Source organism: Streptomyces sp. NPDC048001, from assembly GCF_043203115.1.
In the GTDB taxonomy this organism is placed as follows: domain Bacteria; phylum Actinomycetota; class Actinomycetes; order Streptomycetales; family Streptomycetaceae; genus Streptomyces; species Streptomyces sanyensis.
This window is the reverse complement of record NZ_JBIDBN010000018.1, coordinates 1-55,181: the sequence shown is the minus strand read 5'-3', so window position 1 is coordinate 55,181 and position 55,181 is coordinate 1. Positions and strand designations below refer to the sequence as shown.

Annotated in this window: 58 protein-coding genes (1 of these 58 running past the window's edge); 30 read left to right on the top strand and 28 right to left on the bottom strand. The window is 73.3% G+C overall.

Annotated elements, in window-relative coordinates; translation table 11 throughout:
- Positions 1-194, bottom strand: partial view of an SDR family oxidoreductase gene (locus tag ACGF15_RS27370; RefSeq protein ID WP_392802772.1) — the start only. Its footprint begins 640 nt before the window's first position; only the first 194 of its 834 coding nucleotides appear in the window; it begins with the start codon at positions 192-194; the stop codon falls past the left edge of the window.
- A 266-nt stretch (positions 195-460) separates the two neighbouring features.
- Here ACGF15_RS27370 and ACGF15_RS27365 point away from each other — a divergent pair, with 266 nt between their 5' ends.
- Positions 461-937 (top strand): hypothetical protein, encoded by a 477-nt coding sequence (locus tag ACGF15_RS27365; RefSeq protein WP_345613751.1) that lies wholly within the window; start codon positions 461-463, stop codon positions 935-937.
- A 172-nt stretch (positions 938-1,109) separates the two neighbouring features.
- Positions 1,110-2,078: an aminoglycoside phosphotransferase family protein gene (locus ACGF15_RS27360; protein ID WP_392802769.1), complete on the top strand. Its 969-nt coding sequence runs from the start codon at positions 1,110-1,112 to the stop codon at positions 2,076-2,078.
- A gap of 27 nt (positions 2,079-2,105) precedes the next feature.
- Here ACGF15_RS27360 and ACGF15_RS27355 read toward each other — a convergent pair whose 3' ends face one another.
- From ACGF15_RS27355 to ACGF15_RS27340, 4 genes are all read right to left on the bottom strand, one after another.
- Complete coding sequence (locus tag ACGF15_RS27355; RefSeq protein ID WP_392802766.1) at positions 2,106-2,639, bottom strand: HAD domain-containing protein; 534 nt, start codon at positions 2,637-2,639, stop codon at positions 2,106-2,108.
- Positions 2,636-3,343 carry a GNAT family N-acetyltransferase gene (locus ACGF15_RS27350; RefSeq protein ID WP_392802763.1) on the bottom strand — a complete coding sequence of 236 codons (708 nt, stop codon included), beginning with the start codon at positions 3,341-3,343 and terminating at the stop codon, positions 2,636-2,638. Before ACGF15_RS27350 ends, ACGF15_RS27355 begins: the two co-directional genes overlap by 4 nt.
- Before the next feature lie 461 nt (positions 3,344-3,804).
- Positions 3,805-4,785 carry an asparaginase gene (locus ACGF15_RS27345; protein WP_345613756.1) on the bottom strand — a complete coding sequence of 327 codons (981 nt, stop codon included), beginning with the start codon at positions 4,783-4,785 and terminating at the stop codon, positions 3,805-3,807.
- Positions 4,786-4,851: 66 nt separating this feature from the next.
- Positions 4,852-5,511, bottom strand: coding sequence for an ABC transporter substrate-binding protein (locus ACGF15_RS27340; protein ID WP_392802760.1), 660 nt, complete (start codon positions 5,509-5,511; stop codon positions 4,852-4,854).
- A 156-nt stretch (positions 5,512-5,667) separates the two neighbouring features.
- Here ACGF15_RS27340 and dtd point away from each other — a divergent pair, with 156 nt between their 5' ends.
- The gene (gene dtd / locus ACGF15_RS27335) at positions 5,668-6,105 is read left to right on the top strand and encodes a D-aminoacyl-tRNA deacylase (protein WP_345613760.1); all 438 of its coding nucleotides are present in this window, start codon (positions 5,668-5,670) and stop codon (positions 6,103-6,105) included.
- 74 nt (positions 6,106-6,179) lie between these two features.
- Here dtd and ACGF15_RS27330 read toward each other — a convergent pair whose 3' ends face one another.
- The 6 genes from ACGF15_RS27330 to ACGF15_RS27305 form a co-directional block, all read right to left on the bottom strand.
- Entirely contained in the window at positions 6,180-7,145 is a 966-nt protein-coding gene (locus tag ACGF15_RS27330) for a folate-binding protein (RefSeq protein ID WP_345613761.1), read from the bottom strand.
- 10 nt (positions 7,146-7,155) lie between these two features.
- On the bottom strand, positions 7,156-7,593 hold the full coding sequence (locus ACGF15_RS27325; protein WP_345613762.1) for a transcriptional repressor: 438 nt from the start codon (positions 7,591-7,593) through the stop codon (positions 7,156-7,158).
- Between the two features lie 149 nt (positions 7,594-7,742).
- Entirely contained in the window at positions 7,743-8,315 is a 573-nt protein-coding gene (locus ACGF15_RS27320; RefSeq protein WP_362610893.1) for an FABP family protein, read from the bottom strand.
- A gap of 278 nt (positions 8,316-8,593) precedes the next feature.
- Positions 8,594-9,439: a hypothetical protein gene (locus tag ACGF15_RS27315; RefSeq protein ID WP_345613764.1), complete on the bottom strand. Its 846-nt coding sequence runs from the start codon at positions 9,437-9,439 to the stop codon at positions 8,594-8,596.
- Positions 9,436-10,329, bottom strand: a complete 894-nt coding sequence (locus ACGF15_RS27310; protein ID WP_392802754.1) for a hypothetical protein — start codon at positions 10,327-10,329, stop codon at positions 9,436-9,438. The genes ACGF15_RS27315 and ACGF15_RS27310 overlap by 4 nt, the downstream gene beginning before the upstream one ends.
- On the bottom strand, positions 10,326-11,327 hold the full coding sequence (locus tag ACGF15_RS27305; protein ID WP_392802751.1) for a hypothetical protein: 1,002 nt from the start codon (positions 11,325-11,327) through the stop codon (positions 10,326-10,328). The genes ACGF15_RS27310 and ACGF15_RS27305 overlap by 4 nt, the downstream gene beginning before the upstream one ends.
- A gap of 104 nt (positions 11,328-11,431) precedes the next feature.
- On the opposite strand from ACGF15_RS27305, the gene ACGF15_RS27300 reads away from it, so the two are divergent.
- Positions 11,432-11,794 (top strand): DsrE family protein, encoded by a 363-nt coding sequence (locus tag ACGF15_RS27300; protein WP_256524249.1) that lies wholly within the window; start codon positions 11,432-11,434, stop codon positions 11,792-11,794.
- 42 nt (positions 11,795-11,836) lie between these two features.
- Here the strand turns inward: ACGF15_RS27300 and ACGF15_RS27295 are convergent, their stop codons facing one another.
- The 7 genes from ACGF15_RS27295 to ACGF15_RS27265 all read right to left on the bottom strand — a co-directional run bounded on the left by ACGF15_RS27295 (position 11,837) and on the right by ACGF15_RS27265 (position 16,873).
- The gene (locus ACGF15_RS27295; protein WP_256524250.1) at positions 11,837-12,103 is read right to left on the bottom strand and encodes a DUF3099 domain-containing protein; all 267 of its coding nucleotides are present in this window, start codon (positions 12,101-12,103) and stop codon (positions 11,837-11,839) included.
- Between the two features lie 137 nt (positions 12,104-12,240).
- Positions 12,241-12,528: a DUF1416 domain-containing protein gene (locus ACGF15_RS27290; protein ID WP_003991226.1), complete on the bottom strand. Its 288-nt coding sequence runs from the start codon at positions 12,526-12,528 to the stop codon at positions 12,241-12,243.
- Between the two features lie 30 nt (positions 12,529-12,558).
- Positions 12,559-13,398 (bottom strand): sulfurtransferase, encoded by an 840-nt coding sequence (locus ACGF15_RS27285; RefSeq protein WP_256524251.1) that lies wholly within the window; start codon positions 13,396-13,398, stop codon positions 12,559-12,561.
- A 148-nt stretch (positions 13,399-13,546) separates the two neighbouring features.
- Positions 13,547-13,630 (bottom strand): putative leader peptide, encoded by an 84-nt coding sequence (locus ACGF15_RS27280; protein ID WP_360651805.1) that lies wholly within the window; start codon positions 13,628-13,630, stop codon positions 13,547-13,549.
- Positions 13,631-14,020: 390 nt separating this feature from the next.
- Positions 14,021-14,770 (bottom strand): DUF2993 domain-containing protein, encoded by a 750-nt coding sequence (locus tag ACGF15_RS27275; protein WP_256524252.1) that lies wholly within the window; start codon positions 14,768-14,770, stop codon positions 14,021-14,023.
- Between the two features lie 170 nt (positions 14,771-14,940).
- The gene (locus tag ACGF15_RS27270; RefSeq protein WP_392802745.1) at positions 14,941-16,608 is read right to left on the bottom strand and encodes a hypothetical protein; all 1,668 of its coding nucleotides are present in this window, start codon (positions 16,606-16,608) and stop codon (positions 14,941-14,943) included.
- Between the two features lie 10 nt (positions 16,609-16,618).
- The gene (locus ACGF15_RS27265) at positions 16,619-16,873 is read right to left on the bottom strand and encodes a MoaD/ThiS family protein (protein WP_345613768.1); all 255 of its coding nucleotides are present in this window, start codon (positions 16,871-16,873) and stop codon (positions 16,619-16,621) included.
- Between the two features lie 451 nt (positions 16,874-17,324).
- Between ACGF15_RS27265 and ACGF15_RS27260 the strand changes: the two genes are divergently transcribed.
- The 5 genes from ACGF15_RS27260 (at position 17,325) to ACGF15_RS27240 (ending at position 22,931) form a co-directional block, all read left to right on the top strand.
- On the top strand, positions 17,325-18,104 hold the full coding sequence (locus ACGF15_RS27260) for a response regulator transcription factor (protein ID WP_345613769.1): 780 nt from the start codon (positions 17,325-17,327) through the stop codon (positions 18,102-18,104).
- 24 nt (positions 18,105-18,128) lie between these two features.
- Positions 18,129-19,151 carry a LacI family DNA-binding transcriptional regulator gene (locus ACGF15_RS27255; protein WP_345613770.1) on the top strand — a complete coding sequence of 341 codons (1,023 nt, stop codon included), beginning with the start codon at positions 18,129-18,131 and terminating at the stop codon, positions 19,149-19,151.
- A 356-nt stretch (positions 19,152-19,507) separates the two neighbouring features.
- The gene (locus ACGF15_RS27250) at positions 19,508-20,698 is read left to right on the top strand and encodes a S1C family serine protease (protein ID WP_392802740.1); all 1,191 of its coding nucleotides are present in this window, start codon (positions 19,508-19,510) and stop codon (positions 20,696-20,698) included.
- A gap of 20 nt (positions 20,699-20,718) precedes the next feature.
- Positions 20,719-21,432 (top strand): response regulator transcription factor, encoded by a 714-nt coding sequence (locus ACGF15_RS27245; protein WP_345613772.1) that lies wholly within the window; start codon positions 20,719-20,721, stop codon positions 21,430-21,432.
- A complete protein-coding gene (locus ACGF15_RS27240) occupies positions 21,429-22,931 on the top strand; it encodes a HAMP domain-containing sensor histidine kinase (RefSeq protein ID WP_345613773.1) in 1,503 nt (500 codons plus the stop codon). The genes ACGF15_RS27245 and ACGF15_RS27240 overlap by 4 nt, the downstream gene beginning before the upstream one ends.
- A 143-nt stretch (positions 22,932-23,074) precedes the next feature.
- On the opposite strand, the gene ACGF15_RS27235 is transcribed toward ACGF15_RS27240, so the two are convergent.
- Positions 23,075-24,904: a bifunctional metallophosphatase/5'-nucleotidase gene (locus ACGF15_RS27235; protein WP_345613774.1), complete on the bottom strand. Its 1,830-nt coding sequence runs from the start codon at positions 24,902-24,904 to the stop codon at positions 23,075-23,077.
- 217 nt (positions 24,905-25,121) lie between these two features.
- On the opposite strand from ACGF15_RS27235, the gene mshD reads away from it, so the two are divergent.
- From mshD to pstB, 8 genes are all read left to right on the top strand, one after another.
- Positions 25,122-26,045 carry a mycothiol synthase gene (mshD, locus tag ACGF15_RS27230; RefSeq protein WP_345613775.1) on the top strand — a complete coding sequence of 308 codons (924 nt, stop codon included), beginning with the start codon at positions 25,122-25,124 and terminating at the stop codon, positions 26,043-26,045.
- A 660-nt stretch (positions 26,046-26,705) separates the two neighbouring features.
- Positions 26,706-28,931 carry an RNA degradosome polyphosphate kinase gene (locus ACGF15_RS27225; RefSeq protein WP_345613776.1) on the top strand — a complete coding sequence of 742 codons (2,226 nt, stop codon included), beginning with the start codon at positions 26,706-26,708 and terminating at the stop codon, positions 28,929-28,931.
- Between the two features lie 43 nt (positions 28,932-28,974).
- Positions 28,975-30,114, top strand: coding sequence for a CHAD domain-containing protein (locus ACGF15_RS27220; protein ID WP_376427923.1), 1,140 nt, complete (start codon positions 28,975-28,977; stop codon positions 30,112-30,114).
- The gene (locus ACGF15_RS27215; protein WP_345613778.1) at positions 30,111-30,572 is read left to right on the top strand and encodes an NUDIX hydrolase; all 462 of its coding nucleotides are present in this window, start codon (positions 30,111-30,113) and stop codon (positions 30,570-30,572) included. Before ACGF15_RS27220 ends, ACGF15_RS27215 begins: the two co-directional genes overlap by 4 nt.
- Before the next feature lie 415 nt (positions 30,573-30,987).
- On the top strand, positions 30,988-32,121 hold the full coding sequence (pstS, locus tag ACGF15_RS27210; RefSeq protein ID WP_345613779.1) for a phosphate ABC transporter substrate-binding protein PstS: 1,134 nt from the start codon (positions 30,988-30,990) through the stop codon (positions 32,119-32,121).
- Between the two features lie 102 nt (positions 32,122-32,223).
- The gene (gene pstC / locus ACGF15_RS27205; RefSeq protein ID WP_362614586.1) at positions 32,224-33,219 is read left to right on the top strand and encodes a phosphate ABC transporter permease subunit PstC; all 996 of its coding nucleotides are present in this window, start codon (positions 32,224-32,226) and stop codon (positions 33,217-33,219) included.
- A complete protein-coding gene (gene pstA, locus ACGF15_RS27200; RefSeq protein ID WP_345613781.1) occupies positions 33,216-34,295 on the top strand; it encodes a phosphate ABC transporter permease PstA in 1,080 nt (359 codons plus the stop codon). Before pstC ends, pstA begins: the two co-directional genes overlap by 4 nt.
- 48 nt (positions 34,296-34,343) lie before the next feature.
- Positions 34,344-35,120 carry a phosphate ABC transporter ATP-binding protein PstB gene (gene pstB, locus ACGF15_RS27195; RefSeq protein ID WP_392802732.1) on the top strand — a complete coding sequence of 259 codons (777 nt, stop codon included), beginning with the start codon at positions 34,344-34,346 and terminating at the stop codon, positions 35,118-35,120.
- A gap of 258 nt (positions 35,121-35,378) precedes the next feature.
- Here pstB and ACGF15_RS27190 read toward each other — a convergent pair whose 3' ends face one another.
- Together ACGF15_RS27190 and ACGF15_RS27185 are read right to left on the bottom strand one after the other, a co-directional pair.
- Positions 35,379-36,377 carry an inorganic phosphate transporter gene (locus tag ACGF15_RS27190; RefSeq protein WP_256524270.1) on the bottom strand — a complete coding sequence of 333 codons (999 nt, stop codon included), beginning with the start codon at positions 36,375-36,377 and terminating at the stop codon, positions 35,379-35,381.
- A gap of 5 nt (positions 36,378-36,382) precedes the next feature.
- On the bottom strand, positions 36,383-37,003 hold the full coding sequence (locus ACGF15_RS27185) for a DUF47 family protein (RefSeq protein WP_345613782.1): 621 nt from the start codon (positions 37,001-37,003) through the stop codon (positions 36,383-36,385).
- 195 nt (positions 37,004-37,198) lie between these two features.
- Between ACGF15_RS27185 and ACGF15_RS27180 the strand changes: the two genes are divergently transcribed.
- Positions 37,199-37,543: a metal-sensitive transcriptional regulator gene (locus ACGF15_RS27180; RefSeq protein WP_256524272.1), complete on the top strand. Its 345-nt coding sequence runs from the start codon at positions 37,199-37,201 to the stop codon at positions 37,541-37,543.
- Between the two features lie 194 nt (positions 37,544-37,737).
- On the opposite strand, the gene ACGF15_RS27175 is transcribed toward ACGF15_RS27180, so the two are convergent.
- Positions 37,738-37,923: a hypothetical protein gene (locus ACGF15_RS27175; RefSeq protein ID WP_345613783.1), complete on the bottom strand. Its 186-nt coding sequence runs from the start codon at positions 37,921-37,923 to the stop codon at positions 37,738-37,740.
- Positions 37,924-38,045: 122 nt separating this feature from the next.
- Positions 38,046-38,954 carry a hypothetical protein gene (locus ACGF15_RS27170; protein WP_345613784.1) on the bottom strand — a complete coding sequence of 303 codons (909 nt, stop codon included), beginning with the start codon at positions 38,952-38,954 and terminating at the stop codon, positions 38,046-38,048.
- Between the two features lie 358 nt (positions 38,955-39,312).
- On the opposite strand from ACGF15_RS27170, the gene ACGF15_RS27165 reads away from it, so the two are divergent.
- Positions 39,313-39,477: a hypothetical protein gene (locus ACGF15_RS27165; protein WP_345613785.1), complete on the top strand. Its 165-nt coding sequence runs from the start codon at positions 39,313-39,315 to the stop codon at positions 39,475-39,477.
- A 54-nt stretch (positions 39,478-39,531) separates the two neighbouring features.
- Here the strand turns inward: ACGF15_RS27165 and ACGF15_RS27160 are convergent, their stop codons facing one another.
- The 3 genes from ACGF15_RS27160 to ACGF15_RS27150 all read right to left on the bottom strand — a co-directional run bounded on the left by ACGF15_RS27160 (position 39,532) and on the right by ACGF15_RS27150 (position 42,651).
- Positions 39,532-40,269 carry a phosphatase PAP2 family protein gene (locus ACGF15_RS27160; protein ID WP_345613786.1) on the bottom strand — a complete coding sequence of 246 codons (738 nt, stop codon included), beginning with the start codon at positions 40,267-40,269 and terminating at the stop codon, positions 39,532-39,534.
- 345 nt (positions 40,270-40,614) lie between these two features.
- Positions 40,615-41,634, bottom strand: coding sequence for a bifunctional lytic transglycosylase/C40 family peptidase (locus tag ACGF15_RS27155; protein ID WP_362613521.1), 1,020 nt, complete (start codon positions 41,632-41,634; stop codon positions 40,615-40,617).
- A 210-nt stretch (positions 41,635-41,844) separates the two neighbouring features.
- Complete coding sequence (locus tag ACGF15_RS27150; protein WP_345613787.1) at positions 41,845-42,651, bottom strand: SAM-dependent methyltransferase; 807 nt, start codon at positions 42,649-42,651, stop codon at positions 41,845-41,847.
- Positions 42,652-43,018: 367 nt separating this feature from the next.
- Here ACGF15_RS27150 and ACGF15_RS27145 point away from each other — a divergent pair, with 367 nt between their 5' ends.
- Complete coding sequence (locus ACGF15_RS27145; protein WP_345613788.1) at positions 43,019-43,177, top strand: hypothetical protein; 159 nt, start codon at positions 43,019-43,021, stop codon at positions 43,175-43,177.
- A gap of 223 nt (positions 43,178-43,400) precedes the next feature.
- Positions 43,401-44,198, top strand: coding sequence for a thioesterase family protein (locus tag ACGF15_RS27140; protein ID WP_362613513.1), 798 nt, complete (start codon positions 43,401-43,403; stop codon positions 44,196-44,198).
- An 18-nt stretch (positions 44,199-44,216) separates the two neighbouring features.
- Here ACGF15_RS27140 and ACGF15_RS27135 read toward each other — a convergent pair whose 3' ends face one another.
- Complete coding sequence (locus ACGF15_RS27135; RefSeq protein ID WP_345613790.1) at positions 44,217-44,834, bottom strand: Uma2 family endonuclease; 618 nt, start codon at positions 44,832-44,834, stop codon at positions 44,217-44,219.
- Between the two features lie 375 nt (positions 44,835-45,209).
- Here ACGF15_RS27135 and ACGF15_RS27130 point away from each other — a divergent pair, with 375 nt between their 5' ends.
- The 9 genes from ACGF15_RS27130 (at position 45,210) to ACGF15_RS27090 (ending at position 54,243) form a co-directional block, all read left to right on the top strand.
- On the top strand, positions 45,210-46,064 hold the full coding sequence (locus ACGF15_RS27130) for a helix-turn-helix transcriptional regulator (protein ID WP_362613509.1): 855 nt from the start codon (positions 45,210-45,212) through the stop codon (positions 46,062-46,064).
- An 11-nt stretch (positions 46,065-46,075) separates the two neighbouring features.
- Positions 46,076-46,426: a DUF397 domain-containing protein gene (locus ACGF15_RS27125; protein ID WP_392802721.1), complete on the top strand. Its 351-nt coding sequence runs from the start codon at positions 46,076-46,078 to the stop codon at positions 46,424-46,426.
- Positions 46,423-46,761, top strand: a complete 339-nt coding sequence (locus ACGF15_RS27120) for a DUF397 domain-containing protein (RefSeq protein WP_392802718.1) — start codon at positions 46,423-46,425, stop codon at positions 46,759-46,761. The genes ACGF15_RS27125 and ACGF15_RS27120 overlap by 4 nt, the downstream gene beginning before the upstream one ends.
- Positions 46,762-47,089: 328 nt before the next feature.
- The gene (locus ACGF15_RS27115; protein WP_256524284.1) at positions 47,090-47,398 is read left to right on the top strand and encodes a hypothetical protein; all 309 of its coding nucleotides are present in this window, start codon (positions 47,090-47,092) and stop codon (positions 47,396-47,398) included.
- A 130-nt stretch (positions 47,399-47,528) separates the two neighbouring features.
- A complete protein-coding gene (locus ACGF15_RS27110) occupies positions 47,529-48,365 on the top strand; it encodes a hypothetical protein (RefSeq protein WP_392802715.1) in 837 nt (278 codons plus the stop codon).
- Positions 48,355-49,659 (top strand): hypothetical protein, encoded by a 1,305-nt coding sequence (locus ACGF15_RS27105; RefSeq protein ID WP_345613794.1) that lies wholly within the window; start codon positions 48,355-48,357, stop codon positions 49,657-49,659. Before ACGF15_RS27110 ends, ACGF15_RS27105 begins: the two co-directional genes overlap by 11 nt.
- Positions 49,656-51,209: an SCO6880 family protein gene (locus tag ACGF15_RS27100; RefSeq protein WP_345613795.1), complete on the top strand. Its 1,554-nt coding sequence runs from the start codon at positions 49,656-49,658 to the stop codon at positions 51,207-51,209. The genes ACGF15_RS27105 and ACGF15_RS27100 overlap by 4 nt, the downstream gene beginning before the upstream one ends.
- A 12-nt stretch (positions 51,210-51,221) precedes the next feature.
- Positions 51,222-52,643 (top strand): ATP-binding protein, encoded by a 1,422-nt coding sequence (locus tag ACGF15_RS27095; protein WP_256524289.1) that lies wholly within the window; start codon positions 51,222-51,224, stop codon positions 52,641-52,643.
- A gap of 1 nt (position 52,644) precedes the next feature.
- A complete protein-coding gene (locus tag ACGF15_RS27090; protein WP_392802710.1) occupies positions 52,645-54,243 on the top strand; it encodes a type VI secretion protein in 1,599 nt (532 codons plus the stop codon).
- A gap of 130 nt (positions 54,244-54,373) precedes the next feature.
- On the opposite strand, the gene ACGF15_RS27085 is transcribed toward ACGF15_RS27090, so the two are convergent.
- Positions 54,374-54,928, bottom strand: coding sequence for an N-acetyltransferase (locus tag ACGF15_RS27085; RefSeq protein WP_362613499.1), 555 nt, complete (start codon positions 54,926-54,928; stop codon positions 54,374-54,376).
- Positions 54,929-55,181: the final 253 nt, after the last annotated feature.

The window sequence follows — 55,181 nt, the reverse complement described above, 5'->3', positions numbered from 1 at the left end:
GAACGGACCCCGTCCAGCGCGGCCTTCAGGGAATCCGCCCGCGCCAGATCACCCTGAACGGCTTCCGTGCCGTCAGGGAACGAGGCCCGCCGCACGTCGCGGGTCAGGCCTCGCGCCGGCACGGGACCCGCCAGGTGCAACTCCCGCAGCAGAGCACGTCCGATGTTCCCGGTCGCGCCGGTCACGAGGATCATCGCCGCCCCTTTCCTGTCGTCGGCCGGTGGTCGCGTCCTCGGCACGCCAGAACCTCGTCCGCGCTTGAGGTCAAGGAGCCGCCCCCTGTCGCGGATGGGTCGGGACGGGTGCGGCACCGGTACCCGACGCGCCCGAGCCCACCACGGTCCGGCGGACGGTGACCGCGTCCGCCTCCGTCCGTCCCCGACGCACCCTGCGCAGCCCCGGAGTTCCCGGTAGGCCAGCGTCGACGCTCGATGTCAGTGCCTGCGCCTACGGTTGTCGCATGGAGCAGCACAGCACCGAGCAGCACGACGGACCCGTCCTCTTCCCCCTCGGCGGGGACTTCCTCCCCGTGGCCGGGATCGAGTCCCTGGTCCTGGACGGACGGCGGTACTACTTCGGGTTCGACTACAAGAGCGACATGGTCCTGTCCGTGCTCTTCGACGACCCCGCGGCCATGGCCGCCTACGCGAGCACCTACCTCAGCCTGACGACGGGTCGGCAGGACGCGTCCTTCTGGGCTCAGGAGGCCGCCCGGTCCGAGGAAGCGTCCGGACTGTGCGAGGACGGCGACAGGGAGTTCACCACCGAGGCGATACGCGGCGGCCAGCTGACCCGCGGCCGGGAACGGCACCTGCGCTACCTGCTGTACGCCCTCGACCACGCCCGCCACTTCATCGCCACGGATCCGCCGCTGCCCGGCACCTGGTCGCTGCTCCTCGAAGCGGCCGCCGATCTCCCGGACGACCCCGAGGACTGACGGCAGCCACCCGCCCGTCCCGGCCCACCGGCCGAGGCTCCCGCGACCTCCCGGTGGGCCGGGACGCGGCGCAGTAGCCGGCGCGCGCACTCCGGCACGGAGGTCGCGGCGGGCCCGGCCTCCCCGCGAAATCCGCTGTACCGCACGGCCCGCGACGTCTGAGACTTGCGGGGTGAAGCTGCACCGGGACGAGATCACCGTCGACGAGTCCCTCGTCGTGTCGCTGCTGGAGCGTCAGCGGCCTGAGTGGGCCCGTCTGCCCCTGGCACCGGCGGGTGCGGGGACGGACAACGTCATGTACCGGCTGGGCGACGAGCTGGTGGTCCGCCTGCCCCGCACCGCCGCCGTGAACGACGCGCTCCGCAAGGAGCGGTACTGGCTGCCCCGGCTGGCTCCCCTTCTGCCGCACGCCGTTCCGGAGCCCGTGCACTCCGGAGCCCCCACCCGCGCGTACCCGCTGGCTTGGTCGGTGTACCGCTGGATCGACGGCGAGGAGCCCGGTCCCGGTACCGTGCGGGACTGGGAGGCGTTCGGGGCCGACCTGGCCGAGTTCGTCCGGGAGCTGCACGGCACCGCGCTGATGGGCGCGACGCCCCTCGACGGGCTGAGCTGGTACCGCGGCGGCCCGCTCGGGGCCTGCGGCTCATGGGTCGGCGAGGCCTTCGACGCGTGCCGGGCCCTCGCCCACGCGGCGACGGACGCGGAGGCGGTCAGGGCGGGCGACGCCGACGAGGGCGCCACGCTGGACATCGATGCGCTGGACCTCGATGCGCTGGAGCGCCTGTGGCGCAGGGCGCTCCGGCTGCCCGGCCCCAGCGGCCCGCCGGGCTGGCTCCACGGCGACCTCCGGCCGTCCAACCTGCTGGTCCGGGAGGGTGCGCTGCACGCCGTCATCGACTTCGGCGCGCTGTCGATCGGCTTCCCCGACGCGGAGCACGCGCCGCTGTGGGACCTGCCGCGCGCGGCGCGGGAGAGCTACCGCACCGCCCTGGGCGTGGACGAGGCGGCATGGGAGCGCGCCCGTGCCTGGGCGATCGCCGTCGGCGTCAGCGGGTACTCCCACTACCGCGACAGCTGGCCCGCCTTCGCCGCCGCATGCCGCGCGCGACTCGCGGCCGTCCTCACGGACACGGCGGGCTGAACGCGCCGGGCGGTGTTCCGGTGGGTCTCACCGGTGGGCGCGGGCCCACTGCGCGAGGGCGGCGAAGTCGGCTTCCGTGAGACCGCGGCGGTGGTCGACCAGGCGCAGCAGCGCGGGGCCCCGGTGGTGGGCCGCGACCCAGGTCCGGTCCGTCCCGGTGAGTTCGTCGTCCACCCAGGCGAAGGCACGGCCCCGGGCGGCGGCGACCAGGGAGCGGGTCTTCCAGTGGAGCCCGGCACGCAGGTCCGCCTCCGCGGTGTCGGGCCGCTCGGCCACGGGCAGGACGGGCAGGGCGGGCAGCCCGAGCCAGGGGGCGATGACCGTGTTGGCGTCGTCGGCCCAGGTCGACGCCCACACCAGCTCGCATCCCAGAGCCTCCAGCCGTCTGCCGTGCGCGGGGTCGATCCGGGAGACGAGGGGATGCTCCTCCGCCGCACGCGGCGCGTACGGCGAGCGGTACTCGGGGTAGCCGCCGGGGCGGAGTTCCGCGGGTGCCCCGAACGGGATGAGGGGACCGTCGACGTCGAGGAAGAGGAGCGGCCGGCTCTCCGGGCGGGTCACGCCGGCGCCCCGGGGTCTCCCACGTCGTCCCCGGTGGGCCGGCGCGCGGCGTCGGGTGCGGTGCCTCGCGGGGGCCGTCCGTACTCCGCGCGGGCCCGGTCGGTCCGGCGACCCGGCGGGACGCCGCGGCCGTCGTCCCCGGCCCGCCGCTCCGCCCAGACCTCCCGGGTGAGGGCGTACTCGACCTCGCCGTACTCGGATCCGGGCAGGGGATCCGGCCAGTCCTCGGTGTAGCGGCGGACGAGGGACAGCCCGGCCTTCTCCATCACCCGGCGGGAGGCGGTGTTGACCGCCATGGTGTCGGCCTTCACCCGCCGGACCCCGTACCCGGTGAACCCGGTGTCGATCAGCGCCCGCGCGCCCTCGGTGGCCAGGCCCCTGCCCCAGGCGGCCGTGTGCAGCCGGTAGCCCAGTTCGACGACGGCCGGGGTGTCCTCGGCGAGGGGACGGAACTCGAACCAGCCCAGGAAGGCGCCGGTCTCCCTGCTCTCCGCCGCCCAGTAGCCCGGGGTCCCCAGGCAGGGATGGACGTGCATCAGCCGGGGAAGGGTGCGGGTCTCGACGGCCTCCCGGGTCGTCGGCCGCCCGCCGTTGATGAAGCGCATCACGGACGGGTCGTCGTGGAGGGCGAGCACCGGCCCGGCATCCCCGGCGGTGAACGGGCGCAGCGCCATCCGCCCGGTCGTGAGGAAGACGTAGTCCATCGCTGCATCCTCCCCCCGGCCACGGGCCCGCACCAGCGGATTTCCATCCCGTGCGGCCCGCTCCGAGCGCGGACCCGGCCGGGCGGGGGGCGCCGCTGTCCGGCCGGGAAGGCTCCGGCGCGGCTTGCCGGGGGGCCGGGCACCGGGAACGGCACGTGGGCCCGTCCACGGTCCTGTCCCCGGGCGCCCGGGGCGGGCTCCCGGCGGGGAAGAGGAGCGCGCCTGTCGCGCCGTGAACCGGAGAACCCGCGAACCGGTCCGGCCAGGCGGTCGGGCTGCCAGGCGGTCGGGCGGTCGGCCTGCCAGGCGGCCAGTCGGCTGCCGGGCGGCGTCAGCGGTGTGATCGCCCACGTCCGGGAGTCCGCGGCGCAGGCCGCCGGGCGCAGTCGGCGCCCGCTGCTCCTCGCGGCACCACGGCCGCGGAGGCCGCGGAGGCCGCGCACGCCGCGGCCGCGGTGCCGTCAGAAGACGGCGCGGATCTCCCCCACCTTCGCCCCGCCGCCCAGGAGCGGCAGATGACCGATCCGCTCGACGACCGGGGCGTCCAGGCCCATCAGCCGCAGTGCCCGGGCCAGCACCGGGCCGAGGGCCCGACCGGCGCCGTCGTCGATCTTGAACGCCAGCGCCCGTCCGTCCGCGAGCGCCACCGCCTGCACCGCCTCCGCACCCATCTTCGACAGGGACCCCGGCAGCTCCCGCATCAGCCAGGTGTCCGGACGACGGGTGCCCGCCACATACTCCGGATGGGCCCGCATCGCGTCCGCGACCCGGCGCTCGGGGCTGTCCGGGGCCGCCAGGACCAGGTGGCGGTAGGCGCGGGCCAGGCCGGTCAGTCCGATCGCCATCAGCGGCGCCCCGCAGCCGTCGGTACCCACCGCCGCGACCTGCTCGCCCGCCGCCTCCTCCACGACGGAGTGCACCAGGCGCTGGAGCGGGTGGGCGGGGTCGAGGTAGCCGGCCCGGTCCCAGCCGTTCAGGGCGCAGGCCGCGAGCATCGCGGCGTGCTTGCCCGAGCAGTTCATGGTGACCTTGTCGCGCACCCGGCCGGCCGCCAGGTACGCCTCGGCCTCGGCCGGGTCGAGGGGCAGGTCGGGCGGGGTCCGCAGGTCGTCGGCGGTCAGGCCGGCCTCGTCGAGCATCCGGCGGACGAGTGCCAGGTGGAACTCCTCCCCGGAATGGCTGGCCGCGGCCAGGGCCAGGCGCTCGCCGGAGAGGTCGAGTCCCGCGCGGAGCACCGCGACCGCCTGGAACGGCTTGTTGGACGACCGGGGGAAGACGGGCGCCTCCGGATCCCCGACCGCCAGCTCCACGCTCCCGTCCGCCGCCAGCACCACCAGGGAGCCCCGGTGGTGGCCCTCGACGAAGCCGGAGCGCACCACCTCCGCGAGAACCGGGGGCGCGGGCTGCGGGGCTATGCCGGAAGGGGCGGGGGACGGTGTCATGGCAGTCGGCTCCAGAGCGGCGGGACCCGCCGCCCGAAGCCCTCCGGGGATCGCCCGGAGCACCGCTCAGGTCAGCAGATCGTCTACTTGTGCTTCGCCCTCACGGTACCTGCGGGCAATCTCGGCACTGCAATCGTCGGCCATGCGCTGGAGTTCCTGTCGGCGGCGGGAGACCTGGCGCTCGTAGGAGATCAGGCGTCCCATCGCCGTCCGGAGCTCCTCGTCCGTCCGGGCGTCGAGGTCGGAGAGCGCGATCTCGTCCAGCATCTCGGAGGCGAGGCGCCGGTACTCCTCGCCGTGCGGCGTGGACAGGGTGACGTGGCGGGCTGAGGAGCCGCGCCGCGAGGGCGGGTCGGCCAGGATCTCGGAGAGCCGGTCGACCACCGGGGACTCCGGGTCGGCCCGGCGCCCCACCTCGGCCCGCAGGATGTCGAGACGGCCCTGGACCAGGCGGCGCAGATAGCTGAGGTCGGCCTCGTCCCGCTGGGACTCGCGCCGGAGGGTGCGCAGCTCGGCCAGGCGCAGGGCCCGCAGATCGGGCGGCGGGAGGCCGGGGCGGCTCCCCTGGGCTCCGGCCGGTTCCCCGCCGGGTGCCGGGGGTGTCCCGGGGGCGCCGGGCTCCTGTGCCGCGCCGCCCGTGCCGCCGCCGCCCGTGCCGCCGCCGTCCGGCAGGGCGTCCGGTACGGCGCCGAGCCGGGGCCCGGCGCCGGAAGATGTGGTGGTCATGTGCTTCGTCCGTCCCCTCGCGACCGGTGCACGGGCTCCCACGGCCCGAGGGGCCCGAAGTGCACCGCCTGGATGCATCGTGCCATTCGGATCCGCGCCGACGCAGGCGGTCCGCACCGGTTCGGCCCCGAATGGCGGCCGGGTAGTTTTCTCCGCATGCGTGCAGTGGTGCAGAGGGTGGACGGCGCGAGCGTCGTGGTGCCGGGTGAGTCGGGTCCCGAGACGGTCGGGGAGATCACGGGCGAGGGGCTGTGTGTGCTGGTCGGGGTGACCCATGACGACACCCCGGCGAAGGCGGCCCAACTGGCCAGGAAACTATGGTCGGTTCGTATGCTGAAGGACGAGAGGTCCTGTTCGGACGTGGACGCGCCGCTGCTGGTGGTCTCCCAGTTCACCCTCTACGGGGACGCCCGGAAGGGGCGCCGGCCCACATGGAACGCGGCCGCCCCCGGCCCGGTCGCCGAACCGCTGGTCGACGAGGTGGTGGCGCGGCTTCGGGCCCTGGGCGCGACCGTGGCCACGGGCCGCTTCGGCGCCGGGATGCGGGTCTCGCTCACCAACGACGGCCCCTTCACGGTCCTGATCGAGGTCTGAGCCGGGTCGGCGCGGTCCGCCCCCGGGCGCGGCCCCGGGCCGGGGCCGCGCCCGGGGCGGGCAGCCGCCGGGCGCTACGGCTCGACCACCGTCTCCTGCGCGGCCGCGGTGTCCCCCGCCAGCAGCTCGGCGTCCACGGGCACGTTCCGCTTCACCAGGGCGAGCGCGATGGGCCCGAGTTCGTGGTGGCGGCCGGAGGTCGTGACGAAGCCCAGCTGGCGGCCCTCCTCGCCGTCGGCCGCCAGCCGCACCGGCGCACCGGGACCGGGCAGGTGCACCTCGCTGCCGTCCAGGTGGAGGAAGACCAGCCGCCGCGGCGGCTTCCCCAGGTTGTGGACGCGGGCCACGGTCTCCTGACCCCGGTAGCAGCCCTTCTGGAGGTGGACGGCGGTGCCGATCCAGCCCAGCTCGTGGGGGATGGTGCGGTGGTCCGTCTCGAAGCCCAGCCGGGGCCGCCGGCCTTCGATGCGCAGCGCCTCGTAGGCGAGGATCCCGGCCGGCGGACCGTTGTCCCCGGCGAAGGACTCCAGGTCCGCGCGCGGCAGGAACAGATCGCGCCCGTACGCCGTCTCCCGCACCACGACACCGTCCGGCACCTGCGCGATGGACCCGGCGGGCAGGTGGACCACGGCGGTGTCCGCGGTCCGGTCCGCGATCTCGACCCGGTAGAAGAACTTCATCGACTCCAGGTAGGCGAGCAGCGCCTCCCGGGTGCCCGGCTCCACGTGCGCCCAGACGGTCGTGCCGTCGTCGACGAGGTAGAGCGCGTGCTCGATGTGCCCGTTCGCCGAGAGGATCAGGGCCTCGGTCGCCCGGCCCGCGGGCAGGTCGCTGACGTGCTGGGTGAGCAGCAGGTGCAGCCAGCTCAGCCGGTCGTCCCCGGTGACGGTGACGACCCCGCGGTGGGAGAGGTCGACCAGGCCCCGGCCGTCGGCGAGTGCGCGCTGCTCACGGAACAGGTCGCCGTAGTGGGCGGCGACCCCTTCGTCGCGTCCCTCGGCCGGTACCGCACCGGGGAGGGACAGGAGAGGGCTCTTCATGCGAACAAGCCTACGACCCGGTAGGCGGGGACTCCGCGGAGCACGTCCCGCACCGGCCGAAGATCGCGAAGTGCTTCATGTCCGTGTCGAAGCCGAACTCCCGGCGCAGCTTCTCGGTGAACTCGGCCGCGACGGCCACGTCGGCCTCGATGACCTCGGTGCAGTCCCGGCACACCAGGTGCAGATGGTGGTGGCGGTCCGCCAGGTGGTAGGTGGGGGCTCCGTGGCCGAGGTGGGCGTGGGAGACCAGGCCCAGCTCCTCCAGCAGTTCCAGCGTGCGGTAGACCGTGGAGATGTTGACGCCCGACGCCGTCTTGCGCACCTCGCCCAGGATGTCGTCCGGGGTGGCGTGCTCCAGCGTGTCGACGGCCTCCAGGACGAGCTGGCGCTGCGGGGTCAGCCGGTACCCGCGCCTGCGCAGATCGGACTTCCAGTCGATGCTCACCACGCCCCCAGTCTAGGCGGGTACGGCCCGCGGGCGGGCGGTCGCGGACCCGGCGGGCGGCGCCCCCGGCGGGATTCCGCCGGGGAGGGCCGCACCCGCGGGGAGGCCGCGGGCGAGGGGCAGGCCCGGAGCGGGCCCGCCCCGCGGCGGGCCTACTTGAAGAAGGCGATGCCGTCGTCCGGCAGGTCACCGAGGTCCTTGGCCCAGGAGGCGACGTCCTCGGGGCTGACGACCTTCTTGAGGTGCGCCGACATGTAGGGCCGCAGCGGGACCTCGGGGGTGGCCTTCTCGCCCACCCACATCAGGTCGCCCTTCACATAGCCGTACAGCCGCTTGCCTCCGCTGTAGGGGCCGGAGGCGGCGGTGCGCGCGACGGCGTCCGTGGCGAGGTCGATCTGCGGCTTCTGGTCGGCCAGCTCGCCGTACCAGATCTCCACGATGCCCTGGTCGCGGACCATGACGACCTCGACCTTGCGCTGCTTGTCGATGCGCCAGAAGCCGCTCTCGGACTCCAGCGGGCGGACCTTGTTGCCCTCCGTGTCGAGCACCCAGCTGTGCGAGACGTACTCGATCACGTCCCGGCCGTCGTGGCTGAAGGTGACGGACTGGCCGAAGTTGCACTTCTCGGCGCCGGGGAAGTCGGAGACGCCGGCCCCCTCCCACGTGCCGAGGAGGAAGGCGAGGGGCACGAGGTCCGGGTTGAGGTCGGACGGGATCTCGATCATGAGCAGCTCTGTCGGTCGGAGGCGGTCGGGCGGAGGAGTCAGCGCTGGCCCTGGTAGAGCTTCTTCACGGCGAGACCGGTGAAGGCGAGCACGCCGACGCAGACCAGGACCAGCAGGGCTTCGAAGAAAACGATCACGGAAGGGCTCCTCGACTGAGCGTGACGGCGGACAGGGCCGGGCCCCAGCTTAGTCGCCGGGGGCCCGGCCCGTTCTGCGAGGTGCGCCCGCCGCGGACGCGGGGCGGGGACGGGGCCGCGCGGGGGCGGCGCTCCGCCCCGTCAGCCCAGCAGCTGGTTCTGGAGGACCAGGCTCTGGTGGAAGGGGACGGCGGGGACGCCGCCCTTCCGGGCGTGGACGACCAGGGCGAGGGTGTCACCGGCGAGGACGTGGCCGTGCCGCAGCTGCTCCTCGCCGTGGGGTTTCGGCTCCTGGTACACCAGGGTCGTGGTACCGGTGACCTTCCTGGTCGCGTCGTAGTCGACGTCGAGCTCGGACTCCGGGCCGTCCGCCAGCCGCGCGCCCAGTGCGGCGCCTGTCACGAGCCCGTTGGACCTGAAGGTGTCCGCGTGGCCCACCGAGGGGAAGCGCAGCAGGTAGACGCGGGTACGCGTGCCGTCGGGCATGGTCCACCCACGGGCCGCGACATGCCGCAGGCCGAGGTCGAGGAGCTTCTGGCGCAGTTCCTCGCGCTCGTCCTCCTGGAACTCGGCGAGATAGCGGTCGACCGGGACGAACCCGCCGTCCAGCACCTCGTCCGGCTCCGCTCCCCGGGGTGCGGGGAGCACCAGGTCGCGCAGGTCCGCGTGGTGCACCTCGCCGAGGTTGCCCTCGGTGAAGGGCCGCGGCACACCGGCGGGCAGGGCAGGCAGGGAAAGCTCCGGGTAGTCCCAGCGGCCGTCGGACGCGGTCCCGAGGCCCGGCACGTCCGTGCGCTCCAGCCCCGTGATCCCCAGTGCCGTGCCCGTGCCCGCCCCGCCGCACACGAGGGCGGCCGCGGCCCACAGGGCGACGGACCGCCACCGCGGTGAGCGTGCGCGGGGGGCGGTAGCGGGGGGCGCGGGCACCACCGGGTGGTCCGCGGCGACCGGGTCGGGCCGCTGCTCGGTCGTGGTGGTGCCGGTCATACGTACTCCCCCGGGGACGCGATGTGGTCGAGCTGGTCCTTCATCAGCCGAGCGGCCGCGAGGCGCGGGAACGGCATGCTGCCGTAGGCCGTCAGCGTCACGAAGTGCTCGCCTTCGTAAGCCACACAGCGCATCCGGCTCAGGTACGGCTCCCAATCGTCCAGATCCGTGTCGTAGCCGACGTCCGCGGGCTGAGGAAGCACGCAGGAGGCGTTCTCGTGGTCCCGGACCTCCGGCCCCTCGGGCACCTCGGTCTCCTCGTACCAGGCGAGTTCCTCGCGGTACCAGTCGCGGGCGGCGTTCCGGTCCGTCATACGGCCCACGGAGACCTGCACCACCAGGTCGTGCGAGTCCTTCAGGTACGAACGACTGGCCAGGCCCTGCAGGCCGAGTGCGTCGATCCGGCGCTCGGCCTCCCGGCGCTCCCTGCCGTACAGCCCGTCCAGGGCCGCCTTCAGCTGCGCACCGGCCTCCTGACGCGTCAGAAGGACGTCGTTCCCTGACCCTTCGAGGTCGGGCCCGAGACCGTAGCCGCCGGGTACGGGCAGCAGGGCCTTGCTCAACTCGCTGTCGGTGCGGCCGCGGTGTGCGGAGGCCGCCGGATCCTCGGAGCCGTCGTCGGTGGAGCCGTCGTCGGTGGAGCCGTTGTCCTCGGACGCCGCCCAGATCGTGGTGGGCACGTGCGTTTCGGCCCCGCGGACGGTGACCCCTGTGGACACCAGCCCCGCACCGACGGCGGCCAGCACGCCCACCGCGGGCAGGACGGTGAGCGCCTTGCGGCGCCTGCCGGAGGGCGTCGCGGTGCCGGACGCGGGACCGGCGGCCGCGTCGGCTGCGGGGGCGTCGTCCGGGGCGGACGCGGGGACGGAGGTGCGGTCGTCGTTCGTCACAGGCGTCCCAGTTGCCGCTCGACCAGCGTTCGGAAGTCCTTCTCCGCGATCGGGGCGAGGTCGTAGACGTAGATCTCCATCGCCACGTCACCCCGGTAGGCGAATGCCTGCGCCGTGGTTCCCGGCATGCCGTCCTCGTACGCGGCGGCCTTCTCGATCACGAAGCGGCCGTTGCCCGATCCGGGAACGGGCTCCCCGACGCGTCCCGTGCGGTCCTCGTCCAGTTCGTCGAGCCGCTGCTCGACGAACACCCGCGCTCCCGTGACGCTGTCGAGGCGGAACTGGAGGAGGTTGACGACGACCAGCCGGTCACCCTTCTCCCAGGACCTGGTGACGGCCCGACGGAAGCCTGCTCCGACAAGCTCCTCGAAGGCGTAGTCGGGAAACCGGAAGTGCTCGGCGTAGCGGTCCAGGCGGATCCAGCCGTCAGGGTGGAGGCCGTCCACCCCGCGCGCCCCCTTCGGGGCCGGCAGGAGCAGCTTGCGCAGGTCGCCCGAGGTGCGGGCCGCGTGGTCCTGCTCCTCGGGGAGCGGCTCGATCGTCTCTCCCGCGGGCAGCGGCTCCGCCGGGTGGGTGAGCCCCTGCTGCGCGAGCGGCGGGAGCGGGGTCGGCGCCCGGTCGGCCTGCACGGCGTAGCCGACGGCCGTGCCGCCGACGACGCCGAGGACGAGGGCGGCCGCCAGGACCGCCACCGCGCGCCGCTTCCGGCGCGGGCGCGGGTCGGGGGTTCCGGCGGCGTCCGGCTCCGGGGTGTCCGCCGCGGGCTCCGGGGTCTCCGGCAGCGCCTGCGCCGCGTCCGGGGCGGGGTGGGCGGGGGAAGCCTGCTCACCGTCCGGCTCCCGGTGGCCCTCGGCGGGCGGCGCCGCGTCGGCCCCGTCCGGGGTGGGCGCGCCGGGCGCCGCCCCCGGGGCTGGCTCCGGTGCCGTGCCCGGGACACGCGGGGGTTCGTCCGGCGGTGCGCCGGACGAGCCCGTGGGCGGCGGTGATTGCGGTTCCAAGAGTCCCCTCCACTGCTTGACGAGCCGCGGACCGGCTGTCCGCGCACCGAGCAGACCGCCGAGTACGGCGGAGGGTTGCGGCCCCGAGGATTACAGTTCGGCATATGCCGAAGAAGCTCGTGATCAAGGTGACCGCGGGGGCCGACGCCCCCGAACGCTGCTCCCAGGCCTTCACCGTGGCCGCCGTCGCCGTGGCCAGCGGAGTGGAGGTCTCGCTGTGGCTGACGGGGGAGTCCTCCTGGTTCACGCTGCCCGGGCGCGCCGCGGAGTTCGAGCTGCCGCACGCCGCCCCGCTGCCGGAGCTGCTCGACGCGGTGCTGGCGGGCGGTTCGGTGACGCTGTGCACCCAGTGCGCGGCCCGGCGCGGGATCACGGAGGAGGACGTGCTGGAGGGCGTGCGGATCGCGGGCGCCCAGGTGTTCGTCAGCGAGGCCGTCCAGGACGGGGCGCAGGCGCTGGTCTACTGACGGCTGCAGCCCCGGGGACGGCGACCGGGCCCCACCCGGCCCTCATCCCGGCGGGCGGCGGCGCTTGCCGTCGAGCTCGTCCCACCACTCGTCGGACTGCGGGTCCCCGGACGGGTCGTCCCACCAGCGGTCGTCGGGGCCGCGCCGGTTCGCCATCATGGCGGCGACCGGCGGGATGACCATGGCGACGACGCACATGCCCACGGCCACGGGCACGGACCACAGGCGCACCACGGCCCAGGCGGAGACGAACAGCACGAGGCACCCGCTCATCATCAGCAGGTAGGTGCGGCGCCTCCGGGCGAGCATGCCTCCAGCCTACGTCCGGCGGACCCGGCGCGGTCCGCCGGACGCGGCATGCCGAAGGGCCGAAGGGCCGCACCTCGTTCCCGGCAAGCGTCCAACCCCCGGGAGGTGCGGCCCTTCGGCCGGTCGTTGCCCGCGTCTCAGACCGCGATGGCCACCTCGGCGAGGCCGCCCTGCTGCGCGACGACGGTGCGGTCCGCGGTGGCACCGGGCACGAGCGCGCGCACGGTCCAGGTGCCCTCGGCCGCGTAGAAGCGGAACTGCCCGGTCGCCGAGGTCGGGACCTCGGCCGTGAACTCGCCGGTCGAGTCCAGCAGGCGCACATAGCCGACGACGGGCTCGCCGTCCTTGGTCACCTGGCCCTGGATGGTGGTCTCACCGGGCTTGATCGTCGAGGCGTCGGGGCCGCCGGCCTTCGCTCCACACATGCTGCTCTCCTGAAGGGGTTCGGATCGGGATTACTTGGCGGCGCCGAGCTCGATCGGCACGCCGACGAGGGAGCCGTACTCGGTCCAGGAGCCGTCGTAGTTCTTGACGTTCTCGACGCCGAGCAGCTCGTGCAGCACGAACCAGGTCAGCGCGGAGCGCTCGCCGATGCGGCAGTAGGCGACGGTGTCCTTGGCCAGGTCCACCTGCTCCGCGGCGTAGAGGGCCTTCAGCTCCTCGTCCGACTTGAAGGTGCCGTCGTCGTTGGCGTTCTTCGACCACGGGATGTTGCGGGCGCTCGGCACGTGGCCCGGGCGCTGCGACTGCTCCTGCGGAAGGTGGGCCGGGGCGAGCAGCTTGCCGCTGAACTCGTCGGGCGAGCGCACGTCGACCAGGTTCTGCGTGCCGATGGCCGCCACGACGTCGTCGCGGAAGGCGCGGATGGAGGTGTCCTGCGGCTGGGCCTTGTAGGCGGTGGCCTCGCGGACGGGGACCTCGGCGACCAGGTCGCGGGAGTCGAGCTCCCACTTCTTGCGGCCGCCGTCGAGCAGGCGGACGTCGCCGTGGCCGTAGAGCTTGAAGTACCAGAAGGCGTACGAGGCGAACCAGTTGTTGTTGCCGCCGTAGAGCACGACCGTGGAGTCGTTGGCGATGCCCTTCGCCGAGAGCAGCTTCTCGAAGCCCTCCTGGTCGATGAAGTCGCGGCGGACCGGGTCCTGGAGGTCCTTGGTCCAGTCGATCCGGATCGCGTTCCGGATGTGGTTCTTGTCGTAGGCCGAGGTGTCCTCGTCGACCTCGACGAGGACGACCTTCGGGTCGTCGAGGTGGGCCTCGACCCAGTCGGCGTCTACCAGGACGTCGCTGCGGCTCATGCTTCTTCTCCTCCGGGGCAGTGTGCGGCGGTGGTGCGCGAGGGTGGTGCGCTGCGGATGCGCGGACGGGCGCGTCGGCGCGCCGGTCGGCACGGGGCGGCCCCGACAGAGGTCGAAGGGCCTGAGGGATACGGGGTCGGGAACCCGCTCAGACGAGGCGACAGAGCATGGCGGCGACGCGGCACAGGTCTACTGCCCGCCGCTTCGTGAGATCCGCCTGTCGCTGCTTCATGGCACCGATCGTAGGGACGAGACGGCGGCCGTGTCACCGGCGTGTCATATCTTGAGACGAGATCGTCCAGTATTCGAAATGAAGTAGGGCTCGCCGACCTCCCCGCCCGGCCGCCGACGGCGCCCGCTCCCCACCCTTCTACCCACCGGACACCCGTGTCTCACCATGCGGCCGCACCGGGTTCCAGCGGCCCTGAGGGGGCGCGCTCGGCCACCGCCCCGCCGCCGGACCGTCCCCCGTCCGGACGCACCGCCCCGGCGCCCCGGCCCCCGCCGCCTGCCGCCTGCCGCCTGCCGCCTGCCGCCTGCCGCCTGCCGCCTGCCGCCTGCCGCCTGCCGCCACGGGAGCATCCCCGCGGCCCGGGAGAGCCGCGCGGCCGGGCCACGGCCCTCACCCGGTCAGGGTGACGTCCGTCCCCCTGCCGGAGAAGCTCAGACCGCCCTCGCCCGCCCGGACCGTGTCCAGCTCGATCCCGGTCGGCAGGCCGCCGATCTCCAGGTCGTAGTCGACAACCCTGCGCAGCCGCTCCCCGAGACCGGGCACCGGCAGCTCGGGCAGCGCCTCCGCCCGGAGGCGCACCGTGCTGCCCTCGACCAGCGTCACCGTGCTGTAGGTGCTCACCTCGCGGTCGCCCAGCAGCGCCTCGACCGCGCCGGGCACCGGCACCCCGGCGCCCTCCAGCACCTCCACGAGCCGGCCCCTCAGCTCCACCTGCCCCTTCGCCGCGCGCTCGGCGCCCGCGTAGCCCACCACGGCGCCTTCGGGTGCCGCCTCGCTGAGGTCCTCGTAGGAGATCCGGGCCGACCCCTCCGCGCTCCCCGCGACCGCCGAGGAGAAGCCGCTGCCGATCCGTACGTCCCGCAGCTTCGCGCGCACCTCGGTGACGTCGACCTCGCGGCCGTCGGCGGTGGCCGTGATCCCGGCCATGGAGACCTCCACCTCGTGAAGCTCCCCGCCCGCCAGCTGGGTGAGGAAGGGGAAGCCGTGGATCGACACCTCGGGGGTCGAGGCCAGCTGCCGGCTCGCCCTGATGCGGTCGGCGGCCTCCGACTCCGCGAAGCCGACCGCCAGCCGGTCGGCGGCGGCGAAGAGGCCGCCCAGGACCACGGCGATGACCAGAAGTATCCGCAGTGCTCGCATCTCTCGGTGTCCCCCACCCCTGTCCGTGGCCCCGGCCGCAGGGGCGGGATTCGCTGCCGGACGACGCCGTCCGGTCCGTTCAATGATCGACGTCGCGGGACCTGCGTTGGTTCCGGGGCCTCCGCCTCCGCACCGGGTGCCGCCGACGGCGGCCCGCGGCACCCGCCGGCTCAGACCACCGCACGCCCGAGCAGGTAGACCGCGGGAGCGGCGACCGCCAGCGGCAGGGCCACACCCGCCGTCATGTGGACGAAGCGGGACGGGTAGTCGTAGCTCGCCACCCGCAGCCCGATCAGCGCGCACCCGCCGGCCGCGGCACCCAGCAGCGCGCCCGGGGCGCCGATGCCGAGGGCGGCGCCCGCGGCGAAGCCCGCACCGGCCGCGGCCGCGAGGGCCGCGGGGAGCGACAGCGCGCCCGGCAGCGGCAGCGCGCGGGCCGGGGTGGCGGCCGCGACCGCCACGGCACCGACCACGACCGCGTCCGGGTCGGCGGCGAGATGGCCCGCCGCCAGGATCGCCAGCGCCGCCGAGACGGCCGTGGCCATCAGCCCGTACAGGCGCTCGTCCGCGTCCGCCCGGCTGCGCAGCTGCACCACCAGGGTGAGCAGCACCCAGACACCGAGCGCCCCGAGCGTGGCCGCCGCCGCGTGGGAGCGGCCGGCCGCGAGCAGCGCGGCGTCGGCCGCGAGGCCGCCCGCGAAGGCCAGGGCGATGCCCTGGCGGGCCGGCCACATCCCGTTGAGGCGGAACCAACCGGCGGCCGTGACCGCCTGGAGCAGCACCAGCGGCACCAGCAGACCGTAGGTGCCGAGCGCCGCGCCGCCCGCCATCAGCAGGGCCAGCAGCGCGGTGAGGCCGGCCGGCTGCATCCCGGGCGGGATGACGGGCGAGCGCCCCTCGGCACGCGCACGCTGCGCGTCGGTGATCCGCCGGTTCCCGGCGACCGTGGCCGGTCCGTACTCCTCGGGGGCACCGCCCCCCGGAGCGGCCCCGGGTCCGGTCCCGGGACCGGACTCCTCCGGCGGCAGCGGGACCCCCGCGGTCCCGGACCCCGGGGCGGGCGCGGGGCCGCCGTGCTGCCACGGGACGGCCGGGGCCGCCGGGGCCGGGTGGGCGGCGGGGGCCGGGTGGGGCGCCCCGGGTGCCGCCGCGGCCTGCGGGAAGGCTCCCGCGGGAGCCTCGGCGGGGGCCTGGGGCCGGACCGCGGGCTGGTACTGCGTGTCCCAGGTCTCGCCCTGCCAGGTCTGCGTGGCCGCGGGGTCGGCGAGGGGCGGCCCGCCCGGCGGGCCCTGCCGGGCGGGCGCCTGCGGATGCGGGGCCCCCGCGTAGGCGCCCGGCGCTGCATACCCCTGGGCGTCGTACGGACCCGGCGCCGCATACCCCCGGGCGTCGTACGGACCCGGCGCCGCGTACCCCTGGGGGCCCGGTACCGACCCGCCCTGCGAGCCCGGCGCGGCGTACCCCCGGGCGTCGTACGGACCCGGCGCGGCATACCCCCGGGGCTGCTGCCGGGGGTCGGCGCCGCCCTGCGAGGCGGGGTGGGCGCCGCCCTGCGGGCCGCTCCCGTACGGGCCCTGCGGCCCGCCGTAGGAGCCCGGTGCGCCACCGTACGAGGCGGAGGCCGCCTGGGCACCGTTCCGCGGGCCGCCGTACGCGCCCGGCCGGGCGGCGTCGTGGCCGCCGTACGGGTGGGCACCCGGGCCCGCGGCCTCGTGCCCTCCGGCCGCGTACCCGCCGTGCCCCTCCGCGAGGGGATCGCCCGGACCGGGACGGGACCCGCCGCGGCCGCCCGCGGACGGCGCACCGGGGTCGGACGGGTACTGCTGATCGCTGCTCATACTGTGGGGTTCACCCTCCTGCGAACGGCGGGAGCACCTCGACCGTGCCGCCCTCGGCCAGCCGTACCGTCTCATGGCTGCGGGTGCCGACCGGATCTCCGTCCACGAGGAACGAACACCGCCGGAGCACCCGGGTCAGCTCTCCGGGGTGCCGTTCGCGCACCGCGTCGAGCGCCTCGGCGAGCGTACCGGCCGTATACGGCTCCTCCGCCGTCCCGGCCGCCGCCTTGGCCGCCGCCCAGTAGCGGATGGTCACCGCTGGCATGGCGGGACTCCTCTCGTTCGTGTCGCACCGCCCTCCATCATGGGCGATGCACCCGGTCGGCCCCCCGGAGGAGGGCTCCCCCGCACCGTGCGGAACGCCCGGCGGGGGCACCCCGGACGGCGTTCAGGAGACGGCACGGGATCGGGCACTTGTCCGCAGTGTGAAATCGGCCCTCTTCCCCCCACCGCGATCTGGGCTATTCTGCTGGCGAAGGATCCGGGCACAGCAGCCCCCGGGTCCTTTTGCGTTTTCCGGCCGTTGTTACAGGCGGGTGAACACAACCTCACACTGGCTCTCAGGCGCGCGAGAGCCGATGGAAGAAGCAGTGCCGCAGGCGTCCTCGCAGGGACCGAGGAGGAACCGACGTCATGGACGAGCGAACCGAGCACAGGACCACGGGCCACCCGACCGCACACGACGACCGCATGGCGATCCGGGCAGGTGGTACGCGATGAGCTCGCTGCTGCTCCTGACCAACGCACTCCAGCCCTCGACGGAGGTGCTGCCCGCCCTCGGGCTGCTGCTCCACAGCGTCCGGGTCGCCCCCGCCGAGGGCCCCGCCCTGGTCGACACCCCGGGCGCCGACGTGATCCTCGTCGACGGCCGCCGCGACCTGCCGCAGGTGCGGTCGCTGTGCCAGCTGCTGCGCTCCACCGGCCCGGGCTGCCCGCTCGTGCTGGTGGTCACCGAGGGCGGGCTGGCCGCGGTCACCGCCGACTGGGGCATCGACGACGTCCTGCTGGACACGGCCGGCCCCGCCGAGGTGGAGGCGCGGCTGCGGCTGGCGATGGGCCGCCAGCAGATCACCTCCGACGACTCCCCCATGGAGATCCGCAACGGCGACCTCTCGGTCGACGAGGCCACCTACAGCGCCCGGCTCAAGGGCCGGATCCTGGACCTCACCTTCAAGGAGTTCGAGCTCCTGAAGTACCTGGCCCAGCACCCGGGCCGGGTGTTCACCCGGGCCCAGCTGCTGCAGGAGGTCTGGGGGTACGACTACTTCGGCGGCACGCGCACGGTCGACGTCCATGTCCGGCGGCTGCGGGCCAAGCTGGGCCCCGAGCACGAGTCGCTCATCGGCACCGTCCGGAACGTGGGCTACCGCTTCGTGGTCCCGGAGAAGGTCGAACGCGCTGCCGAAGAGGCCAAGGCGGCCTCCTCCCCGGCCGTCCCCCGGACGGAGGAAGAGCCCCTGACCGAGGAAGCAGGCGTACGCCCTGCCCAGAGGTAGGTCACCCCGCGTAGACTTCGCGCCGTGGCCAAGGTGACGCGGGACGACGTGGCGCGACTGGCGGGTACTTCGACCGCCGTCGTGAGCTATGTCATCAACAACGGACCCCGGCCGGTCGCCCCGGCCACGCGCGAGCGGGTACTCGCAGCGATCAAGGAGCTGGGCTACCGCCCCGACCGGGTCGCACAGGCGATGGCCTCGCGGCGCACGGACCTCATAGGCATGATCGTCCCGGACGCCCGGCAGCCGTTCTTCGCGGAGATGGCGCACGCGGTCGAACAGGCCGCCGCCGAGCGCGGGAAGATGGTCCTGGTCGGGAACTCGGACTACCGCGACGAGCGCGAGGTCCACTATCTGCGCGCCTTCCTCGGCATGCGGGTCTCCGGACTGATCCTGGTCAGCCAGGGACCCAGCGAGCGGGCCGCGGCGGAGATCGAGGCGTGGGACGCACGGGTGGTCCTGCTGCACGAGCGGCCCGAGGCCATCGACGACGTGGCCGTGGTCACCGACGACATCGGCGGCGCCCAGCTGGCCACCCGGCATCTGCTGGAGCACGGCCACGCCTATGTGGCCTGCCTCGGCGGCGTGGAGAACACCCCCGAGGTCGGCGACCCGGTGGCCGACCACGTCGAGGGCTGGAGACGGGCCATGCGGGAGTCCGGGCGGTCCACCGAGGGCCGCCTTTTCCAGGCCCCGTACAACCGCTACGACGCCTACCGGATCGGCCTGGAGCTGCTGTCCGGGCCCGACCGGCCGCCGGCGATCTTCTGCTCCACCGACGACCAGGCCTTCGGTGTGCTGCGCGCGGCCCGCGAGCTGCGGATCGACGTGCCCGGGGAGCTGGCGGTGGCCGGCTTCGACGACGTCAAGGAGGCGGCGCTGACCGACCCGCCGCTGACCACGGTCTCCTCCGACCGTCCCGCGATGGCCCGGGCGGCGGTCGACCTGGTCCTCGACGACGGCCTGCGGGTGGCGGGCTCGCGGCGCGAGCGGGTCAGGCAGTTCCCGTCCGGTCTGGTGATCCGGCGCTCCTGCGGCTGCGGCTGACGCACCCCCGGGGCGCACGCCCACGGGCCGCCACCCGGCGCCGTCGCGGCCCGCCGGGTCCTTCCGTCCGGGGGAGCGGCGCAGCGCCACCGGTACCGCGGCAGCCCGGCGGCCGCAGTACCGCGACCCGCCGCTGCCGCGCTCCTCGGCCAGGGCGGGGAGGCCGTCCGGGGCGGCCGCTGCCGCAGGGGGTGTCCCGCGGGTGCCGCCGGGGAGTCCGCCCACCCGGCCCGGCGCCGGATCCCGGCCCCCGCCCGTATACCGGCCCCCGCCCTTATATGGGGCATACAGGCTTCTGTCGGGCTTCTCAGTGCGCGCTCAGACTCCTCTCATCCACGCCCCCGAGGCTCGATGACATGAGCGACCACGACCGCCGGAGCGGCGACCACACCCCGTACCCCCACGGCCCCCGCCCGCAGGGGCCGGGCCCCCTCGGGCAGGCGCCCCCCGGGGCCCGCCCCGCCGGCCCGCCGCACCCGGCAGCCGGTGCGGCGTCCGCGCCGGGCGCCCCCGAGGCCCTCAGCCCGCAGACGGCGGGGGGCTTCCCGCCGCCCCCGCCGCACGAGCCGCCGCGCCCCCCGATGACGGTCTGGCCCGGTGACGGCGGCGCCGCCTACGTCCCCGGGGAGCTCCGGCCCGCGGCGGCCTCGGCTCCCGCCGTGGCGCCCGCCAGGCACCGGCGGCGCGCGGGGCGCCCGGTCGCCCTCCTCGCGGCCGTCGCCCTCGCCGCGGGCGCGGTCGGCGGCGGGGCCTCGTACCTGGTCGGCACCCTGGTGGGCGGGCAGGAGGGCGCCGCGGCCACCGGTGTCAGCGGCACCAACGTCGCGGCGTCCAGCAAGGGCACGGTCGCGGGCGTGGCCCAGGCCGTGTCGCCGAGCATCGTGGAGATCAACGCCGCCTCCACCGCCGGGCAGTCCACCGGCTCCGGCGTGATCATCACCTCCGACGGCGAGGTCGTCACCAACAACCACGTGGTCTCCGGATCCGACACGGTGACGGTGCGGCTCGACGACGGACGGACCTACACCGCGGACGTGCTGGGCACGGACCCCGGCAAGGACCTCGCGCTGATCAAGCTGCGGGACGCCTCCGGACTGCAGCCCGCCGCGCTGGGCGACTCCGGGGACGTCAGGGTCGGCGACGAGGTCGTGGCCATCGGCTCCCCCGAGGGTCTGACCGGCACCGTCACCAGCGGCATCGTCTCCGCCCTCGACCGGGACGTCACCGTCGCCAAGGAGGAGTCGCCGCGGCAGCAGGACCCGCGCCAGAACTGGCCCTTCGAGTTCGGCGGCCGGCAGTTCAACGGCGACACCGGGGAGTCCACCACCACCTACAAGGCCATCCAGACCGACGCCTCGCTCAACCCCGGCAACTCGGGAGGCGCCCTGATCAACATGAACGGCGAGGTCATCGGCATCAACTCGGCCATGTACTCCCCCGGTTCCGCCTCCGGCTCGACCGCCGGGAGCGTCGGCCTGGGCTTCGCCATCCCGGTCGACTCCGTCAAGGCCGACCTCGGCACCCTCCGCTCCGGCGCGGACGTCTGAGGCCGTGCAAGGCTGGACCCATGAGTGATGGCGAGCGCATCCTGATCGTCGACGACGAACCCGCCGTACGCGAGGCGCTGCGGCGCTCCCTCGCCTTCGAGGGGTACGCCACCGAGACCGCCGTCGACGGGCTCGACGCCCTCGCACGGGCGCAGGAGTACGCGCCGGACCTGATCGTCCTCGACGTCCAGATGCCGCGGATGGACGGGCTGACCGCCGCACGCCGCCTGCGGGCGTCCGGCTCCCGGGTGCCCGTGCTGATGCTCACCGCCCGGGACACCGTGGGCGACCGGGTCACCGGCCTGGACGCGGGCGCCGACGACTACCTGGTCAAACCCTTCGAGCTGGACGAGCTCTTCGCCCGCATCCGGGCCCTGCTGCGCCGCAGCGCCTACGCCGCCGCGGACGGCCCCTCCGGCGAGGGCGAGGTGCTGTCCTTCGCCGACCTGCGGATGGACCCGGCCACCCGCGAGGTGACCCGCGGCGGGCGCACCGTGGAGCTGACCCGCACCGAGTTCACCCTGCTGGAGCTCTTCCTGGCCCACCCGCGCCAGGTCCTGACCCGCGAGCAGATCCTCAAGTCCGTCTGGGGCTTCGACTTCGAGCCCACCTCCAACTCCCTGGACGTGTACGTGATGTACCTGCGGCGCAAGACGGAGGCGGCCGGCGAGCCGCGGCTCGTGCACACCGTGCGCGGAGTCGGCTACGTCCTGCGATCGGACGCTGCCGAGTGATCCGTCGGCTGCGTGCCCTGCCGCTGCGCTCCCGGCTCGCCCTGCTCGTGGCGACGGCCGTGGCGGTGGCCGTGGCGGCCGTCTCCACGGCCTGCTGGTTCGTGGTGCGCGGCAAGCTCTACGACGAGGTCGACGGCAAGCTGCGCACCCAGTACGAGACCCTCAACCTGCGGGCCGCGGGGGTCGCCGCCATCCTGCGCGCCTGCCCTTCGGAGGCGGAGCCGGCGAACGAGTTCGCCCCGCCGCGCGACTACTACTACCAGCTGGTCCGGGCGTCCTCCGGCGAGCCGTGCGTGATCTCGGCGGACTCCGTGGGCGCGGTGCGCGTCACCGCCTCCGACCGGGAGGTGGCCCGGCGGTCCGACCCCCGCGAGCGGAGTCTGCGCAACGGCACGGACACCGAGGGCAACCCGGTGCGGGTGCTGACCGTCGCCGCGGTCCTGGACCGGCGCCCGGACGGGGCACCCGGCGTGGGCGTGGTCCAGGACACCGCCCTGTCGATCGGCGTACCGCTGCGGGAGACCGAGCGCACCCTGGGGGACCTGGCCCTGCTGCTGCTCGTGGTCTCCGGGATCGGCGTGCTCGGCGCCGGGGCGACCGGGCTGTGGGTGGCCCGCACGGGCCTCGCTCCCGTGGACCGGCTCACGGGGGCGGTGGAGCACGTGGCGCGCACGGAGGACCTGAGCGTGCGCATCCCGGTGGAGGGCGACGACGAGATCGCCCGGCTGTCGCGGTCCTTCAACGCCATGACGGCCGCGCTGGCCTCCTCCCGCGACCTCCAGCAGCAGCTGATCGCCGACGCCGGACACGAGCTGCGCACCCCGCTGACCTCGCTGCGGACCAACATCGAACTGCTGGCCCGCAGCGAGGAGACCGGCCGGGCCATCCCCGCGGAGGACCGCAGGGCGCTCCTGGCCTCGGTGACCGCCCAGACGACCGAGCTGGCGGCGCTGATCGGGGACCTCCAGGAGCTCTCCCGCCCGGATGCCTCGGCCCCCCACCAGGTGCAGGTCGTGGCACTGCACGAGATCGCCGAGGGGGCCCTGCGGAGGGTGCGCCTGCGCGGTCCGGAGCTGCGCTTCGCCGAGGACCTCGCCCCCTGGTTCGTGCGGGGCGAGCAGGCGGCCCTGGAGCGGGCGCTGGTCAACGTCCTGGACAACGCCGTGAAGTTCTCGCCGCCGGGGGGCCGGATCGAGGTGGTGCTGAGGGAGGGCGAGCTGACGGTGCGCGACCACGGGCCGGGCATTCCCGCCGAGGAACTCCCGCATGTCTTCGAGCGGTTCTGGCGCTCGCCCTCGGCACGCTCGCTGCCGGGCTCCGGTCTGGGGCTGTCGATCGTGGCGCGGACGGTCCAGCAGGCGGGCGGCGAGGTGCGGGTGGACCGCGCGGAGGGCGGCGGCACCGTGGTGACCGTGCGCCTGCCGGGAGCCCCGGCCCCGCCGCCCGCCTCCCCCGCCCCGGGGGCGCCCGGACCGGTCCGCGGGCCCGGGGCGTCCTGAGGGCGGGCCCGGGGTCCGGAACGCGCACCGGGCGGGGGCGTGAACGGCGGCGGGGCGTGAACGGCGGCGGGGCGTGAACGGCGGCGGGGCGCCCGGTCCGGTGCTCCGGACCGGGCGCCCCGCCTCTCGGGGGCGTCCCGCGCCTACCGCACGACCGTGATCCGGTCGGCGGCCGGCGGCGCGATGGGCGCCTCGGCCGAGGAGTTGGTGTTCAGATAGGTGTTGAGGAGCTCCAGGTCGGAGGCGCCCACCAGCTTGTTGGTGTGCTCCTTGAAGACCGTGAAGCCGTCACCGCCGCCCGCGAGGAACTCGTTCATCGCGACCCGGTAGGTCCCCGAGGGGTCGATCGCCTCGCCGTTCAGCCGCACCGAGTCCGCCACGACCCGGTCGGCCCCGGACTTCGTCAGGTCCAGGGTGTAGGTGAAGCCCTCCGAGACCTGGAGGATCTTCGGCGAGGCCTCGTTCGGGCCGCTGACCTGCTGCCGGAGCGCGGTGATCAGCTGAGCGCCGGTCAGGTCCACCACGTTCATCATGTTGGTGAACGGCTGCACGGTGAAGGCCTCGCCGTAGGTCACCACGCCGTCGCCCTCGCCGCTGCCGTCGGCGTACACCAGGTCGCCGCGGATGCCGCCGGGGTTCATCAGGGCGAGCTGCGCGCCGCCCTTGTCGGCGGGGGCCAGCCCCTCCAGCTGCGCGTCGGCGATCAGGTCGCCGAGCGGCTTCTCCGGCTCGGTGGAGCCCCGGCCGGGGATGTCGGCCGAGATGAAGCCCTGCGGGCGGCCCGCGACCGGGGCGGCCAGCGCGCTCCAGCGGTCGATCAGGCGCGTCATGTCCCGGGCCTTGGCCTGGTCGCGGCTGACCACGTGGTTGGCCGAACTCACCGCGGTGCGCACGATGTCACGGGTGCGGCGGTCGTAGGTGAGCGTGGTCTCCGTGTACAGCTTGCCGAAGGACGCGGCCGAGGTCACCGTGCGCGGCTTGCCCGAGGGGTCGGGGATGGTGCAGACGTACGCCTGGTGGGTGTGCCCGGTCACCAGGGCGTCCACCTTCGGCGTGATGCCCTTGGCGATCTCCGCGATCGGACCGGAGATGCCGTCCCCCGGACCGGGCGAGTTGCAGTCGTAGTTGTACGAGGAGGAGGCCGGATAGCCGCCCTCGTGGATCAGCGCCACGATCGACTTCACGCCCATGCGGTCCAGCTTGCGGGCGTACTTGTTGATCGTCTCGACCTCGTCGTGGAACTTCAGGCCCTTGATGCCGTTCGCGCTGACGATGTCCGGGGTGCCCTCCAGGGTCACGCCGATGAAGCCGATCCGGACGCCGTTCTTCTTCCAGACGGTGTACGGCTTCAGGAGCGGCCTGCCGGTGCGCTCCTTGGTGACGTTGGCCGCGAGGTACGGGAAGTCGGCGCCCTTGAAGCGGCGGCCCTCCTCGAAGCAGCCCTCCACCGGGTGGCAGCCGCCGTTCTGCAGGCGCGCCAGCTCCACGGCGCCCTCGTCGAACTCGTGGTTGCCGACGCCCGCGACGTCGAGGTCCATCTTGTTCAGGGCCTCGATGGTCGGCTCGTCGTGGAAGAGCCCGGAGAGCAGCGGGCTCGCGCCGACGAGGTCGCCCGCGGCGGCCGTGACGGAGTACGGGTTGCCCTGGCGCGCCGTGCGCAGCGAGGTCGCCAGGTACTCGACCCCGCCCGCCGGGACCGTCTTCACGGTGCCGTCGGGCTGGATCTCGGAGACGTTGCCGGAGGAGCCGGCCGGCGGCTCCAGGTGTCCGTGCAGGTCGTTGAAGGACAGCAGCTGCACGTCGACGGTGCGCTTGCCGTGGTGGTGGCCGTGGTGGCCGCCGTGCCGGTCACCGGAGGCGGCGCCGGCCGGTACCGCGGCGACCAGTGCGCCGGCGGTGGCCAGCCCTGCGGCCGCGGCGAGCACGCGCCGGGTGCGCCGGGCCGAGCGGGTTCTATCGGATCTCGCTGACATCTGTCCCCTTGTCAGTTCCAGCGTGGAGGGAGGGTGGGGCTGTCCGAGGACAGTCCTCCGGGGCGCAGCCTAGAGTCAACGCGCGTAGCGCGACAGGGGGATGCGGGTTACGAGCTGATTGCCGACATCCGTCAACACCGCAGAACCGGCCATACCGCCCACCCGGCACACCGCGGGCGGCCGCCCGGGCGCGCCCGCGCCGCCGTACCGTGGACCCATGACGATCGACGCAGTGATTCCGGAGCCCGGACGGCAGATCCACTCCCTCGGCGAACTCACCGCGGAGCAGGCCGAGGCGGTCCTCGCACTGCTCGCCGAGGCAGCGCGGTCCGACGGGATGCAGGCCGTGTCGGAGCAGGGCCGGCTCCAACTGACCGGCGGCGAACGGGAGGGCGTGCGCCACTTCCTGCTCACCGTGGACGCACAGCTCATCGGCTACGCGCAGCTGGAGGACACCGACCCCGTCGAGGCGCCGGCCGCCGAACTCGTCGTCCACCCGAGCCACCGGGGCCGGGGGCACGGCAGGGCACTGGGCAACGCCCTGCTGGACGCCTCGGGCAAGCGGCTGCGCATGTGGGCGCACGGCGGCAAGCCCGCCGCCCGGCACCTGGCCCAGGTGCTGGGCCTGACGCTCTTCCGCGAACTGCGCCAGCTGCGCCGCCCGCTGAGCCCCGGCACGGTGCCCCCGCGGGACTACCCGCAGGGCGTCACGCTGCGCACCTTCGTCCCCGGCAGGGACGACGAGGAGTGGCTGGCGGTCAACGCCGCGGCCTTCGCCCACCACCCCGAGCAGGGCTCGCTCACCCAGCGGGACCTGGACGACCGGATGGCCCAACCCTGGTTCGACCCGGCGGGCTTCTTCCTCGCCGAGCGCGAGGGGCGCATCATCGGCTTCCACTGGACGAAGGTGCACGCCGAGGAACACCTCGGGGAGGTCTACGTGCTCGGGATCCGCCCGGACGCGCAGGGCGGCGGCCTCGGCAAGGCCCTGACCGCGACCGGGCTGCGCCACCTCGCCGCCCAGGGCCTGCCGACGGCCATGCTCTACGTCGACGCGGACAACACGGCCGCGCTGCGGGTGTACGAGCAGCTGGGCTTCGTCACGCACGAGGTGGACCTGATGTACCGCACGGAGTCCTGACCCGCCGCGCCCACCGCACGAGACCCCGCCCCGCGGGACCGCGCCTCAGGACCGCCCCTCCGGACCGTGCCTCGGCCCCGCCCGGGTTCCCGGGACCGGACCCCCGCGGCCGACCGGGCGCCGCGGAGCGGCAGGCCCCCGGGCGAGGGGGCGGACCACGCCGGGGGGCGGGGCCCGGCCATGACCCGGCTGCGCCCGCGGAGGCCCCGCACCGGGCGGGGCCGCCCGGCCCCCTCCCCCCGCCGCCGTGGGCCCCGTCCCGCCCACCCGCCGGACCCGGGCACCGGCTGCCGCCCGGGGCCGCCGCCGTGGCCAGCCACCGCGCCCGTCCGCCACCGCCGTCCGTGCCGCCACCGCGCCCGTCCGCGCCGCCGTCGTCCGTGCCGCCGTCCGGGTGTTCCGGCCCCGGCACGGCTGACCGGAACCGGCCGGTCCCGCAGCGGCCCCGGACCGGCGGGACCACCCGTTCCGGGGCCGGCGCCCCCCGGGAGCCCCGTTCCGCTTTCCCGCACGTCATGTCGTCGTTACCGGGCATTCAGACACTCTTGCGACCCTCGGCCAATGCAGCCCGCTGTGCCCGACTCCCCCGACGGGAGAAATGCCCTCGCTCCGGCCCGCTCCGACGCGCCGGTGACCCGTTTCACACGGAAGAATGGGTCCATGAGCCAGCAGCCCGCCGAGGTCCCGGTCCAGCACCCCCAGCCGTCCGTCGCGTCGATCTCCGCGCACCGGCCGCACACCGTCGCGGCCACCGTCTCCGATCTCGAACCCGACATCGACGCGGACGCCGACGCCTACGAGGAGGCCCACACGGGCGGCCCGGAGCTGCCCCAGGGGCGCTTCCTCGACCGCGAGCGCAGCTGGCTCGCCTTCAACGAGCGGGTGCTGGAGCTGGCCGAGGACCCCACCACTCCGCTGCTGGAGCGGGCCAACTTCCTCGCCATCTTCGCGTCCAACCTGGACGAGTTCTTCATGGTCCGCGTCGCCGGCCTCAAGCGCCGCATCGCGACCGGAGTGGCCACCCGGTCGGCCTCCGGGCTCCAGCCCCGCGAGGTCCTGGACCTGATCTGGACCCGCTCCCGCGAGCTCATGGCCCGCCACGCCGCCTGCTACCAGCAGGACGTCGCGCCCGCCCTCGCCGACGAGGGCATCCACCTGATCCGCTGGCCCGAACTCACGGAGAAGGAGCAGGCCCGGCTGTTCACCCTCTTCCGCCAGCAGATCTTCCCCGTCCTCACCCCGCTGGCCGTGGACCCGGCCCACCCCTTCCCCTATATCTCGGGCCTCTCCCTCAACCTCGCGGTCGTGGTGCGCAACCCCGTCAGCGGCCACCGCCACTTCGCCCGGGTCAAGGTCCCCCCGCTGCTCTCCCGCTTCCTGGAGGCCTCCCCCCAGCGGTACGTGCCGCTGGAGGACGTCATAGCGGCCCACCTCGAAGAGCTGTTCCCCGGCATGGAGGTGCTGGCCCACCACATGTTCCGGGTCACCCGGAACGAGGACCTGGAGGTCGAGGAGGACGACGCCGAGAACCTGCTCCAGGCGCTGGAGAAGGAGCTCATGCGGCGCCGCTTCGGCCCGCCCGTCCGCCTGGAGGTCGAGGAGTCCATCGACCCCTACGTCCTCGACCTGCTGGTCCGCGAGCTGAAGATCTCCGACGCCGAGGTCTACCCGCTGCCCGGCCCGCTGGACCTGACCGGCCTGTTCGGGATATCGGCCCTGGACCGGCCGGAACTCAAGTACCCGAAGTTCGTCGCCGGCACCCACCGGGACCTCGCCGAGGTGGAGTCCGCCTCCGCACCCGACATCTTCGCGGCGCTGCGCGAGCGCGACGTGCTGCTGCACCACCCCTACGACTCCTTCTCCACCTCGGTGCAGGCCTTCCTGGAGCAGGCCGCCGGCGACCCCGACGTCCTCGCGATCAAGCAGACCCTCTACCGCACCTCCGGCGACTCGCCCATCGTGGACGCCCTCATCGACGCCGCCGAGTCCGGCAAGCAGGTCCTGGTCCTGGTCGAGATCAAGGCCCGCTTCGACGAGCAGGCCAACATCAAGTGGGCGCGCAAGCTGGAGGAGGCCGGCTGCCACGTCGTCTACGGCCTCGTCGGGCTCAAGACGCACTGCAAGCTCAGCCTGGTCGTACGCCAGGAGGGCGAGACGCTGCGCCGCTACTCCCACGTCGGCACCGGCAACTACCACCCCAAGACCGCCCGCCTCTACGAGGACCTGGGCCTGCTCACCGCCGACCAGCAGGTGGGCGCCGACCTCTCCGACCTGTTCAACCGGCTGTCCGGCTACTCCCGGCGCGAGACCTACCGCCGGCTGCTGGTCGCCCCCAAGTCGCTGCGCGACGGGCTGGTCTCCCGGATCAACAAGGAGATCACCCACCACAAGGCGGGACGCCCCGCCTTCGTGCGCATCAAGGTCAACTCGATGGTCGACGAGACGATCATCGACGCCTGCTACCGCGCCGCCATGGCGGGCGTGCCGGTCGACATCTGGGTGCGCGGCATCTGCGCCGTGCGCCCCGGGGTCACCGGCCTCTCGGAGAACATCCGCGTCCGCTCGGTCCTCGGCCGCTTCCTGGAGCACTCCCGGATCTTCGCCTTCGGCAACGGCGGCGAGCCGGAGGTCTGGCTGGGCAGCGCCGACATGATGCACCGCAACCTCGACCGCCGCATCGAGGCACTGGTCCGGGTCACCGACCCGGCACACCGGGCGGCCCTGAACCGGCTCCTCGAGACCGGCATGTCCGACACCACGTCCTCCTGGCACCTCGGCCCGGACGGGTCATGGACCCGGCACGCCGCGGACGCCGACGGACAGCCGCTGCGGAACGTACAGGAGTCGCTCATTGACGCCCGGAGGCGCCGGCGTGCAAAGCCCTGACCCCTCGCTCCCCCGCCACGGCACCACCGCGGCGGGCACGCAGCTGTCCCGCTACCTGCACACGCAGGCCGCGGACTTCCTCCGCAGCCTGCGCCTGCACGGCGAGGCGGGCGCGGACACGGCGGGCGCCGCGGAGGCGGCGCAGGCGCTGCGCACCGCCGCCGGCCGCATCGGCGGCACCCTGGACACCTTCCGGCCGCTGGTCGACCCCGCATGGGCCGACGAGCTGCGGACGGAGCTGCGCTGGCTGTCGCGGACGCTGGCGCTGGAGCACGCCTGCGCCGCCCGCCTCGCCCGTCTGCTGGACGCGCTGTCCCGCCTGTCGGGATCCTCCGAGGTGCCCCGCGCCCGGGCGGAGCTGCTGCCGGGGGCCCGTCCCTGCCCCGGGGACGCGCCCCGCGTCCACGCGGGCGACGGCCCCGGGGGCCTGCCGCACCCGGCCTCCGGGCAGCCCGCCGGCCCCGGAGCGGGCACCGGCGCACCGGACGGCCCCGCGCCCCCGGGCGGCAACAGGACCGGGACCCGGGCGGCGGCCCGCACCACCGGCGGCGGCTCCGTCGCCGTCGGCGCCGCCCGCGCCGCCGCCCTGCTGGAGCGCCAGCTGACGCTCGCCCGCACCCGGGCGCACTCCGCCGCCCTCGGAGCCCTCGGCTCCGCCCGCTTCCACGCCGTCGCGGACGCCGTGGCCTTACTCGCCTCCGAGCTGCCGCTCGCCCCGGCCGCCACCGGCCCCGCCGCCGACGAGACGCTCGCCCTGCTCACGGAGGTCGCCGAGCACCGGCTCCTCGACGCCGTCGCCCGGCTCCCGCTCGGCCGCGCGGGCCACCCCTACAACGCCGACGCGCTCGGCGGCGGGCTCGCCACCGAGCCGGACGACGAGCGTCAGGACGCCCCCTGGCACGCCGTCCGCCGCCTCCTCCGCCTGCACCGCTACGCACAGGAGGTGGCCCACCCGGGCGCCGGGCCCGTCCTCGGCCCCGCCGCCCTGGCCCTCGACCACCACCGCGACGCCGCCGAGGCCTCCGAGGCGGCCGCGGCGGCCGCCCGCACCCCCCGGATCGCCCCGGCCACCGCCTACGCGCTCGGTGTGCTCCACGCGGACCAGCGCCACGAGGTGGAGGCGGCCCGCTTCGCCTTCCAGCAGGAATGGCGGCACGCGCGGGCGGCGATCCCCGCCCCATGAACGGGAGCAGCGCTGTGGAAGACGACCAGGAGCACGGCCCCCTCGGGCCGGACACCGTGTTCGCGGCGGGCTGCGTCCTGTGGCGCCACGCCCCCGCCGCCGAGGAGGGCATCGAGCTCTGCCTGGTGCACCGTCCCAAGTACGACGACTGGTCCCACCCGAAGGGCAAGCTGAAGGCCGGGGAGGACGCGCTGGCCGCCGCGCTGCGCGAGGTGCTGGAGGAGACCGGCCACCGCTGCGTCCCCGGTGCCCGGCTGCCCTCGGTCAGCTACACGGCCGCCGGGCGGCCCAAGCACGTCGTGTACTGGGCCGCCGAGACCCGCTCGGGCTCCTTCGCCGCCAGTTCCGAGGTCGACGCGATCGTCTGGCTGCCGCCCTCGGCGGCCCGCCACCGCCTCACCCAGCCCCGCGACCGGGCCCTGGTCGACTCCCTGCTCGACGCGCTGCGCACGGCCTGACCGGCCCTCCGGGGAGTGTGCCGGTCACCCGGGCGGACCGCCGCGCGGTGGGCGGCCCCCGGCCCCGGAACCCGCCGGGGCCTCACCCGGAGCCGCACCTTCCGGGCGGCGGCGCCGCCCGTCCGCCCGCCTTCCGCCGGCCCCTCACCGCCCGTGCTCCGCCCGGTGGCACGCCCCGTGGCACGCCCTCCGAACGGCCCGTTCCGCGCGCCGACCGAGCGCAGGCGACCGAACGGAGCAATCCTGGGAAAGGCACCAGGCCGCCGGACATGGTTCACCTCCCGTTCACTCTCTCCCTTGGGGCACGTCACCTGATCTGCCTAATTTCGGCCGTACACGGTGACCGGCACGGTGCCGGCCCCCCACCCCGACCCACCGCCGCGAGGACAGCGGCAACTGGAAGGAACCCCCGAAAGTGAAGCTTCAGCGCAAGAACGGACTTCGCGCCGCGGCGCTCGGTGCCCTCGCCGTTTCCGGCGCCCTGGTCCTCACCGGGTGTGGTTCGGACGACAACTCCGGCGGCAGCACCACGAGCGGCGAGAAGACCACCGCCGCCTCGAACGTCGCGTGCGACGACGCCCAGGGCAAGCTCCTGGCCGCCGGCTCCAGCGCCCAGAAGAACGCCATGGACCTGTGGGTCAAGGAGTACATGGCCGCCTGCACGGGTGTCGAGGTCAACTACAAGTCCTCGTCGTCCGGTGAGGGCATCGTCAACTTCAACCAGGGCCGCGTCGCCTTCGCCGGCTCCGACTCGGCGCTCAAGCCCGAGGAGGTCGAGGAGTCCAAGAAGGTCTGCACCGGCGGCCAGGGCATCAACCTCCCGATGGTCGGCGGCCCGATCGCGCTCGGCTACAACCTGTCCGGCGTGGACCAGCTCAACCTGGACGCCCCCACCATCGCCAAGATCTTCAACGGCAAGATCAAGAACTGGAACGACCCGGCGATCGCCAAGCTCAACGAGGGTACCGAGCTGCCGGACAAGCCGATCCAGGCCTTCCACCGCTCCGAGGACTCCGGCACCACGCAGAACCTCGGCAAGTACCTGGGCGCCACGGCCGAGGCCGACTGGCCCTACGAGGCCGAGAAGAAGTGGCCCGCCCCGGGCGGCCAGGCCGCGTCCGGCTCCTCCGGTGTCGCCGCGCAGGTCAAGCAGGTCGACGGCGCCATCGGCTACTTCGAGCTGTCCTACGCCACCTCCCAGTCGATCCCGACCGTGAGCATCGACACCGGTGCCTCCGCCCCGGTCGCGGCCACCTCGGAGAACGCCTCCAAGGCCATCGCCGCCGCCAAGATCAAGGGCACCGGCAAGGACCTGGCCCTGGAGCTCGACTACGCCACCACGGCCGAGGGCGCCTACCCGATGGTCCTGGTGACCTACGAGGTCGTCTGCGACACCGGCAACAAGGCCGAGACCCTCGGCACCCTGAAGTCCTTCCTGACCTACACGGCCAGCGACGAGGGCCAGAAGGTCCTGACCGACCACGGCTACGCCCCGATCCCGCAGGAGATCAACAGCAAGGTCCGCGAGACCATCGCCGGCCTGAAGTAACCCAGCCAGCCGGCGGGGGCCCGTCCGCCCCCGCCGGCCGGCCATCCGGTGCACCGCCGCCAGGGGAGCCGTACGGCCCCCCAACCACAGACCGGAAAGACCATGGCTTCCACGACACCCACAGACCTCACCCCACCTCCGACGGGCCCCGCCCTCGACAGCGGGAAATCGACCGGGCGCCTCGGCGACAAGATCTTCATCGGACTGTCCCGGGGCTCGGGCATCCTCGTCCTGCTGATCATGGCGTCGATCGCCGCCTTCCTCACCTACCGGGCCGTGCTCGGCATCTCGAAGGACGAGGGCAACTTCCTCACCACCTTCGACTGGAACCCGGCGGGCGACCCGCCGGTCTTCGGCATTGCCGTCCTGCTGTTCGGCACCGTGGTCAGCTCGATCATCGCCATGGTGATCGCCGTCCCGATCGCCGTCGGCATCGCGCTGTTCATCTCGCACTACGCGCCCCGCCGCCTCGCCGCCCCCCTCGCCTACGTCGTCGACCTGCTCGCCGCCGTGCCGTCGATCATCTACGGCATCTGGGGCGCGCTCTTCCTCGTGCCGTACCTGGAGGGCCTGAACCTCTGGCTCGACCAGTTCTTCGCCTGGACGTACGTCTTCGAGAAGACCGAGGTGGGCGTCGCCCGCTCGCTGTTCACCGTGGGCATCCTGCTGGCGATCATGATCCTGCCGATCGTGACCAGCGTCAGCCGCGAGGTCTTCCTCCAGGTGCCGCGGATGAACGAGGAGGCCGCCCTGGCCCTGGGCGCGACCCGGTGGGAGGTCATCCGCATGTCGGTGCTGCCCTTCGGCCGCTCCGGCGTCATCTCCGCCTCCATGCTGGGCCTCGGCCGCGCGCTCGGCGAGACCATGGCCGTCGCCACCGTGCTCTCCCCGAGCTTCGTGATCTCGCTGCACCTGCTCAACCCGGGCGGCGGCACCTTCGCACAGAACATCGCCGCGAAGTTCGACGAGGCGGACCAGCTCGGCCGTGACGCGCTCATCGCCTCCGGCCTCGTCCTGTTCATCCTGACCCTGCTGGTCAACGGCGCGGCCCGCCTGATCATCGCGCGCCGCAAGGAGTACTCGGGGGCCAACGCATGAGCCACGCAGTCGTCTCCGGCCCGAAGGCCGCACCCCCGTCTCCCGGCCCCCGCCGGAGCCTCAACAGCCGCAGCCTCCCGCGCTGGGCCCCGCTCGGCTTCGCCGCCGTGTCCGTCCTGCTCGGCGTCGGCATCAGCCTCGCCGCCGGCTGGGAGAGCAGGGTCCAGTGGGGCCTCGTCTCCGCCCTGCTGTTCGTGCTCGTCTCCTACGTGGTGACCAGTGCCGTCGAGAACCGGCGCCAGGCCAAGGACCGTCTGGCCACCAGCCTCGTCTGGGTCTGCTTCATCCTCGCCGTGATCCCGCTGCTCTCGCTGATCTGGGTCACCGTGAGCCGCGGTGTGAAGGCCCTGGACGGCTACTTCCTGACCCACTCCATGGCCGGCGTCCCCGGCTTCGAGGCGGGCGGCGGCGTGTACCACGCCATCGTCGGCACCCTGGAGCAGGTGGGCATCGCCACCCTGGTCTCCGTCCCGATCGGCCTGCTCACCGCGGTGTACCTGGTCGAGTACGGCAAGGGCGCGCTGGCCAAGGCGGTCACCTTCTTCGTCGACGTCATGACCGGCATCCCCTCGATCGTGGCGGGCCTGTTCCTGCTGTCGATCATGCTGATGTTCGACCTCCAGCCGTCCGGCCTGATGGGCGCGCTCGCCCTGGCGATCCTGATGATCCCCGTGGTCGTCCGCTCCACCGAGGAGATGCTCAAGCTCGTGCCCAACGAGCTCCGCGAGGCGTCGCTGGCGCTCGGCGTGCCGAAGTGGCGCACCATCGTCAAGGTGGTCATCCCCACGGCGCTCGGCGGCATCACCACCGGTGTGATGCTGGCCATCGCCCGTATCGCCGGTGAGACCGCCCCGATCATGCTGCTGGTCTTCGGCACCCAGCTGATCAACGCCAACCCCTTCGACGGCGCCCAGTCCTCGCTCCCCTTCTACATCTGGGAGCAGTACCGGGTCGGCAGCGAGGCGTCGTACGACCGCGCCTGGGCCGCCGCACTGGTCCTGATCGCCTTCGTCATGATCCTCAACCTCGTGGCCCGCGGCATCGCCCGCTGGAAGGCCCCCCAGACCGGCCGGTAGGCCACGATTTTCGGTCCCGCCCGGCGGGGCCCCTAGGAAGTGATCCCCATGGCCAAGCGAATCGACGTCAGCGGCCTGACCGCCTACTACGGCTCCCACAAGGCGATCGAGGACATCTCGATGACGGTGGAGCCCCGCTCCGTGACGGCCTTCATCGGCCCGTCCGGCTGCGGCAAGTCCACGTTCCTGCGCACCCTGAACCGGATGCACGAGGTCACCCCCGGCGGCCGTGTCGAGGGCAAGGTGATGCTGGACGACGAGAACCTCTACGGCTCGGGTGTCGACCCGGTGACCGTGCGCCGCACGGTCGGCATGGTCTTCCAGCGCCCGAACCCCTTCCCGACCATGTCGATCTTCGACAACGTCGCGGCGGGCCTGCGTCTGAACGGCTCGTACAAGAAGGGCGAGCTCGCCGACGTCGTCGAGCGCTCGCTGAAGGGCGCCAACCTCTGGAACGAGGTCAAGGACCGCCTGAACAAGCCCGGCTCCGGCCTCTCCGGCGGCCAGCAGCAGCGCCTGTGCATCGCTCGGGCGATCGCGGTGGAGCCGGACGTGCTGCTGATGGACGAGCCCTGCTCCGCGCTGGACCCGATCTCCACACTCGCCATCGAGGACCTGATCGGCGAGCTGAAGGAGCGCTTCACCATCGTCATCGTGACGCACAACATGCAGCAGGCGGCGCGGGTCTCCGACCGCACGGCCTTCTTCAACCTGGCGGCGGTCGGCCAGCCCGGTCGTCTGATCGAGATCGACGACACGGAGCGGATCTTCGCCAACCCGTCCGTCCAGGCGACCGAGGACTACATCTCCGGCCGCTTCGGATAAGACGTCTTCGGGTGCTGCATGGCGGTGCCACCCGGAAGACGATCGGGCCCGTCCCCTCGGCGAGGGGGCGGGCCCGCCCGCGTCCGCGGGCCGGGGCACGACGGGCCCCGGGGCCACGGCGGGCGGATCGGCGGCGGGGCGGCGGGCCCGCGGGGCGGCTCGGCGGCTCGGCGGCGGGAACGGGCGAGGGGCGGTGCCGGGCCTCCGCCCCGCACCGCCCCTTCCCGCCGCTGCCGCCCGGCGCCGGCCGGCTGCGGCTCAGCCGAAGACCAGCCAGATGACCCCGTAGCTCACCGCGGCCACCAGCGCGGCCGCGGGCATGGTGATGAACCAGCCCAGGATGATGTTCTTGGCGACGCCCCAGCGCACCGCGTTCAGCCGCTTGGTGGCGCCGACGCCCATGATCGCCGAGGTGATCACATGGGTGGTCGAGATCGGCGCGTTGAAGAGGTAGGCCGAACCGAACATGATCGACGCGCCGGTGGTCTCCGCCGCGAACCCCTGCGGCGGGTCCAGCTCGATGATCTTGCGGCCGAGGGTGCGCATGATGCGCCAGCCGCCCGCGTAGGTGCCCAGCGAGAGCATCACCGCACAGGCGATCCTGACCCACACCGGGATCTCGTCCCCGGCCTGCTCGACGTCGGCGATGACGAGCGCCATCACCACGATGCCCATGGTCTTCTGCGCGTCCTGGAGGCCGTGGCCCAGCGCCATGCCCGCCGCCGAGACGGTCTGGGCTATCCGGAAGCCCCGCTTCGCCTTGTGCGGGTTGGTCCGGCGGAACATCCACATGATCAGGACCATCACCAGATAGCCCGCGATCAGGCCGACGAACGGCGAGACGAACATCGGGATGACGATCTTGTGCAGCACACCGGACCAGATCACCTCGGTGCCACCCGCGAGGGCGGCACCGACCATGCCCCCGAACAGGGCGTGGGAGGAGGAGGACGGGAGCCCGAAGTACCAGGTGACCATGTTCCACACGATCGCCCCGACCAGCGCGGCGAACAGGATGCCCATGCCGCGGTCACCGTGCGGCGTCTCGATCAGCCCCTCGCTGACGGTCTTGGCCACGCCCTGGCCGATGAAGGCCCCTCCGAGGTTCATGACCGCGGCCATCGCCAGGGCCACCCTCGGGGTGAGCGCCCGGGTCGAGACGGAGGTGGCGATCGCGTTCGCCGAGTCGTGGAAGCCGTTGGTATAGGTGAATCCGAGCGCGACACCGACGGTCACGATCAGGGCAAAGGTGTCCACTGAGTTCAGGACTCCTTGACCGCGATGGTCTCCACCGTGTTCGCGACGTGCTCGAACGCGTCGGCGGCCTCCTCCAGCACGTCGACGATCTGCTTGAGCTTCAGCACCTCGATGGCGTCGTACTTGCCGTTGAAGAGGTGGGCGAGGAGCTTGCGGTGGATCTGGTCCGCCTGGTTCTCCAGCCGGTTGACCTCGATCCAGTACTCGGTGAGGTTGTCCATGGTCCGCAGATGGGGCATGGCCTCGGCAGTCAGCTCCGCCGCCCGCGCCAGCACCTCGATCTGCTGCTCCACACCCCTGGGCAGTTCCTCGATGTTGTAGAGGACGACGAGGTCGACGGCCTCCTCCATGAAGTCCATGATGTCGTCGAGGGAGGACGCGAGGGCATAGATGTCCTCGCGGTCGAAGGGCGTGATGAACGAGGAGTTCAACTGGTGGAAGATCGCGTGGGTGGCGTCGTCCCCGGCGTGCTCCGCTGCCCTCATGCGCTCCGCGATCTCGGCCCGGGCGGAGGTCTCCGCACCGAGCAGTTCCATCAGGAGCTTCGAGCCCGTGACGATGTTGTCCGCGGACGCGGCGAACATGTCGTAGAAGCTCGTCTCCCTGGGGGTCAGACGAAAACGCACGTGGGGTCCTCGGGGTGCTTCGGTTTCGGTCAGGCTGATGCTAGGCGCATCATCCGGCCACGGCTAACGGGCGACAACCCAGTGTCGCCCATCAATCGATGCGATCTGCACGGACCCCCACCGGTCTGACCACTATTCGCTACCATATACCCATGAGGGGTATATGGTCCCCTTTCAGGACAACGGGAGGACCCGATGACGACCACCGAGGCGGCCGGCCCCCCGGTCACCGGAGCCGAGACCGATCACGACCGCGGCGTCCACGGCTACCACCACCACAAGGACGAGCACCTCAAGCGGCTCCGCCGGATCGAGGGCCAGATCCGGGGCCTCCAGCGGATGGTCGACGAGGACGTGTACTGCATCGACATACTCACGCAGGTGTCGGCGTCCACCAAGGCCCTCCAGTCCTTCGCGCTCCAGCTGCTGGAGGAGCACCTGCGCCACTGCGTCGCGGACGCGGCCTCCAAGGGCGGCGAGGAGGTCGACGCCAAGGTGGAGGAGGCCACCAAGGCCATCGCCCGCCTGCTGCGCACCTGAGAGCAGGGCTCCGCGAGATCCGGGTGCGTCCCGTTTCGCCGGGTACATCGCGTTTCACCGCCCCGGCGGCCCGGTCACGGCGGAACGGAGCGAATGGCTTGATCACATCGGTTCGGGGGCCCGGCGGCACGGCGTCCGCGGTCGGAGACGCAGCGGAACGCCGGGTCCCGCCGGGCCGGCTCCCGGGAGGGCGGTCAGCGGGGCGCCGGAGCCGCCCCCGCCGCGGGGCACGGAGTGACCCTCAGCACCTCGTCGATGCGGTCCGGGCTGAGGCGCTCCCCGTCCGCCGCGGACGCGGCGATCATCAGCTCCCCGCACAGCTCGATCTCGGCGAGGGCCACGTGGTCGTCCTGGACTGCCGTCGTACTGGGCGGAGCCACGTGCCGTCACCTCTTCCAGCCGTTGTCGGCTCCCTAGCGTAGGGATCGGGCCACACACCGCGCATGGCACGTCCGGGCCATTTGCGCAGTGGCCTTCCCGGACCCCTTCACCGCCTCGGGGTTCAGACCCCCACCTTTCCCGTGTAGATGTCGCCCTCCTCCGGGATGCGCACCGCGACCGGCACCCCGAAGTCGAAGAGGACCGTGGTGGACGTCACATCCACCGAGCGGCCCTGGTTGGCGAAGGTGAAGCGGTGGCGGACCTTGCGCAGGCGCCCCGAATCGTCCACATAGGCGTCGAAGGGCACCGCGTGCCTGGTGAACCCTTTCGCCGCGGCCGCCAGCGGTCCCCGGGTGTGCGAGCGGACCGCCTCCGCCGCCCGGGCGGCCTTGCGGATGTCGGCCGTGCCACGGAAGTGCCGCACCTTCCGGCCCGCCAGCTCGGCCTCCCCCACGTAGGCCACCCGCTCGGCACCGCGCAGGAGTTCGGCGGCGGCCATCGGATCGGTCGCGCCCCCGGTGACGAGGTTGCCGTCGTCGAGGGAGGTGGTGTTCACCCGCACCCACTTGTCGGCCGGCACGCCCGCCCCCCGGTTCTTCATGTAGAGGGCGCCGGGTACGAACAGCTCGGTGATCGGCTGGTGCTCGTCGACACCCGCGGGATCGGCCGGGAGGACCACCCTCAGCCGCCCCGTCGCCCGGGTGAAGTCGTAGCTGCCCTCCCCCCGGATCGTGACGCGGGTGCCCCCCGTCGCCATCTCCATGGCGGTGCGGGTCCGCGAGGTCCCGGCAGCGGCCAGGGAGTCCACCGCGTCGTGGATCTCCTCGTGGTGGCTCCCGGGCCCCTCGCCCCGCCCACCGCCCGGTGCCGCCGAGTGCTCGCCCGGCCGTGCGCCGGAGCCGGCCCGGGAGACGCCGTCCCCGTCCTGGACGGCGGCGCCCGCACCCGAGCACCCGGTGGCGACCATCACGCCCAGGGCGGTCGCCGCCACGGTCAACGCTCCGCCTCTGTGTCTGTGCCGCTGCACCATCGCCTGCCAACCCCCAACACCAGGACCGCTCGTAGGAAGCCCACCCGCCTCCCCTAACGACGTGTGCGTCACACCGTCACGCGGACACGCCGTCAGGCGGCCGAGCCGTCACCCGGGCGCCCAGGAACACGGGCGGCACGGCGGCACGGACGGCACGGCGGGACGGGAACGCGGGGCGGGACGGGAACGCGGGGCGGGACGGGCACGCGGCGGGACGGGCGCCGTGCCGCCCGGGAGGAGACGGGCCGGGGGCAGGGGCGGCAGGGGCGCCACCGCGGGCCCCCGCCCGGCGGCGGGGCCGCACGGCCGCGAGGCGGACGCCGTCCCGAAGCGGGCGGCCGCGCAGTACCGTTGCACCGTGCCCCAGCAGGAGCTGTCCGCGGACAACCCGGCCCATCTGACCACCACCGTCGAACGCGGGTCCTTCGCCCACGCCCGCTGCAGTTGCGGCTGGGCCGGCCCGGCGCGGCGTTCCCGCGACCGCGCCCGTTCCGACGCCCGGGCGCACTCCTCGGACGGCTGAACCGCCGAGGCCCTGCCCCGGACGGGGGCAGGGCCTCGCGGAAGGTGCCGCGCGTCAGGCGGCGAGGCCGTTGGCCCCCGGGTCCTTGCCCTCGCCCCGGGGCTCGGGGATGTCCACCGGCTCGGCCTTGAGCGCCCCGTCGGCCGCCCGCGACCGCACGAGCGGGCCGAGCAGCCTGGTGGAGGCGAGCGCCGAGACCAGGGGGGTCAGCAGCGCCAGGGCGAGCGGTGCCAGCAGCAGGACGACCGCGGTGCCCAGCGCGAAGCCCCCGATGACGTCGGTCGGGTAGTGGACGCCCATGTACACGCGGCAGAAGCCCTCGGCCGCGGCCAGCACGAGCGCGACCGCGCCGAACCTGCGGTGGGTGATGAACAGGGCCGCCGCGATCGCCATCGCCATCGTGGAGTGGTCGCTGACGAAGGAGAAGTCGGTCTTCCCCTGGACCAGGACCTCTAGGCCGTCGTGGTCGTAGAACGGCCGGGGCCGCTGGACGAAGCCGCGGATGGGGATGTTGACCAGCAGCGCGATGCCCGCGGCCAGCGGGGCCCAGACCAGGCCCGCGACGGCGGCGACCGAGTCCTCACGGGTGCCGCTGCGGCGGACGCTCCACCAGCACCAGAGGGCCACCAGCACCAGGGCGAGCATGATCCCGTACTCGCCGACGAACTCCATCGTCCGGTCGAACCAGCCCGGGGCGTCCTTGGCGAGGCCGTTGATGTCGTAGAGCAGGCTGACGTCGGGGTTCGTCCCGCTCGCCTCGGTGACGGGGAACCCGTTCGCGAGTCCAGCCATGTGCAGCGGCCCCTTGCTTGCGTCGCCTCGACGGCGCACCTCCTGTGCGCCGTGCCACCAACCCCCGTGGTCGGTCGGGTGTGTGCTGCATGGTCAGTGCGGCTGTCCCTGCCCAGGAAACGACGCGGCCCGCCGGGTCGTTCCTCTCTCCACCGAACGATCACCATGACGTTATCGAAGGGTGACACGTCCTTGCAGCTCAGCGCCGGTCGCCGGGGGTCCCGTTCCGGCCACGGCGCGCAGGAACCGGACACCTCGGGGGCGGACACCTCGGGAGCGGGGACCCGGAAGGCCGGACAGCGGGAGCTGGGGGCTCCGGGAGCTGGGGTCTCAGGAGCCGGGGCCTCAGGAGCCGGGGGCGGAGCTCGGCAGGGCGGTCGGCAGTGCGGCGGCGCCGTCCTCGGTCACGCGGGTGGCGCCGAAGTAGTCCGGGGTGTCGATCCTGTCGAAGCGGATCACGGCCCCGGTGTACGGGGCGTTGATCATGTACCCGCCGCCGACATAGAGGCCGACGTGCCGGATCGCCCGCGAGTTGCCCAGGTCGTCGGAGAAGAACACCAGGTCACCGGGCATCAGCTCGTCCCGGGAGGGGTGCGGCCCCGCGTTGTACTGGTCGTTGGCCACCCGGGGGAGCTCGATGCCCACCGTCCGGTACGCGGCCTGGGTGAGCCCGGAGCAGTCGAAGCGCCCGTCCTGCTCGGGTGTGCCGTTGCCGCCCCACAGATAGGGCGTGCCGAGCTTCTGCTGGGCGAAGTAGATGGCCCCGGCCGCCTGGCGCGAGGGCTCCACCCGGTCGACGGGGCGGGCGAAGCTCTTCTCCAGGGAGCGGATGACCTTCACGTAGTTCTGCGTCTCGCGGTACGGGGGCACTCCGCCGTACTTGATCACCGCGTAGGCGCCCGCGTTGTAGGCGGCCAGCATGTTGTCGGTGGGGTCGCCGGGCGCCTTGCGCACATAGCCGGCCAGTTCGCAGTCGTAGGACGCGGCCGAGGGGATGGCGTCCGCGGGGTCCCACACGTCGCGGTCCCCGTCGTTGTCGCCGTCGATGCCGTGGGTGGCCCAGGTGCCGGGGATGAACTGGGCGATGCCCTGGGCGGCGGCATGGCTCTGGGCCCTCGGGTTCCAGCCGCTCTCCTGGTAGAGCTGTGCCGCGAGCAGCGCCGGGTTGATGGCGGGGCAGAGGTTGCCCCACTTCTGCACCAGGGCCTGGTAGCGGGCGGGCACCGCGCCCTTGGCGAGGGTCACCGCGCCGCCCTTGGCCCCGGCCAGCCCCGCAGCGGCGGTGTAGGTGCCGACGAACAGCAGCGAGACGAACAGCACGCAGACGCCGGCGCAGGCACCGGTGACGAGCCACGCCTTACGCACCGTCAACCGCCCTCCGTCCCGCGGTAGTCCGCCGACGCCCCAGTGTAGGCGGGAGGGAGGGCCGCGGGGAGCGGGAAACGCGTCGCCCCGGCGCAGGGCGCCCCGGGAGGGGGCCCGCTCGCAGCGCCGCCGCGAGCCGGCGCTGCGGGAGGGCGCTGCACCGGAGCGGGCGGCGCCCCGGGACGGGCGGCGTCCCCGAGCGGGCGGCGCTCAGCCCTTGCGGCCGACGCCGCCGTACATCGCCACCTCCGCGGGGGCCCCGAGGTCCTCCTCGTCGGGCCGCCAGCGGTTGCAGGAGACCACTCCCGGGTCGAGCAGTTCGAGGCCGTCGAAGTAGCGGGCCACCTGATCGGGGGTCCGCTGGGTGAGCCGGGGGGTGCCGTTCTCGTTCCAGAACGCGACCGCCTCGTCCACCTCGGGCATCCGGGGGCTGGTGATCGTGTGGGAGAGCACCAGGTGGCTCCCGCTCGGCAGCCCCGCCATGAGCCGGCGGACCACACCGTACGACTCCTCGTCGTCCTCCACGAAGATCACGACGCCGAGGAGCATCAGCGCCACGGGCTCGGAGAGGTCCAGGGTCCGCGCCGCCTGCTCCAGGATCGCCTCCGGCTCCCGCAGGTCGGCGTCGAGGTAGTCGGTGCGCCCCTCCGGCGTCCCGGTGAGCAGCGCACGGGCGTGCACGAGCACCAGCGGGTCGTTGTCCACGTAGACGATGCGCGCGTCGGGCCGGATGCGCTGGGCGACCTCGTGGGTGTTGTCGGCGCTGGGCAGCCCGGTCCCGACGTCGAGGAACTGCCGGACGCCGGCCTCGGCCGCGAGGTGGCGCACCGCGCGGCCGAGGAAGCGGCGGTCCGCGAGGGCGTACTCGCCGATGCCCGGGTGGAGCGCACGGATCTGGTCGCCTGCGGCCTGGTCGACCGGGTAGTGGTCCTTGCCCCCGGTCCAGTAGTTCCAGATCCGGGCGGTGTGGGGGCGCGTGGAGTCGATGCGCGCCTGTATCGCTGCGTCGTCGGTCACGACATGCACCTTAGTGAACTCGGCTGCCCCGCAAGCGGGTTGCCGTGAAGTCGGCCCCCGCGCGGCGGCCCGGGGCCCGCTTCGCCCACCGCGGGGGCGACGGTGACGGCTCGATCCGCAGCGACTACTTTCCGTAGCAATCTGAATGACGTGAAACCGTCGGTGCCCCCAGCTCCTGCCCTTACAGTTCAGGGACGGAGCGGCAAAGGGCCCGGTACCAGGCTTGCGGAGCGAGGGACCCGCTTTCATGGTCTGAACCAGTTGCCACTACTCTGTGTCACGCAGCCAACAAGGCTGAGGCCAGAACCCCACCGTCGACCACGGAGGGGCCAGCACCACAGGAGCACCAGTGAAGAACTCTGCGATCGTGACCGACGCACCGGGCACGACCCACGCGCAGAACGGGGAGTCCGGACGCCGGCAGGGCCGGAACGGCGACGCGGGCGGCACCGTCGCCACGGTGACGTTCATCGCCCTGCTCGCCGTCGCCATCGGCCTCCTCGGCTACATGGTGGTCGGCGGCTGACATCGGCTCGGCGCCTCCGGAGGGGGTGCCCGGTCCTCACGGGGACCGGGCACCCCCTCTTCCTCGTCCAATCCCGTTCCCGGCCCCGGACCCGCGCCCCATCCGGGGGCCTCAGGCCCCTGGATCAGGCCATTACCGATCGGTAACGTGCTGGGTGCGCCCCCTTGGCGGGCGGCGCACCCGCGCGGGTACCCGTCCCGCACCGATCCTGGGAGGCAGCCGCATGACGCCACCGGATGCCGAGGCGTTCTACGTACGCCTCGACGACCACCGCTACATCCCCACCGAACACACCCGCGGCCCGTGGGACGCCGCCGCGCAGCACGCCGGCCCCCCGGCGGCCCTGCTCGGCCGCGCACTGGAGGAGCGCCCCGGCGCCCGCACGGACATGCGGCTGGCCCGGGTCACCTACGAGATCCTGCGACCGGTGCCCATAGCCCCGCTGGAGGCCACGGTCACCGTGCTGCGCGCCGGCCGCGGCACCGAGGTGGTGGAGGCCGCGCTGGCGCCGGAGGGCGGACGCCCGGTGATGCTCGCCCGGGGACTGCGCATCCGCACCACGGAGGAGCCCGGGCCCGCCGTCGCCGACGGCCCGCACCTGCCCGCCCCCTCCGAGACCTCGGCCTCGCCCTTCTTCGGCGTCCCCTGGGAGGTCGGCTACCACACGGCCATGGAGGCCCGGTTCGCCGAGGGCTCCTGGCTGGAGCGGGGACCGGGCGCGTGCTGGCTGCGGATGCGGATCCCCCTCGTCGCGGGGGACGCGCCGCGCGCCCTGGACCGGGTGCTGGTGGCGGCCGACTCCGGGAACGGGATCAGCAACGTCCTCGACTTCGAGCGCCATGTTTTCGTCAACCCGGACCTGACGGTCCACCTCCAGCGCCACCCACTCGGCGAGTGGGTGGCCGTCGCGGCCCGCTCCGGTGTGGACGAGGCGGGCATCGGCCTCGCCGACGCCCGGCTCCACGACGAGAAGGGGCCCATCGGCCGGAGCGCCCAGAGCCTCTTCGTCGCCCCCCGCTGAGCGGACGCGGCACGCGCCTCAGACCGGGGCGCCCTCCGCGTACCGGGGGACGCCGTCGGTGGCGAGCACACCCCCGGGCGGGGCGGGCAGGGGGACCTCCTCGCCGAAGCGCCCCGCCAGCGTCTCCCGGTAGCCCGCCCGGTCCGGTCCGGTGTGCAGGGCCCAGGTCCCGTACCGCGGGTCGACCACGAGCAGGGCGGGGACGCAGGCGACGGCGTACCAGTCCATCCGGTGGCCCGGCTCCCCGGCCTTCTCCTGCCGGGGCACGACCTCCACGGCGAGCAGCACGTCCCGTACGCCGAGCAGTCCACCGCCCGGCTCCGCCGCCGCCGCGCAGGGCCCTGCCGCGGCACGCACCACGAGGTCGGGCACGGCGAAGTCGTCGGGGTCGAAGGGCATCGCCACGGGCAGCGCCCGCCCGACCAGCAGGCCCCCCTCCGGCGCCGGGCCGACGAGGACGGCCGCGTCGAGTGCCGCCCTCAGCCCGTCGGCGAGAAGGCGGACCGCCGCCGTGCGTGTCGCGCAGTCCGTGCGGCTGAGCACCAGGCTGCCGCCCAGCACCTCCGCCCTCAGCGGCGTCAGCCGGGCGATGAGCCGGGCCAGCTCCCGCGGTGTGCGGGGTAACAGACGTCCCATCAGCATCGTCACCGGGAACCACCGACCTCGACCCGGAGCAGCTTCCCGCCGCCCGGGAGCACCGAGTGCCCCCAGGCGTCCGCGCACACGGCCCTTCGCGCAAGTACAGCGGACCGCGGATCCCGCGGAAGTCGGAGGGCGTGGACCCAGGGCGGGGATACGGTGGTGAGCATGGAAGTCCTCTCGACGGAGCGGGTGTTGAACGGGGGGTGCCCGGTGACCAGGTCGCTCCGTCGAGCGGGGTGCTTCCAGGCGGGCGGCCTGGAACACAGGCTAGATTCACGCAAGTAAGACTTGCACCACTTCCCGCATATTCGATGCGCATCTTCCTTCGCGAGGGTGACGGCACGCACAGACGAACGAAGGGGTGTGCTCATGGCCGGTCGGGCCGCTCCCACCGCACGACGCATCCGCGTCGGAGCCGAGTTGCGCCGCCTCCGCGAGCGCGCCGGACTGAACTCGACCCAGGCGGCCCGTCTGCTCGGCGTGGGGCAGGGGCAGCTGAGCAACGTGGAGACCGCCAGGTTCGGGGTGAGCCCCCAGCGCGTCCGCGCCATGGCGGACATCTACTCCTGCGGCGACCACGCCTTCGTGGAGGCGCTCTCCGCCATCGCGGAGGACCGGTCGCGGGGCTGGTGGGAGGAGTACCGAGCCATGCTGCCGACCGGTCTGCTCGACCTCGCCGAACTGGAGCACCACGCCGCCCGGCTCCGCACGGCGCACACCGCCCACATTCCCGGACTGCTCCAGACCGCCGAGCACGCGCGGGAGATCTACCACCAGGCGATCCCGGCCCTGGGCCCGCACGAGATCGAGCACCGCGTCTCGCACCGGCTGAAGCGGCAGACCGTCATCCACCGCTCGCACAGCCCCGTCCCCTACCAGGCCATCATCCACGAGGCCGCCCTGCACATGCAGTTCGGAGGGCGCAGAGTCGCCCGGGCCCAGCTCCGCCACCTGCTCCAGGTCTCGGAGTACCGGCACGTGACCCTGCGCGTCATCCCGTTCACCGGCGGCTCGTTTCCCGGCTCCGGACAGACGGTCAACTACCTCCACGGACAGGTGCCCCGACTCGACACCGTCCAACTGGACCAGGCGCACGGCACGGCCTTCGTCGACGGCGCCGAGGCACTGGGCCACTACAGGCAGCTCTTCGCCCGCCTCGAAGCCCTGGCACTACCCCCGTCGCAGTCACGAGACTTCATCCACGACCTGGCCGAGAACTCATGAAGGAGCCTCCGATGACCCCACCCTCGTGGCAGACCTCCTCCCACTGCGCCCAAGGAGAAGCCTGCGTGAACGTCGCAGCGGTCCCTTCCGGCGTCCTCCTCACCGAGTCCTCCGACCCCGACGGCGCGATACTCCACACCACCCCCGAGGCCTTCGCCGCCCTCACCCACGCCCTCAGGACCGACACACCCAGCCCCCACATCCACATCACCCGCACCCCCGACGGCCTCGTCCGACTCCACCACCCCCACACCCCCGAACAGACCGTCACCACCACCGCCGACAAATGGCACGCCTTCACCCTCGGCGTCCTCGACGGCGAATTCGACCACCTCGCAGAGCCGAGAAGGAGCCTCCGATGACCCCACCCGCGTGGCAGACCTCCTCCCACTGCGCCCAGGGAGAAGCCTGCGTGAGCGTCGCAGCGGTCCCTTCCGGCGTCCTCCTCACCGAGTCCTCCGACCCCGACGGCGCGATACTCCACACCACCCCCGAGGCCTTCGCCGCCCTCACCCACGCCCTCAGGACCGACACACCCAGCCCCCACATCCACATCACCCGCACCCCCGACGGCCTCGTCCGACTCCACCACCCCCACACCCCCGAACAGACCGTCACCACCACCGCCGACAAATGGCACGCCTTCACCCTCGGCGTCCTCGACGGCGAATTCGACCACCTCGGAGTCCGCGCCTGACCCGCACCACCGGCGCACTCCCCCCACGGGCGGGCACCGCCCCCGGGAGCCCCCTCCCGCACCGCCCGCAAATACGCCCCAAATGTGGCACAACGACAGTCATTGCCCAGAGTCACGCTCCGTGATACACAGAGTGACGATGCTTGCGCGGAGGTCGCCCCGCGCCGCCTTGCCGCAGGTCAGGGCGGCCGGGTCGGTCATACGTGCGGAGATCGGGTAAAGAGACCCTCGAAGACGGCATACGCGCGCGGATTCATCAGCGAAGATAGAGAGCGACCCGTGCCGTGGGGCGTGGGCGGCGAACAATCCGACAGGGGCGGTGAGTTACATGATCCTGGCAGCCGAAAAGGGCGACATCACCACCATTATCGGCGGTATCGCCCCGAACTGGGGCCCGTTCGGAAGCCTGGGCAACGAAGCTCGGGTGATGATCGAGGTCGTGATGGCCATCGCCATCCTCATCTGCCTCGGCATCGCGATCTGGGGCGCTGCCAAGCAGCGCATCGGCGCCACCGCCCTGCGCGACACCTTCAGCGCCGAACAGGGCAAGGGCCTGATCGTCGCCGGCCTCACCGGCGTCTTCATCATCGGATCGCTCGGAACCCTGTTCACCATCGTCTACGGGATGGCCGTCTGAGACCCCGCCACACCCGTTCGGCCCCCGCCCGGGCGGTCCGCCAGAGCCCGCGCACCTGATGTCACATCACCATCCCGCGCTCATGCGGGCACAGCACACGCCCACGACCGGTTGAGGGAGCCCGCGCGACATGAGCCTCGGCGACGATCACGACGGCCGTACGAGCGAGGGCTTCGGCGGCTCCGGCCAGACCCGCACCCGCCTCCCTGGCTCCGCGGAGGCCGACGTGTACGGCGGCGCCCGCCGTCCCGTGCGCAGCTCCCGGTCCCTCATCGGCGTGGTCGGTGTGGTGGTGCTGCTCGTCGCAGCGATCGCCTTCGCCAACCGCGGCGGCAACGAGGACGGCGCCGCCAAGGGCAACGCCTCCAACCCGGAGGCCGCACCGACGGCGGCCACCGGCGTCCGCCCCGTCAAGGGCCTTACGGGCGACATCCCGACGGGCTACGCACAGGACGAGCAGGGCGCCCAGAGCGCCGCGGCGAACTACGCGGTGGCGTTGGTCTCCGCGGACATCCTCAACCGCGAACGGCGCAGTGCCATCGTTCGCCAGATCTTCGTCGCCGGCGAAGCCGCCGAACTCGAACGCAAGCTCGACGAGGCGTACAGCAAGGAATTCCTCTCCGACATCGGCCTCGATGCCAATGGCAACGCGCCCACCGGCATGACCTACGTCTCACGCACGGCACCGGTCGGCACGCTGTCGAAGAGATTCACCACAGACAGAGCAACCATCGAGGTTTGGTGCACCGGCGTGTTCGGCATGGCCGGAGTCAGCTCCACCAACCCCGTCACCAACGACTGGTTCACCATGACCCTGAACCTGCGCTGGGCGACCAACGACTGGAAGGTCGAGAGCTTCTCCCAGAAGGACGGACCCGCACCGGTGAACGCCGACCGGACGGCCTCCAGCGCAGAAGAGATCACCAAGGCTGTTGAGCAGTACGGAGGGTTCACCTATGCACGGTAGGCCACGCCGCGCGCTCACCATCGCCGCCGCAGCAACTGCCCTGCAAGCGTCCCTGTTCTTCACGGCGGGACGGGTCTTCGCCGACCCCACACCCACGCCGACGCCCTCGGGTGACGCCAGGTGCGACCTGATCGTCGGCCCCGCCCGCGACTACTGCGAGAACGGCGAGCCCGGCGTCGCGCCCCGCTCCCCCGGCGTCACCAACCCCGCCGACGCCCTCGACCCGCTCTCCGCGCTCGCCCGCGGCTGCGCCGACGCGGCCATCACCGTGCTCGACTACCTCTCAGGAGCCGTGAAGGGAACCGCCGAGGTCGACTTCACCAACCAGGCCTTCCTCGCCCGCTACGCCATCGTCTTCGCCGCCGCCACCATCCTGACCCTGGTGCTGTGGCTCCTCGCCGTCGCCAAGCGCGCCATCCGGGGCGTCCCGCTGACGACCGCGATCTCCGAGGCCGTCGGCTTCCTCTGGCTGACCGTCCTCGCCTCCGCCTTCACACCCCTGATCCTCTACACCGTGGTCTCGGCCACCGACGCCATCACCGAGGTCGTCGCCTCCGGCACCGCGGAACAGACCGACATGTTCTTCGGCAGCTTCAAACAGGCCCTCCAGAAGGGCGACGCCATCAGCGGCGGGCCGATCATGCTGATCATCGTCGCGCTCGTCACCATCGTCGCCGCCGGCGTCCTGTTCCTGGAACTGTTCATCCGGGCCGTGCTCCTCTACGTCGGCGCGCTGCTCGGCGTCGTCGTCTACTCCGGGCTGGTCGACAAGAACATGTGGGGCCACGTCCGCCGCTGGGCCGGCATCATGATCGCGATCATCCTGGTCAAACCGATCATCGTCATCGTCCTCGGCCTCGCGGGCGCGCTCTCCGCCGGGGAGGGACCGGACTCCGTCTCCGCCGTCGTCTCCGGCCTCTCGATCATCCTGCTGGCCATCTTCGCCTCCGCGATGATCTACCGCTTCGTACCGGGCTTCGGCGACGAGATCGCCAACTCCCGCAACAACCGCATCCAGAACGCCGCCGAGGGCAAGGCCGCGGCCGTCATCAGCTCGCCCGCCGCCCTCGTCTCCCAGGGCATCAAGACGCACAGCTCCCGCGGCAACCAGGGCGGGGGCGGCGACGGCGGCTCCGCCGCGGCCCCCCGCCCCGCGAACCCGGTCAGCGGCGGCGTCGCCGCGCACGGCAGCCGCACCGGCACACCGGCCGCCGCACCCGCGCCCCGGAGCAGCGCCCCGACGGGCAGCACCCCGCACAGCAACCGCAACACCCCAGGAGGTGGAGGGCGTTGACGACCCCGTCCCAGTCCATCGCGCCCCGCCGCACGTACCTGATCGGCCGCGCCCGGCCGAACGCCGTCGTCGGCAAGAACCGCGAGACCGGCGAGATCACGCTGATCATCGCGGGTGCGTTCCTCGGCATGATGAGCGGGCTGCTGGTCCCCGTCCTCTCCCTGAGGATCGTGGCGCTCGTCGGCTTCCCCATGCTGGCGCTCGCCGCCGTCTACCTGCCCTACCGGCACCGCACCTTCTACAAGTGGTTCGAGATCAACCGCAGCTACCGGCGCACCCTGCGCCAGGGCACCACCTACCGCTCCGGGGCCGTCGAGGCCGGCACCCGGCTCGACGGCCGCGAGGTGGAGATCGGCCCGCCGCCCGGCATCGGGCGGATCAGCTGGCTCTCGGCCCCCTTCGGCCCCGACGAGATCGCGGTCCTGCTCCACGCCGACCGCCGCACCGTCACCGCCGTCATCGAGATCGAGGGCCCGGGCGTCGGCCTGCGCGACAGCGAGGACCAGGAGGCCCTGGTCGACCGGTTCGGGACCCTCCTCAAGCACGTGGCCAACGGCGACGGATTCGTCACCCGTCTCCAGATGCTCGCCCGCACCCTGCCCGCCGACCCGGACGCCCACGCCAAGGACGTCGCCCAGCGCGGCGACCACGCGGCCCCGGCCTGGCTCCAGGACTCCTACGACCAGCTCCAGTCGATGGTCTCCACCTCCAGCGAGCAGCACCGCGCCTACCTCGTGGCCTGCATGCACTACTCGCGTGAACTGGCCGCCGAGGCCCACGCGATGGCCCGCGCCGCCAAGGCCGCCTCCGGTGCCCGCCGACTCGACAAGGACTCCGGGCTCGCCGTCGTCATGGCCCGCGAGCTCAACGACATCTGCGCCCGCCTCGCCGAGGCCGACATCCGGGTCCGGCAGCCGCTCGGCCAGTCGCGACTCGCCTCCCTCGTGCACTCCATGTACGACCCCGACCATCCCATCGACCACATCCAGGCGATGACCAAGCGCAACGCCTGGCCCGCCGAGCTGGACGCCGTCGAGCCGACCCACCTCCAGGCCAAGACGCGCGAGTCGTCCACCCGGGCCCCCTGGTGCCACTCGACGGCCTGGGTCAAGGAGTGGCCCCTGACGCCCGTCGGGGTCAACTTCCTCGCCCCGCTCCTCGTCCACACACCGGACGTCATCCGCACCGTCGCGGTGACCATGGACCTGGAACCCACCGAGGTCGCCATCGAGCGCATGCTCACCGAGAAGACCAACGACGCGGCGGACGCCAGCCGCGCCGCCAAGATGAACCGGACCGTCGACCCGCGCGACATCGCCGCGCACGGCCGGCTCGACCAGCGGGGTGAAGATCTCGCCAGCGGTGCGGCGGGGGTCAACCTCGTCGGGTACATCACTGTGTCGTCGCGCTCGCCCGAGGCCCTGGCCAGGGACAAGCGCACGATCAGGGCCTCTGCCGGCAAGTCGTATCTGAAGCTGGAGTGGTGCGACCGCGAGCACCACAGGGCCTTTGTGAACACCCTGCCGTTCGCGACCGGCATCCGCCGATAGGGGCCCCGAGCCATGCGTGATCCGCTGTCCCTCCTCACCGAGGCGTTCACCTCCTTCGTGTTCGGGAAGGTGGAGACGACCCGCCTGCCCGTCCGCACCTCGACCGGGCAGGCCCAGGCCGTCTACCTGCCGACCGCCGCACCCGGGCTCGGCGACTCCGGCGTGATCATCGGCCGCGAGGTCTACAGCGGCAAGGGCTACATCTACGACCCCTTCCAGCTCTACGGCCAGCAGCTGCCCGCCCCCCACTGGCTGGTCCTCGGCGAGTCCGGCAACGGCAAGTCCGCCCTGGAGAAGACCTACGTCCTGCGGCAGTTGCGCTTCCGCGACCGCCAGGTCGTCGTCCTCGACGCCCAGGGCGAGGACGGCGTCGGCGAATGGAACCTCATCGCCCAGGAGCTGGGGATAACGCCCATCCGGCTCGACCCGATGACCGCCCTCGACGGCGGCATCCGCCTCAACCCGCTGGACCCGGCGATCACCACCACCGGTCAGCTCGCCCTGCTGCGCACCATCATCGAGGTGGCCATGGGCCACGGGCTCGACGAGCGCAGCGGCTTCGCGCTGAAGGTGGCCCACTCCTACGTCAACGAGACCGTCACCGACCGGCAGCCCGTCCTCACCGACATCGTCGAGCAGCTGCGCCACCCCGAGCCGGAGTCGGCCGAGGCGATGAACGTCGACATAGACGACGTGCGCGCGTGGGGCCTCGACGTCGCCCTCGTGCTCGACCGCCTGGTCGACGGCGACCTGCGCGGCATGTTCGATGGACCGACCACGGTGGGCATCGACCTCGACGCACCCCTCATCGTCTTCGACCTGTCCCACATCGACCGCAACTCCATCGCCATGCCCATCCTCATGGCCATCGTCGGAGTCTGGCTGGAGCACACCTGGATCCGGCCCGACCGCAAGAAGCGCATCTTCCTGGTGGAGGAGGCGTGGCACATCATCAACAGCCCCTTCGTCGCCCAGCTGTTCCAGCGGCTGCTGAAGTTCGGGCGCCGGCTCGGCCTGTCCTTCGTCGCCGTCGTCCACCACCTCTCGGACGTGGTCGACGGGGCGGCGGCACGGGAGGCCGCCGCCATCCTCAAGATGGCCTCCACCCGGACCGTCTACGCGCAGAAGGCCGACGAGGCGCGGGCCACCGGGCGGGTCCTCGGCCTGCCTCGCTGGGCCGTGGAGATCATCCCCACCCTCACCCCGGGAATCGCCGTCTGGGACGTCAACGGCAACGTCCAGGTCGTCAAGCACCTGATCACCGAGGCGGAGCGCCCGCTGGTCTTCACGGACCGGGCGATGACCGAGTCCTCACGGCCGGTCGTCCCCGAACACGTCCAGGCCGCCGAGTGGGAGGCGGAGCAGCGCGCGGCCCTCATCGAGCAGCACCAGAAGCAGTACGAGGACGAGTCCACCGAGTCGACGGTGGCCTGAGATGACGGCGGGGCGCAGGGCCCACGACGCGCAGGCCGGGGGCGGTGCACCACAGGGCCGCGCTCCCGGCGGCGGCATCCCGGACGGACTGCTGGTGGCTCTGCTCGCGGCCGTCATCGGCTTCGGCGCGGTCGTCTGGACGGGCACGGGGCTGGCGGGGCTGCTCGCCCACGGGTCCTGGCCCAACGGGGTGTCCTACACCGGGGCCCCCGGCGCCCTGCGCTCCCTGGTCGGGTCTCCGCAGGACCTCGCCGCGGCCTGGCCCGACGCCCCGCCCGCTCAGCTGTCCGGCTACGGGCTGTTCTGGGGACTCGTCATCGGCCAGGTCATGCTTCTGGTGGTGCTCGCCGTCTTCGCGCTGGGCACCCTCGCCCGGTGGCGCGCGGTCCGCGCGGCCGCGCGCGCCGAGAAGGCCCTCGCGGGCCCCCGCCACGAGGCAGGCGTCCCCTCCGGACCTGACGACCCCGCCCACGGCGTGGCGGTTCCCGCACACACCCCGCCCCGACCCGGTGCGGAGGGCGTGGCCGGAGACCGGATGGAGGCCCCGTCGACCGCGGCCACCGCCCACCATGCGGCCGCCGCGGCGCACCCGACGGCCGTGGCCGGTCCCCCGAGGGCAGCGCCCACGACGGGCGTGTCCCGGGAGCCGGCAGCCGTTCCCGGACCCCGCGCCCCCGTGGCGCCCGTCCTCTACGGGGACGCCTCCGCGCGGCGTGAGGCGGCCGTCCGGGCCCTGCTGGACGCCGACGGCCCCGCCCTCGTCACCACCTCCGACCCGGCCGTGTGGTCCGAGACCAAGGACACCCGCGCCAAGCTCGGGCCCGTGCTCGTCTACGATCCGGGCCACCTGTGCGACACCCCGTCCCGCGTGCACTGGTCGCCCGCGGAAGGCTGCGAGGACGCCGCCCGTGCGGCCGCACGCGCCACGGCCCTGCTGGCCCCCGTACGCCCGCACGCCCTGGCCGACGCGGCGATGGCCGACACCGCGGAGACACTGCTGCGCTGCTGGCTGCACGCCGCCGCGATCGACGGCCGCCCGTTCCGCCAGGTGCACCGCTGGGCCCAGGGCACCTCCGCCCAGGACCCCGTGCGGATCCTCCGCACCCACCCCCGGGCGGCCGGCGGGCTCGCCGGACTGCTGGAATCGGCGCTGACCGCGCACCCCGAACGCCGGGACATCGCCACGCAGCTGACGTCCCGTGCCCTGTCCGCGCTGTCCTCGGTGCACATCCGTGAGGCATGCACAGCACATCGAACCGATTCCCTGGCCTTGGAATCATTCGTGAACGAAGCGGGCACCCTTTATGTAGTGGGTGAGGCGGTCGAGGATCCTCGTACCCGCCCGGGTGCCGTGCCCCTCCTCACGGCACTCGTCGCAGACGTGGTCGAGCGCGGCCGCCGCGTGGCCGAACGGTCATCCGGTGGTCGGCTCGACCCACCACTCACGCTCGTCCTCGACGACATCGCCGCGGTGGCCCCGTTCCCGCTGCTGCCCTGGCTGCTGACGGACGGCCGGAGCCGCGGTCTGCCGACGCTCGCACTGCTGCGCTCCCCCGAACAGGGCCGCTCCCGCTGGCCGGGGGCTCTGCCGGGCCGCTGACACGCCGGCACCGGAGGCGTCGACGCCGGTGGCGCCGCGCCCGACCATCGGCCCGGCCCGGCCCGGCCGGGGCGAGGCGGGGCGGGGCGGGGCGGGGCGGGCGTCCGCCGGATCGCCTCCGTACGTCCGGCTACACAGCCGGCTCGCGCAGCACCTCGTACTCCCGGGCCTGCTCGTCGCCGGGAATCGGGGAAGTGTCCCCGCTCGGCGCGAAGCCGATCCTCCGGTACATGCGTGCGGCGCGTTCGTTGTCGGCGTGGAAGATCAGCCGCACCCGCTCGATCCGTGGTTCCCGAAGTTCCCAGGCCCACTCCAGGGCGGCGCGGAACAGGGCATCGGCCACTCCCCGGCCGCGTGCCTCCGCACGGACGAAGACACCGACCACATGCCCCTGGTGCACCCGGGCCGGCTTACCGAGGCGGGGCGCGGCCCCTGCCCGTTCGACCAGTACCGAGACCGTGCCGTCCCAACGGCCGTCCGGGCCTTCGGCCACCAGCTGGACCACATGGCGGCCCTCGGCGGCCTCCGCCGTCCTCTGCCGCCACTCCGCATCGGGACGGGCCAGGGCCGTCTCGTAGCTCTCCAGGAAGGCGATCGAGGCCAGCGGGTCCTGCAGCGCGGCCAGCCGGAGCTCCCGCACCTGCTCCCAGTCTTCGGGCCGTACCGGCCGGATGAGGTACTCCATGCCCGCATGGTCACCCGGGGCCGTCCGCCATGGCAAAGGACTTTCATCTGATGGGACAGGCCCGCCGGGACGGCCGGTGTCGCGGATTCCTTGCCCCGGACACCCTCCACGCCCCCCGGAAAACGGTCCGGAAACGCGAAAGAGCCCCGGAACACCATGGTGTTCCGGGGCTCTCCCCAACAATAGTTCGGCGGCGTCCTACTCTCCCACAGGGTCCCCCCTGCAGTACCATCGGCGCTGAAAGGCTTAGCTT

Coding starts and splice junctions, on each gene's coding strand:
- ACGF15_RS27110 (WP_392802715.1), top strand. CDS start 47,529: ATGAGCCTCGGCGACGATCACGACGGCCGTACGAGCGAGGGCTTCGGC.
- ACGF15_RS27180 (WP_256524272.1), top strand. CDS start 37,199: ATGACGACCACCGAGGCGGCCGGCCCCCCGGTCACCGGAGCCGAGACC.
- ACGF15_RS27295 (WP_256524250.1), bottom strand. CDS start 12,103: ATGCTCGCCCGGAGGCGCCGCACCTACCTGCTGATGATGAGCGGGTGC.
- ACGF15_RS27235 (WP_345613774.1), bottom strand. CDS start 24,904: ATGTCAGCGAGATCCGATAGAACCCGCTCGGCCCGGCGCACCCGGCGC.
- ACGF15_RS27270 (WP_392802745.1), bottom strand. CDS start 16,608: ATGAGCAGCGATCAGCAGTACCCGTCCGACCCCGGTGCGCCGTCCGCG.
- ACGF15_RS27300 (WP_256524249.1), top strand. CDS start 11,432: ATGCCGAAGAAGCTCGTGATCAAGGTGACCGCGGGGGCCGACGCCCCC.
- ACGF15_RS27095 (WP_256524289.1), top strand. CDS start 51,222: ATGCGTGATCCGCTGTCCCTCCTCACCGAGGCGTTCACCTCCTTCGTG.
- mshD (WP_345613775.1), top strand. CDS start 25,122: ATGACGATCGACGCAGTGATTCCGGAGCCCGGACGGCAGATCCACTCC.
- ACGF15_RS27225 (WP_345613776.1), top strand. CDS start 26,706: ATGAGCCAGCAGCCCGCCGAGGTCCCGGTCCAGCACCCCCAGCCGTCC.
- ACGF15_RS27140 (WP_362613513.1), top strand. CDS start 43,401: ATGACGCCACCGGATGCCGAGGCGTTCTACGTACGCCTCGACGACCAC.
- dtd (WP_345613760.1), top strand. CDS start 5,668: ATGCGTGCAGTGGTGCAGAGGGTGGACGGCGCGAGCGTCGTGGTGCCG.
- ACGF15_RS27170 (WP_345613784.1), bottom strand. CDS start 38,954: ATGGTGCAGCGGCACAGACACAGAGGCGGAGCGTTGACCGTGGCGGCG.
- ACGF15_RS27130 (WP_362613509.1), top strand. CDS start 45,210: ATGGCCGGTCGGGCCGCTCCCACCGCACGACGCATCCGCGTCGGAGCC.
- ACGF15_RS27260 (WP_345613769.1), top strand. CDS start 17,325: ATGAGCTCGCTGCTGCTCCTGACCAACGCACTCCAGCCCTCGACGGAG.
- pstC (WP_362614586.1), top strand. CDS start 32,224: ATGGCTTCCACGACACCCACAGACCTCACCCCACCTCCGACGGGCCCC.
- ACGF15_RS27320 (WP_362610893.1), bottom strand. CDS start 8,315: ATGATCGAGATCCCGTCCGACCTCAACCCGGACCTCGTGCCCCTCGCC.
- ACGF15_RS27120 (WP_392802718.1), top strand. CDS start 46,423: ATGACCCCACCCGCGTGGCAGACCTCCTCCCACTGCGCCCAGGGAGAA.
- ACGF15_RS27290 (WP_003991226.1), bottom strand. CDS start 12,528: ATGTGTGGAGCGAAGGCCGGCGGCCCCGACGCCTCGACGATCAAGCCC.
- ACGF15_RS27245 (WP_345613772.1), top strand. CDS start 20,719: ATGAGTGATGGCGAGCGCATCCTGATCGTCGACGACGAACCCGCCGTA.
- ACGF15_RS27280 (WP_360651805.1), bottom strand. CDS start 13,630: ATGAAGCAGCGACAGGCGGATCTCACGAAGCGGCGGGCAGTAGACCTG.
- pstA (WP_345613781.1), top strand. CDS start 33,216: ATGAGCCACGCAGTCGTCTCCGGCCCGAAGGCCGCACCCCCGTCTCCC.
- ACGF15_RS27350 (WP_392802763.1), bottom strand. CDS start 3,343: ATGGACTACGTCTTCCTCACGACCGGGCGGATGGCGCTGCGCCCGTTC.
- ACGF15_RS27275 (WP_256524252.1), bottom strand. CDS start 14,770: ATGCGAGCACTGCGGATACTTCTGGTCATCGCCGTGGTCCTGGGCGGC.
- ACGF15_RS27090 (WP_392802710.1), top strand. CDS start 52,645: ATGACGGCGGGGCGCAGGGCCCACGACGCGCAGGCCGGGGGCGGTGCA.
- ACGF15_RS27340 (WP_392802760.1), bottom strand. CDS start 5,511: ATGACCACCACATCTTCCGGCGCCGGGCCCCGGCTCGGCGCCGTACCG.
- ACGF15_RS27105 (WP_345613794.1), top strand. CDS start 48,355: ATGCACGGTAGGCCACGCCGCGCGCTCACCATCGCCGCCGCAGCAACT.
- ACGF15_RS27330 (WP_345613761.1), bottom strand. CDS start 7,145: ATGAAGAGCCCTCTCCTGTCCCTCCCCGGTGCGGTACCGGCCGAGGGA.
- ACGF15_RS27085 (WP_362613499.1), bottom strand. CDS start 54,928: ATGGAGTACCTCATCCGGCCGGTACGGCCCGAAGACTGGGAGCAGGTG.
- ACGF15_RS27285 (WP_256524251.1), bottom strand. CDS start 13,398: ATGAGCCGCAGCGACGTCCTGGTAGACGCCGACTGGGTCGAGGCCCAC.
- ACGF15_RS27135 (WP_345613790.1), bottom strand. CDS start 44,834: ATGGGACGTCTGTTACCCCGCACACCGCGGGAGCTGGCCCGGCTCATC.
- ACGF15_RS27115 (WP_256524284.1), top strand. CDS start 47,090: ATGATCCTGGCAGCCGAAAAGGGCGACATCACCACCATTATCGGCGGT.
- ACGF15_RS27160 (WP_345613786.1), bottom strand. CDS start 40,269: ATGGCTGGACTCGCGAACGGGTTCCCCGTCACCGAGGCGAGCGGGACG.
- ACGF15_RS27265 (WP_345613768.1), bottom strand. CDS start 16,873: ATGCCAGCGGTGACCATCCGCTACTGGGCGGCGGCCAAGGCGGCGGCC.
- ACGF15_RS27365 (WP_345613751.1), top strand. CDS start 461: ATGGAGCAGCACAGCACCGAGCAGCACGACGGACCCGTCCTCTTCCCC.
- ACGF15_RS27250 (WP_392802740.1), top strand. CDS start 19,508: ATGAGCGACCACGACCGCCGGAGCGGCGACCACACCCCGTACCCCCAC.
- pstB (WP_392802732.1), top strand. CDS start 34,344: ATGGCCAAGCGAATCGACGTCAGCGGCCTGACCGCCTACTACGGCTCC.
- ACGF15_RS27215 (WP_345613778.1), top strand. CDS start 30,111: ATGAACGGGAGCAGCGCTGTGGAAGACGACCAGGAGCACGGCCCCCTC.
- ACGF15_RS27345 (WP_345613756.1), bottom strand. CDS start 4,785: ATGACACCGTCCCCCGCCCCTTCCGGCATAGCCCCGCAGCCCGCGCCC.
- ACGF15_RS27125 (WP_392802721.1), top strand. CDS start 46,076: ATGACCCCACCCTCGTGGCAGACCTCCTCCCACTGCGCCCAAGGAGAA.
- ACGF15_RS27315 (WP_345613764.1), bottom strand. CDS start 9,439: ATGACCGGCACCACCACGACCGAGCAGCGGCCCGACCCGGTCGCCGCG.